Source organism: Deinococcus aquaedulcis (genome assembly GCF_019693445.1).
Taxonomy (GTDB): domain Bacteria; phylum Deinococcota; class Deinococci; order Deinococcales; family Deinococcaceae; genus Deinococcus; species Deinococcus aquaedulcis.
The window spans coordinates 1-57671 of record NZ_JAHRBL010000007.1 but is presented as its reverse complement, the minus strand read 5'-3'; the positions used below and the strand labels follow the sequence as shown (position 1 = coordinate 57671).

Genomic DNA, 57671 nt, shown 5'->3' with positions numbered 1-57671 from the left:
TGGTCTTCCGTTCCTGTGAAGGGAGAGCAGCACCCACTTCACGCCATGCCAGCCGCTGTCAGCGCGGCAGGGTCACGCTGGCGTTCAAGTTGCCAGTGGCCTCGCCCGTCACCAGCAGAGCCTCCGGGGTCACCTGCACCGCACGCACCTTCAGGGGCCCCACCGTACCTTGCAGGGTCACGCCGGGGGCCACGGTGAAGGGCAGCCGGGCCTGCAGCGCGGCGCGGGCCCGGTCCAGCGGCGGGCGCAGGTCAAAGCGGGCGGCGCCCTGCAGGTAGGCCTGGGCGCGGGCGTCGGCCAGATACCCGATCACACGGCCAGTCAGGCCTTCGCGCCGGGTGGTGACCCGCACGCCCTGCAGGGTCAGGGTCTGGCCGGCGGGGTCCAGGGCCGGGGTGCCCTGCACGTCCACGGTGGCCCCCACCCGCAGGCCCAGCGGCCCAGTGATCTGCACGCGCACGGCGGCGTTCAGGCGCGCGCCCGCCGGGCTGAACGTCACGCCCAGCACCCGCAGCGTGGGCGAGGTGGGCACCGGCAGGGGCAGCGTTTTCTGGGCGGCGGCCTGGGTGGCCAACCGCGAGAGTTCCGGGTAGGGCAGGCGCACAGGCACCTGCAGGTCCAGGCCGGGGCTCAGCTGCGGCACGGTGCTCAGCGGCGGCAGGGGGCGCGCTGGGCCCGGGGCCGGGGCGCGGCCCAGGCCGGCCCCCAGGTCCAGGTTGGCCCCCAGCGTCAGTTTCAGGGCGTCCGGGGTAAAGCGTGGCGGCGTCACCTGCAGGCTCAGGAGCTGGGCCCGGGCATAGGCGGGTTCGGGCGTGGGCAGGGTCCAGGGCTGGGCCGCGCGCGCCCACAGGGCCTCGGCGCGGGGGCGCAGGCGAGCGCCGTCCCGCACCGCCGCTTCTATCTGCGCCGCCACCCGGTCCAGCTGCGCGCGCACCTGGGGGTCCACCAGTGACTGCACGCTGATCCGCACGCCCTGGGTGAGGTCCACGCTGAGGGGGTCGGTCCAGGCATAGTCGCCTTTCACGCGCACCCCGGCCTCCCACTCGGGCGTCACGTACGGCGTGACGGTCAGGCGAATGGTCGCCTCGCCGCCAAAGTCCCGCGCCAGGGTGCCGCTGCCGGCCGGAATGGCCCGGAACGCCGCGCGGATGGGCACCTGCACCACCAGCCCCGAGCCGTCTGCCGCCGGGCTGATGCGAACGTGGCCAGTGCGCGTCACGGTGCCCTGCAGCTGCACGCTCAGCAGGCCCCCCAGAAAGCTGCGCGTTTCGTCCACCCGCGCAAATTCCTGCGGCACGCGGGCGTTGGCGGCTTCCTGCACGCTGCTCAGGGGCACCGTCACCGGCAGGGTCAGGGTGGACACGGCGCAGGCGGGGGCGGTCATGAGCGCAGTCAACACGACCGGCATGAGAAGGCGGCGCATGGGGGCCAGGGTAGCGGCGGCGGGTGAGAGAGGGTGGAGTGCTGTTCTGCCCGCCGACCCAGGAGAGTTATGGTGCTGGGCGTCGAGAAGGCTGGCGGAGTGGTCAAGCCGTCGAGCCGTTCAGAAAGGCCCACTCCTGGCGGCGTGCCGGGTGAGAATACCCAGATGAAATTTGCTTGCCCCTGCGGCGAGGTCATCCGCGATCAAACGGACTTTTTGCCACATAAGGCGCACTTACTGCCAGATCAGAGCCTGGAGAAGTTTGAAGATGAGCTGTGGTTGTTGGTGGAGCAGTTGCGTTTGAAGCCAGTTGGAAGTGGGCAGAAAGCCCTCTGGGACGGGATGGTCCGCCTCAGATCGCTTTACCTGCGAGCGCTGTACCAGTGCCCGGTCTGCGGGCGGCTGAATGTGGACAGCCTTGACCACCAGCGCGGTTATTCGTTCGTCCCAGAAGAAGAGGGAACCCCCTGCAACCTCTTGGCCACCTCAACCCGGGCCGCGCGCGATGACGCCCCGATCCCCTGACCCCTACACTCGGCCCCATGTGGACCCAGCACACCCTGACCCTGCCGGCCCGGCGGCGTGGCTTTCACCTGATTACCCGCGAGGTGGTCCAGGCGGTGCCGGAACTGGCCCGCACCCGCGCCGGGCTGCTGCACGTGTTTATTCAGCACACCAGCGCCAGCCTCACCCTGAACGAAAACGCCAGCCCCGACGTGCGGCGCGACTTCGAGCGGTACTTCAACCACACGGTGCCCGAGGGATGGCGCGAGTGGGAACACACCCTTGAAGGCCCAGACGACATGCCCGCGCACATCAAGGCCAGCCTGCTGGGCCCCAGCCTGACGCTGCCGGTGCAAGGCGGGCGGCTGGCGCTGGGCACGTGGCAGGGCATCTATCTGTGCGAACACCGCGATGACGGCGGCGCGCGGCGCCTCCTGCTGACCCTGCAGGGCGAAAGCGCCTGAAGGTGTCCACCCCACGTAAACAACCCGCCCGCTCAGCCCGGCCCCATCCCCTACACTGAGGTACGGTGCTGCGCGCCGTGTTTTTTTTGCCCTGCTCCGGCGGGCAAGCAAAAGCAAGTCTGTGCGCGTGGCCGGAGGGCTGAGATGCCTGGAATTGCAATTGTGGGCGCCCAATGGGGCGACGAGGGCAAGGGGAAGATCACCGACTTCCTGGCGCCAGAAGCCGAGTACGTGGTGCGCTACCAGGGCGGCGCGAACGCCGGGCACACCGTGACCGCAAAGGGGCAGACCTTCAAGCTGAACCTGCTGCCCAGCGGCGTGCTGCACGAAGGCACCGTGAGCGTGCTGGGCGACGGCATGGTCATTGACCCCGACAAGTTCCTGGAAGAGCGGGGCAACCTGCTTTCAGGCGGGCTGCAGCCGGAACTGCGCATCAGTGACCGGGCGCACCTCGTGTTGCCGCACCACAAGTACGTGGACGGCCGCAAGGATTTCGTGGGCACCACCGGGCGCGGCATTGGCCCGGCCTACGCCGACCGCGCCCGCCGCGTGGGCATCCGCTTTGGCGACCTGCTGGACGACAGCGTGCTCGTAGAGCGCATTGAGCGACTGCTGGAAGCCAAGCCCAACTCCACCCGGGACGCGGGCTGGACGGGCGTTCAGGTGGCCCTGGACGCCCTGGCCCCTATCCGTGAGGCGCTGGCCCCGTTTATTCACGACACGGGCGCCCAGCTGCGCGCCGCCATTGCCGAGGGCCGCAACGTGCTGTTTGAAGGCGCCCAGGCCACGCTGCTGGACCTGAACTACGGCACCTACCCCTTTGTCACCAGCAGCCACCCCACGGTGGGCGGCATTCTGGTGGGCGCGGGCGTGAACCACAAGGCCATTCACAAGGTGTACGGCGTGGCCAAGGCCTTTAACACCCGCGTGGGCCACGGGCCCTTTGTCACCGAGGTCCATGACGAAGCCGGCATCCTGCGCCTGCGCGGCGACGGCTCCAAGCCCTGGGACGAGTACGGCACCACCACCGGGCGCGCCCGCCGCGTGGGCTGGCTGGACCTGCCGCTGTTGAAATACGCCGTGGAGGTCAATGGCCTGGACGGGCTGGTCATCAACAAGATGGACATTCTGGCGGGCCTGGACACCATTCCGGTGTGTGTGGCCTACGGCCAGAGCGGCGAGCCTCTCTTCAAGCACCTGCCCGGCTGGGCCACCACCGAGGGCGCCACCAGCCGCGCCACCCTGGCGGGGGAGGCCCAGGCGTACCTGGACCTGATCGAAGAGACCGTGAATTGCCCGGTGGTCATCTTCTCGTGCGGTCCGGCCCGCGAACAGACCTACGGCGAGGTCAGCTGGCGCTAAGCCGGCCGCTGAAAGCTACCCGACAGTTGCCGCGAGGGGCCTTGGCCTACACTCGCGGCATTCGCATTCACCCCGCCCCGCGCGGCCGTGAGAAGGAGAGACCGAATTTTGACCACTGAACCCGTGATCAGCGCCGCCGATGAGAAGCAGGAGGTGCCGGGCCTGCGCGACCTGACCCACGACTGGCTGGCGGCCATCGGCGAGGACCCGGCGCGCGAGGGCCTCACGCGCACGCCGCACCGCGTGGCCAAGGCCTGGAGCTTCATGACCGCCGGGTACCACAAGACCCTGCAAGACGCTGTGGGCGAGGGCGTGTTCGCCGCCGAGGGCAGCGAGATGGTGATCGTCAAGGATATCGAGTTCTATTCCATGTGCGAGCACCACATGCTGCCCTTCTACGGCCGCGCGCACGTGGCCTACATCCCGGACGGCAAGATTCTGGGCCTCAGCAAGTTTGCGCGCATCGTGGACCTGTACTCGCGCCGCCTGCAGGTGCAGGAGCGCATCACCACCCAGATTGCCGACGCTGTGGAGGGCCTGCTGTCGCCCAAGGGCGTGGCGGTCTACATGGAAGGCGTGCACCTGTGCATGGCCATGCGCGGCGTGCAAAAGCAGAACAGCTCCACCACCACCAGCGCCATGCGGGGGCGCTTTCGCAGCGATCCGCGCACCCGCGCCGAATTTATGAGCGCCGTACAGGGCACCCTGCGCAGCCGCTAAAGCCAGCTGCGCTGTGACAGCGCTGTCAGCGCCGGCGGGCAGCGCGCTTTCCCGGGGGCCGCCCCCGGCGTTTTGGTGCGCTGCGGGCCCGCCGCCAGCGCCCCCAGTTGCCCACAGCCAGGGCCAGAATCAAACGACCAGAATTGTCACTTTAAGTACAGTCGCGCCGCCAGAGGGTGAGACTGGTGTAAGGGGACAAGCGGTACGGTGCGCAGGGAGGACGTGCCGTGTTATTGAACCTGTGCCTGCTGCTCACCTGCACGTTCCTGCTGAGCCTGACCTACCGCGACTGGCCGGTCAGGCGGCACTGGCCCGACCACGCGCTGCGCCTGCTGCTCTCGGCGGGCACTGCTGCCGTGCTGCTGCACTACGCCGTGGAGGTGGGACCGTACAAAATTGACCTGCGCTACGTGCCCATTGCGCTCGTCACGCTGCGTTACGGTTTTGGGGCGGGGGCCCTGGTGGCGCTGCCCACGGTGGTGTGGCGGCTGCTGGAATCACAGCTGGGCGGGCTGGTGGCGCTGGTCAATACGCTCACGGTGCTGGGGGCGTCGTCGCTGCTGCGGCCCACGCTGGACCTCGCGCACGCCAACCTGCGCGACCTGTGGAAGCTGCCCCTGCCCTACCTGGGCGTGGGGCTGCCGCTGCTGTTCCTGCCCGAGTCGCGTGCGCTGGGGCTGGTGGTGTACCCCGGCATGCTGGCGCTGCACAGTGTGGCCACGGTTCTGGTGCTGGGCGTGTTGCAGGCGCGGCTGCGGCTGCTGCGGCTGGCGAACGATCTGCGCCAGCAGGTCATGACCGACGACCTGACTGGCCTGGGCAACCGCCGCCGGTTCGATGAAACCCTGGCCCGCCTGGAGGTGGGCGACCATCTGGTGCTGCTGGACGTGGATGACTTCCGCCAGCTGACCGACACGCACGGCCCCGAAGCGGGCGAGCGGGCGCTGCGCTACATCGGGCAGGTGCTGCACGACGCGGCGCCGGGGGCCAGCTTCCGGCTGGGCCACGAGGCCTTTGCCCTGCTGCTGAGCCTGCCCGAACCCGAAGCGCGGGCAGTGGTGGCGCGCGTGCAGGCCCAGCTGGCCGATCCGGGCAGCGCCGCGCCCTGGGCCTGCCTGACCCTCTCGGCGGGGCTGGCTTCGCGGCTGCTGCGCGAGCAACCGGCGCAACTGGTGCACCGGGCCGACGAAGCGCTGTACGTGGCCAAGACCAATGGCGGCAACCGCCTGGTCACCCTGGATGACCTGCCGCGCCGCGCCGTGCCCGCCCCGGTGCCCGACCTGCGCCCGCGCTACTCGCTGTGGCAGGCCCAGCGCACCACCGTGGAACTGCTGGCGCAGCGCCGCCCCCTGCGGGATCAGGACTGGCAGGAACTGCTGCAGCTGGCGGTCACCACCATCGGCGGGGTGGGCTGCGGCAGCCTGAACATCCGCGAAGGGGTGCAGTTCCGTATCTGCGCCGCTGTGGGCTACGCGCACGAACTGGTGGGCACGCCGCTGCCGGAGGCCTCGCAGCTGCGCTGGTACGGGCAGGGCCTGGACGCGTGGCGCCAGGGGGTGCCCCGGGTGCTGCGCCCCGCTGAAATCGAGCGCGTGTGGGCCGAGGCCGACGCCGAACTGGCCTCGGGGCCCCGGCAGGCCTTTGCCGACCTGGGCCAGCGCACGGCGCTGCGGGCCAGCCTGTGCCTGCCGGTGGTGGTGGGGGGCGAGGTGGTGGCCCACCTGAACCTGGAATCCACCGAATCCGAAGGGGTGTTCTCGGCAGGTGCCATTCAGGATGCCCAGGTGTTTGCCCAGCAGATTGCCGCGCTGCTGCAGCTGCAAGAGCGCTGGCGGGAACTGGAACAGCTGGCCCGGCTGCACGGTGACCTGAACCTGAGTGCGGGCGAGCAGGAGATTGCCGACCATCTGGCCCGCGCCGCCCACGACCTGCTGCGCACCAGTTCGGCGCTGCTGATGCGCTACGACCCCGCGCAGGACGCCCTGGTGGCCGCTGCCCAGACCGGCACCCAGCGGGCGGCCCCGCCCCGGCTGGCGCGCGGCGAGGGGCTGTCGTGGCAGGCCCTGGACAGCGGCCGGGTGATCCGCGCCGCGCGGCTGCAAGAAGCCCCCGGCGCCTACCTGCACCCCCAAGGCGACACCGCCGATCAGGCCCTGATGGTGGTGCCCATGCTCTCGCACGACCGCCAGCCGCTGGGCGTGCTGTGCCTCCTGCGTGCGCCCTGGCGGCCCTTTCACGCCACCGAAGAAGCCCTGGCGGCCATGCTGGCCAGTGTGGGCACCCGGGTGATGGAACGCAGCGCGCACCTCAGCGACCTGCGCGCCACCCTGGACGCCGCTCTGAACATGCTGGGCGTGGCCCTGGAAGCCCGCGACCTGGAAACCCAGGGCCACACCCAGCGCGTGCGCGACCTCGCCGCGCGCATGGGCGAGGCCCTGAACCTCCCCGACGACCAGCGCCTCGCCCTGCGCCACGGCGCCACCCTGCACGATATTGGCAAGCTCAGCGTGCCAGACACCATCCTGCTCAAGCCCGGCCGCCTGACCCCGGAAGAGCGCCTGATCATGGAGCAGCACGCGCCGCTGGGCGCCGAACTGGTGGCGCGCATTCCCTTTCTGCACCCGCAGGCCCATGAAGTGGTGCGCCACCACCACGAACGCTGGGACGGCGCCGGCTACCCCGACCGCCTTGGGGGCGAGCAGATTCCGCTGCTGGCGCGCATCTTTGCCCTGTGCGACGTGTACGACGCCCTGACCAGCGTGCGGCCTTACAAGGGCGCCATGAGCCACGAGGAGGCCATGACCATCATCCTGCAGGGCGCGGGCAGCCAGTTTGATCCGCAGCTCACCGCACTGTTCCGCCGCGTGGTCCCGGACTCCGAAACGCCCAGCGAGGGCCGCCACGCTGTTCCGGCGGCCTGAAGAACGGCAGGGGAGAGCAGGCCTGTCCGCTCAGTGAAACGCGGGGATTGGAGAGGGGTGGACAGAGTTCGGTTTGGCCGGGCGGACGAAAGCTGAGAGCCCATCCGGGGAGGAAAGGCCCTCTTCGGCGCGCTGCTGAGGTCGCCTGGATGATGGGCACAGAGGCGAGGTCCGAACGCCCCCTGCCCGGTCAGCCCAAACGCGGACCGGTGGCCGAAGCCCCGGCCCCCGCGTCCGTGGCCTTCCCGTGCTACGCCGGCTCGTTCTGTGGCTGGGCCAGGCGCAGGGCGGCGGCGTGCAGCATCTGCACCCCGGTCTCCAGGCTGGTTTCGTCAATGGTAAAGCGCGGGTGGTGGTGCGGCCAGCGGCTGTCGGCCTCGTCGCTGCCCGCGCCCACGTTGAAGTACGCGCCAGGGGCTTTTTCCAGATAGGCGCTGAAGTCCTCGCCGCCCATGGTGGGTTTGGCCTCGCGGAAGCGGTCCTCGCCCACCACGTCCAAGGCCACCTCGCGCAGCTGCGCGGCCACCCAGTCAGTGTTGATCAGCGGGCGGTAGCCGAAGTCGTAGCGCAGGTCGTACTCGGCGCCGTGGGCCGCGCAGATGCCCCCAACCACGCGCTCGATCAACTGGGGCGCGCGCTCGCGCAGGGCGGGGTCAAAGGTGCGCACGGTGCCCATCAGCTCGGCGCTGTCGGGAATCACGTTGTGGGTGGTGCCGCTGACAAACTTGGTCACGCTGACCACCAGCGCGTCCTGGGCGGCCACCATGCGGCTCACCACATGCTGCAGGTTGGTCACCACCTGCGCGCCCACAGCAATAGGGTCCACGGTTTCTTCGGGGTGCGCGCCGTGGCCGCCCTTGCCGCGAATGGTCAGTTCAATGGTGTCGGGCGCTGCCATAAAGGCCCCGGCCTTGACCGCCACCACCCCGGCGGGCAACTGGCTGTTCAGGTGCAGCCCGGTGACCACGTCCACGCCGTCCATCAGCGGCGTCTCCATGACCAGCTCCTCGGCGCCGCCGGGCCCGATTTCCTCGGCGTGCTGGAAGATCATGCGCACCTCGCCGGGCACCGTGCCGGGGTGTTCACTGAGCAGTTTCGCCACGCCCAGCAGGATGGCCGTGTGGCCGTCGTGTCCGCAGGCGTGCATGACGCCGGGGCGCGTGGAGGCGAACTCGAAGCGGTTTTCCTCATGGATGGGCAGGGCGTCAATATCGGCGCGCAGCAGCACGGTGCGCCCGGGTTGGCCGCCTTTCAGGACCGCCAGCACGCTGGTGGCGGTGGGCCGCGTGACCGTCAGGCCCGGCATCTTCTGCAGTTCGGCTTCTATGTACGCGGCGGTCTCGTGCTCGTGAAAGCCGACCTCGGGGTGCATGTGCAGGTGTCGCCGCCACGCCACAAGCTGCTCGCGCAGGCCTGCAGCCCTGTCCTGGGTTGCCGTCATGCCCCAGCCTACCGCGCCGGGCACGCCATTTTCTGCCCGCCCAGCGACCATTCCGGTATGCCGGACATGGCAGGGTGGGCCCCATGTCATACCGCGACGCTGCCACCCAGACCCTAAACGCCGCGCAGGACCTGCAACGGGCCGCGACGCATCTGCGTGTGGCCGCCGCCCATCTGCAGGCCGCCGAGGTGCCCCGATACGCCGCGCACCTGCTGGCGGGCCGAGGCCACCTGGTGCGTGCCCACGCCGTGCTGGACGAGTTGGCCGTAACCCACGCGGCCTACAGCCACCTGCCCACCGATGAAGAGCGTTGAGCAGCCCTTCAGCAACTTTCTGGCCGCGTCTGTCGTACTGGCAGGTATGAAGACCCGCTCCAAAGGCAAACTTGGTCTGCTGCTGACGGTGGCGCCCATCGCCCTGGAACTGCTGGCCCTGGCCCGCAAATCGCAGCGCAAGACCAAATACACCAAGGCCCGCAAGCGCGACCGCGCTCTGGATTTCCTGCTGGACCGTGCCCAGCGCAAACTGCGCGGCAAACCCCAGCGCCGCTGGTTCTAACCCACAGTCCTAACCCCCAGGTGGCCTCCTGCCCAGCGCAGCGAGGCCACTTCGCTGTGGGGGAGGGGAGTGAGGGGCAGGGGCCAACCTTCAGCCCTGGGCCCTCCGGTTCGTTGGGTGAACCCCATACGTGGCCCGAGATGAGGCAGGGTCCTTAGACGAAGGTTCAAAAAGATCGTTGTCAAACAGATTTATCCCCATTCATCTTGCCTAGACATCTTAAGCGGTTCACTCAGCGGACCAACTACAACTGTTCTGTCTGCTGACTGTCTGTTGACCTGCCCCGCTGTGGGTCGCCCTGCCCGGCCGCGCTTACCGCGCCGGGGAGAAGGAGGATGTTCTATGTACGCACGCTCTGCTCTTGCCGCCCTGACCCTGGCGGGCCTGCTGGCCGCCTGTGGTCAGCACCTGCCCGCCGCCTCTGCCGCGCCGCAACCCACCACCGACGCGGGCGCCCGCGCACCCCGCACGCTGGCCCCACTGCTGGGCGAAAACAACCCCGAAGCCATTGCCGGGCAGTACATCGTGGTGCTGCGCGAGGGCGCGCCGGCCAGCACCCTGGCGGCCCAGAGCGGCGGACTGGCGGGCGCCCTGGGCCTGAACCCGCAGGGCCTGACCGTGCAGCACCTCTACACCCAGGCGCTGAACGGCTTTGCGGCCAAGCTGAGCGCCCAGAATGTCGCCACCCTGCGCGCCGACCCGCGCGTGAAGTACATCCAGCAAGACGCCCTGGCCCATGCCACGGCCACCCAGACGGGCGCGACCTGGGGCCTGGACCGCATTGACCAGCGCGACCGCCCGCTGAACAGCGCCTATACCTACGCCACCACTGCCAGCAACGTCACCGCCTACATTCTGGATACCGGAATTCGCACCAGCCACACGCAGTTCGGCGGGCGCGCGGTGTGGGGCACCAACGCCCTGCAGGACGGCAACAACACCGACTGCAACGGGCACGGCACCCATGTGGCGGGCACCGTGGGCGGCAGCACCTGGGGCGTGGCCAAGGGCGTGAAACTGGTAGCCGTGAAGGTGCTCAACTGCCAGGGCAGCGGCTCGTACAGCGCGATCATCGGCGGGATCAACTGGGCGCTGAACAACAAGCGGGGCCCGGCGGTGGCCAACCTGAGCCTGGGCGGCGGCTTTGATCAGGCCATCAACGACGCGGTGACCAACGCATCGAACCGGGGCCTGTTCATGGCCGTGGCGGCCGGCAACGACAACCGTGACGCCTGCAGCTACAGCCCAGCCAGCGCCGCCGGGGCCTTTACCGTGGGCTCCACCGACAGCGCCGACGTGCGCAGCACCTTTTCCAACTTTGGCCGCTGCGTGGAACTGTTTGCGCCGGGCACCAACATCACCAGCACGTGGTACACGGGGGACACGGCCACCAACACCATCTCTGGCACGTCCATGGCCACGCCCCATGTGGCTGGCGCCGCCGCGCTGATCCTGGCCAGCAACCCCGGCTACACCAGCGCCCAGGTGGCCAGCGCCCTCATGAACGCGTCCACGGCGGGCAAGATCGCCAACGTGGGCAGCGGCAGCCCCAACAAGCTGCTGTTCACGGGCAGCGGCGGCACCACCCCCACGCCGACCCCCGGCACCACCTACACAGGCAGCGTGACGCAGGGCGCCAGCAGCTACCAGCCCGGCAACACGGGGTACTTCCAGTACGCCGGTGGGTCGCTGAAAGGCACCCTGAGCGCCCCCGCTGGCACCGACTTTGACCTGTATCTGCAGCAGTGGAATGGCGCCGCCTGGGTGGATGTGGCTAAGGCCGAGGGCAGCACCAGCAGCGAACTGCTGACCTACACCGCCGCCAGCGGCTACTACCGCTGGGAGGTCTACGCCTACGTGGGCAGCGGCCAGTACACCCTGGTGGAACAGCGCTGACCCCAGAGCCTGGAGCGGGAGAGGATGGGGCTCTACCGCTCTGGGAGGAGTGAAGGCCATCGGCCGCAGAGTCAGGGCAGTGATTTGGTTCCGGGAGAGCACTGGCCGCTGCTAAGCGCGTTGAATTCACAGCGGCTGCCAGTTTCACCCCGGGGCCAAAAAGCGGCTCCTCAATTCCGTAGGCGCCACTGTGTCTTTCAGAGACTCACTTCGTTCGCCCCAGGGTCTGCTGGTGCGCGCAAGGGCAGCTTTCAACCCTCGCGCCTGCGCCGTGTACGAGGCCTGCAACGGTTATTCAGGCGCGCCAGCCTGAGCACAACGACTCAAACTAGGGGGAAGGCCTGCACAGAAGCAGGCCTTCCCCCTGCGTTCTGCACCGCAATTCAGCCGGGTTCGGCCAGGGCGCCCACGCGGCGTAGGACCTGCAGGAAAAACGCGGGATCGGCGGCCCAGGGGCGGGTGTAGCCCAGTTCGCGCGAGATGGTCTGCGCGGCGTCGGCCAGGGCGCGCAGGGCGGTTTCGGTGGTGCCAGTCAGGGGGCCGGCGGCCCAGGTGAGGCCCAGCGCGGCCACCAGGCTCCCCCCGGCGCGGAACACGGGCGCGGCCACCTGCACCGCGCCCCCCAGGCCGTCGTGGGGCAGCGGCGCCGAGAACCACGCGCGGCGGCACACGCTGTCCAGAGTGTTCAGGGCGTCCTGCTCGGGGCCGGGGCGGGCGGCCACCGCCAGAAACACCCGCTCGCGCAGCGCCCGGCCAGCAAAGGCCAGCAGCAGGCGCCCGGACGGGTCGCCCGGCAGGGCGCGGCGTTCACCGGGCGGCAGCGGCGCGCGGGCCCCCAGCACCTCGGCGTACAGGGTCTGCATCTCGTCCAGCACAGCCCAGGACACCACCTGTCCGGTGCGCTCCTGCAGGTGTTCCAGGTGCGGGCGGGCCACGTTCAGCGGCGGCGCGTGCACCTGCACGTGGGCCTTCATGGCAATAAAGCCGCGCCCCAGGCGGTAGCGGTCCCCGTCGCGCTGCAGCAGGTCGTACTTTTCCAGCACCCGCAGGGCCCGCAGGCAGCTGGCCTTGGGCAGCCCGCTGGCCCGCGCGAGGTGCGACAGGGTCCAGTGCGGCTGTTTGGGGGTAAAGAAGGTCAGGAGGTACAGCGGACGTTCCAGGGTCGGCACGTCCACCGCCTGATCGGAAGGGGCCACGGCCTCGGGCGTCACAGCAGGGCCCATCGTACAGCACCCCACACTCTAGACTGGGTCCAGCCATGACCGAACCGTTAGAGCGGCTTGAAGACCAGCTGCGCCGCGCCCGGGGCCGCGAGCGGCTGCGCCCCCTGCTGGAACTGGCCGCCGAACTGTGGGACAAGAACCCCGAGGACGCCGCCCGCCGCGCCCGCGAAGCCGCCGCGCTGGCCCAGAAGCTGGGCGACGTGGCCGCCCGCGCCCAGGCCCTGCTGGAACTGGGCCGCAGCCTCTACCGCCTGGGCCAGTACCACCAGGCCCGCCAGACCCTGGAAGATGCCGCCGCGCTGCACGAGGCCGCCGGGGACGCGCTGGGGCTGGCCCGCTGCTGGATGGGCCTGGGCACTGTGCGCGCCGCGCTGGGCGAACTGCCCCAGGCCCTGGAAGCCCACTTCACCGCCCGCACCACCTTTGAGGCCCAGGGCAACGAGTGGTTTGGCAGTTCGTGCCTGAACAACATCGGGCTGGTGTACCTGCGCCTGGACGACCATACAGCCGCCCTGGACTACACCCTGCGCGCGCTGCGGCTGGCAACCGGGGTGGGCAACGTGGTGGCGCGCATGGCCGCCACGAACAATGTGGGCAACGCCCTGATGATGCTGGGCCGCCTGGACGAAGCCCACGCCTACCAGACCGAGGCCCTGGGGCTGGCCCGGCAGCATGGCAGCCCGTACAACGAGATCGTGGCGCTGACCAACCTGGGCACCCTGCACGCCCGCCTCTCGCAGCGCGAGGCCGCCCTGAGCGCCCTGCAGCAGGCCGGCGACCTCGCCCGGCAGTCGCACGACCCCGAAAACCTGTTTGAGATCTATGCCGAACTGGGCCACGCCCACCGCCTCTTCGGGCACCCGGCCGAGGCCCTGGCTGCCTACGATCAGGCGCTGGCGCTGGTGGGCGAACTGGGCGACTTCTATCTGGAAGCCAGCGTGCAGCTCAGCCGGGGTGAAACCCTGCTGGGCCAGGGCGACCCGGCGGCAGCGGCCGCCGCCCTGCAGCGCGCCCTGGAACTGGGTGAGCGCCTGGGCCTGGGCGCCGTGGTCAGCGAGGCGCACCGCCACCTCAGCAGCGTGTATGAAGCCCGTCAGGAGCTGGCCCTGGCCCTGCACCACCTGCGCCAGCACCTGCAGCTGACGGTGTCGCTGGCGCAGGCGGCTGCCGCGCGCCAAGCGGCTGTGCGGCACCTGGAACAGGAAACCGAACGCCAGCGCCACCTCGCCGCCGCGCAGCGTGAACTGATGGCACAGGTGGAGCGGGCCAGCGGCGCCCTGCGCGGGGCCCAGGTGGCGGGCGCCGAGGTCCCCGTGGCTGAGGGTCTGGGCGAGGGGCGGGCCAGCCCGGCGCACCTGGACCCCCTGACCGGCCTGCTGGGCCGCCGCCTGTTTGAAGCGCGACTGGCCCGCGAGTTTGACCGCGCCCGCGACGAGCACCTGCCGCTGGCTGTGGCGATCCTGAACCTGGATGAATTTGGGAGGGTCAACCACGCGCACGCGCACGCGGCCGGGGACCGGGTGCTGCGGGAGCTGGCGGGGCTGCTGCGCGCCCAGCTGCGCGCTGCCGACCTGCTGGCCCGCGACGGCGCGGCCTTTGTGCTGCTGCTGCCCGGCACGGCGGCCCCCGGTGCACAGCGGCTGTGCGAGCGCCTGCGCGAAACGGTGGCGGCGTGGCGCGCCCCCGACCTGCCCGGCCTGCGGGTCACGGTCAGCATTGGCCTGTGCACCGACACCGCGTGGTCCCAGGCCGACGACATGCTGGTGCAGGCCGAGCAACTGCTGTACGCCTCCAAATCGGCTGGTCGCAACCGCGTAACCAGCGACGCGCCTGGGGCGGCCTAAAGCGGCGGGCTTCGCAGGGTAACCGCGCCTGGGCGCTGCCGGTCTGGCTGCGTCCTGGCCCCAGCCCCGCAAGCTCAACCGCAGGAATGCGTGCAGTTCCGCGTCCGGGCGGCTGCCAAGATGGCCGCGATGGACCTGCGCAGTGGACGGGCCTTCTGGCCCCTGACGAATGGGCTGATGTACACCTACCCGCCCCTGGCGGCCCCCGAACAGGCGGACGTGCTGGTGATTGGCGCGGGCATCACTGGGGCCCTGCTGGCCGACGCCCTGAGCGAGGCGGGCCTGGACACCGTGGTGCTGGACCGCCGCGACGCAGGCTTTGGCAGCACCAGCGCCAGCACCGCCCTGCTGCAGTACGAGATCGACACCAATCTGGTGGACCTGAGCGCTATGATCGGCCGCGCCGACGCCGAACGCGCCTACCACCTGTGCCGGGACGCCATTGACCGGGTGCGCGCCCTGACCGCCGGGCTGCCCGACGCCTGCGGCTTTCGGGCGCGCGGCAGCCTCTACTACGCCAGCACGAGAAAAGACGCCCGGATGCTGCGTGAGGAACATGCCGCGCGCACCCGCGCCGGGCTGGCGGTGGAGCACCTGGACGCCCGGGAGCTGAAAGCCCGCTTTGGCATTCAGGCGCCCGCCGCGCTCTTCAGCCGCGACGGCGCCGAGGTGGACCCCTACCGCCTGACCCAGCACCTGCTGCAGCGGGCGCTGGCCCGGGGCGCGCGGGTGTACGACCGTACTGCCGTGACCCGGCTGGACGGGGGCCGCACCTGGACCGCCCACACCGACCGGGGCGTGCCCGTGCGGGCCAGCTGGGTGGTGGTGGCCACGGGTTACGAGGCCGAGACCTTTCTGGGCCGCCGCCTGGCCCAGCTGAAAAACTCCTATGCCCTGGCCACCGAGCCCATTGCCCAGGCGGGCGGCGAACTGTGGCCGGGGGGCTGCCTGATCTGGGAAACCGCCCGCCCCTACCTGTATGCCCGCACCACCCAGGACGGCCGCGTGGTGGTTGGCGGCGAGGATGACCCCCACCACAGCCCCGCCCGCCGCGAGCGCAGCCTGCCGCGCAAGCAGCGCCGACTGGAGCGCCGCCTGGAACGGCTGCTGCCCCACCTGAAGCCCGAGGTGGCCTTTGCCTGGGCCGGCACCTTTGGCGAAACCCAGGACGGTCTGGCCTACATTGGCCCCAAAACGAACGGGGAGCGGTTGCTGTTCGCCTTGGGCTACGGCGGCAACGGCATCACCTATTCGGTGCAGGCCGCCCGGCTGCTGACAGCCTTGATTCAGGGGCGGCCCGACGACGACCTGCACCTGTTCCGGCTGGACCGGTGAAAGCGAGTACAGGGGGCCCAGGGAACACGCGTCCCTGGGCCCCTTCAGGTCTGCTTGTGTTCAGCTCCGCTGGAAGGCCACCTTGCCGTCCACCACCGTCAGCAGGGGCCAGCCCTTCAGGGTTTCACCGGCCCAGGGGGTGAACTTCGCCTTGCTCTTGAATTCGGCGGGGTTGACGGGGCGTTCGGTCTCCAGGTCCAGTACCACCAGATCTGCGGGGGCGCCTGCGTCCAGGGTGGGTTCGGGCCAGCCCATCACGCGCGCGGGGGCCGCCGTGAACAGGTCCACCAGCTTCTCCAGGCCCAGCGCCTCGCCAAAGCGGGTGTACATCAGCGGAAACGCCAGCTCGATGTACGCGATGCCGCTGGGGGCGTCCAGCAGGTCGCGTTCCTTCTCCGCGCGGGTGTGGGGCGCGTGGTCGGTGGCGAGGCAATCCACGCTGCCGTCTTTCAGGCCCTCCAGCAGATGGTCAGCGTCCGCCTGGGTGCGCAGGGGCGGCGCCACCTTATAAATGGCGTCGAAGCTGCGCAGCGCCTCGTCGGTCAGGGTGAGGTGGTGCGGGCAGACCTCGCAGGTCACCGGCAGGCCACGCGCCTTGGCCCCCCGCACCAGATCCAGCGCGCGGGCGGTAGAGAGGTGCTGGATATGCAGCCGGGCCGGGCGGCCCTGGGCGTGCAGTTCCGCCACGATCTCAATGTCGCGGGCCACGCGGGCCGCTTCGGCCGCCGCCGGGTTGCCGGGCAGCCCCAGCGCCTCTGACACGGGGCCCTCGTTCATCACGCCGTCGGCGCGCAGGGAGGCGTCCTCGGCATGCACCGAAACGATCATGCCCAGGCTGCCGGCCGTTTCCAGCCCCAGGCGCAGGGTCCGGGCGTTCTCGTTCGTGCGCCCATCGTCGGTGAACATCGCCGCGCCTGCGTCTTTCAAGTAGGCCAGCTCGGCCAGGGTCTCGCCCTGCTGCCCCTTGGTCAGGGCCGCCGCCGGCTTCAGGCGCGCCAGGCCCAGGCCCGCCGCCTTCTCGATCAGGGTGCGCACGGTCGCGGGGTCATCCACCACGGGGCTGGTGTTGGGCATAGACACCACCGTGCCGTAACCGCCGGCCGCCGCTGCCGCCAGCCCGGAGGCCAGGTCTTCTTTTTCCGTCTGGCCGGGCTCGCGCAGGTGGGCGTGGGGTTCGATGAGCGCCGGTGCCACGGTGCCGCCCTGGCCGTCAAGCACCTGGCCTTCTTCTGGAAGGTTCCAGCCTTTGATGACGCCGTTCCCGATGGTGACCGATTCCGTCTTGTCCGAACCGACGCGCTTGATATTGGTGATGGTGATGGTCATGGGGTCTCCTGAGAAGCAAGAGGGCTTGAATCGGGGTAGAGATAAACCTGTTGAGTTTCGGCGTCCCAGACACAGAACTGGCCCGTCCTGACGGTGCCCAGATCCAGGTAGACCACGCCATTGGCGAGGTCAACGACCGGGGCTTTCTGGGGGGCATGGCCGTGCACGGAATAGCGGAGGGCTGGAAAAAAGGGCGTGGGCAGCGGGTGGAGGCCAAGCGCCGGGGTGTCCAGTAGATACCCACGGTCAAGCAGCTCGTCGGCGCTGCGGCCCAAGCTGGGGCGGGCGGCGTGGGCGCAGAGCATGTCCTCTTCCACGTAATAGGGCCGGGCCAGCTGGGCGAAGCGCTCAATGTCAGCCACCAGCTCCGGCAGCCCCTCTCCGTGGGCTTCGTACTGCTGCAGAAGCGCGGCCTCTTCGCGCTTGAACCACGCGTCACGGGCGGCCCCTGATAGCGCGGCGCCTTCCTTCCAGACCCAGTCTTCGTGGTTGCCCCAGAGCAGGACCGCCCGGCCAGCCGTGGCCCAGGCCAGCGCCCGTTTGAGACATGCACGGGAATCCGGGCCCCGGTGAATCAGGTCACCCAGCAGAATGAAATGCCGGCCAGGAAAGAGGGCCTCGGCCCAGTCAAGAAACTGGGGACAACCATGCACGTCGGGGAGAACGACAGATCGCTGCGGTGTTCGGGTCATGTCGCCTCCTGGCGCCCGAGGCCAGAGTGAGTCTCAGCGCTCCTCATAGTCCAGTGGGCTCGCGCAGGGGTAGCCGCCCCAGGTCAGCGGGGTATACGTATACGCCACCGCCCGCTCCAGGGTGCTGTCCGACACACGACTCAGCGTGAAGTGGATGGTGGGCGTGAAGGGCTGTCCTGGCAGTGGAGACTGCGCCTTTGCCCAGCTCACGCGGCACTGTTCGAAAGCAAGTACGCGGTCACTCTTCACGCCCAGTTGCGTGCAGGTCACAGGTTTGCCGTCATGACCCGCCGCCTCTGTGGCAGTGGCCATGCGGGAGAGCAGCGTTTCATAGGCGGTCTCCCAGTCGCTCTGAACCACCTGCGTGCCCCCGGCCCCCGCCCGAATCTGAACCCGCTGCCCCCGGTACTCGTCCAGCACAACCGTCCACACCTCGCCGCTGCGGCGGGCCACCGTGTTGGCTTGCTGGGCCAAGAGCCTTGCGACCTCCTGCGGCGCGGCGCGGTAGGTGCGTGTGCATGGGTCTTCCACCACGTTCGGGCATGCCTGGCCTGTGCGGAGCGCGTTCAGTGCGCGCTCGGCGCTCATCATGGCGGGGCTCCGGGAGGGGGGCAAACAGGCCAGCGCCGCACTTTGGGTCAGCAGCAGCAGGGCAAGCAGATGACGCATGGGCTTTCTCCTAGCGGAAATCCGCTTTGCGGAACGGCGCGCCGCCGTGGCAGGTGCCGCCATCTGGGGCATACCACGAATAGCGGCCCGGGGGCAGGCTGGCGTCGGCCTGCACCACCGTGAAGTCGAAGGTGCGTGGCCAGGGGTCTGCGGCCGGGGCCGGGGTCCAGCGGCAGTCACGCACCTCCAGGCCCAGGCCGCCCAGCCCCGCCAGCCCGCAGGTCCACCACAGGGCCGACCAGCGCGAAGCGCGGTTCAGGCGTTCGGTCACCCGCTCGTAAGCGGTTTGCCGGTCGGTGGTGATCGCCACGCTGCCGCCCGGCACCGCACGAATCTGCGCGTCCTGGCCGTAGCGCACCGATTCGGTGAGGTGCCACACCCCGCCCTGTTGGCGCAGACTGTCTGCCGGGAGCGGCGCCCCCGGAAACAACGTGCTGGCTTCGCGGGCCACCGTCAGGCGCAGTTCGGCCACCTGTGCCGGGGCCAGCCGGTAGGCAGTGCAGGCCGCGCTGGGCTGCCCCGCACACGCGGCGCTGTCCAACCGGGCGGCGTCCAGTGCCGCCTGCGCCTGGGTCAGGGCGGCGCTGGGGGGCACCGGACTGCAGGCCCCGGCCCCACTGTGCAGGGCCGCCAGCAGCAGAGCCGCGCGCCGCACCGTTATTCCCGGCCCACCAGCAGGTGGTACAGCACGCTCATGCGGATGGCCTGCCCGTTTTCCACCTGTTTCAGGATGCGGCTTCTGGCGCCGTCGGCGGCCTCCCCGCTGATTTCCAGGTCGCGGTTCATGGGGCCAGGGTGCAGGACAATCGCGCCGCTCTCGGCTTCGGCCATCAGGCGCTCGTTCACCTGATAGGTGTCGGCGTATTCCTGCAGGCTGCCCAGGAAACCGCCCTGCATCCGCTCGCGCTGTAGCCGCAGGGCCATCACCGCGTGGGCGCCGCGCACGGCCTCGCGCGGGTCGGTGGTCAGGGTCACGCCGGGCAGTGCAGCCAGCCCCGCAGGCAACAGGGTGGCCGGGCCGCACAGGACCACCTTGGCGCCCAGCTTGGGCAGCAGTTCGGCGTTGCTGCGGGCCACGCGGCTGTGGCGCACGTCGCCCAGAATCGCCACCGTTTTGCCTTCCAGGCTGCCGTACTCCTGGCGAATGGTGTAGGCGTCCAGCAGAGCCTGGGTGGGGTGCGCCCGGCGGCCGTCGCCCGCGTTGATCACGGGCTTGCCGCTGTATTTGGCCACCAGGTGCGCCGCCCCCGAGGCGTGGTGCCGCACGATGTACGCGTCCACCTTGTACGAGGTCAGCACTTCCAGGGTGTCCCGCAGGCTCTCGCCCTTGTTCACGCTGCTGGCCCCCGCCGCGAAGGTCAACACGTCGGCGCTCATGCGCCGGGCGGCCAGTTCAAAGGAGGTGCGGGTGCGGGTGGAGTTCTCGAAAAACGCGTTGCAGACGGTCAGGCCCTGCAGCGCGGGCACCTTTTTCACCGGGCGGTCCAGCACCTGCAGCATGGTGTCGGCGTTGTCCAGAATGGCGGTCAGGCGCTCGGGGCTCCAGTCCTGAAAGTCCAGCAGGTTGCGGGGGCGCGGGCCCATGCTCACGGGGGCGTTCATCGCAGCGCCTCCATGTCCCACAGCTCCACGCTGTCCACGCCGTCGGTTTCCTGGACCTTCACCTTCACGACCTCGTGCGCAGCGGTGGGCAGGTTCTTGCCCACGTAGTCGGCACGGATGGGCAGTTCGCGGTGGCCACGGTCCACCAGCACCGCCAGCTGAATGCCGGCCGGGCGCCCCAGGTCAATCAAGGCGTCCAGAGCGGCGCGTACGGTGCGGCCGGTGTACAGCACGTCGTCCACCAGCACCACGCGGCGGTCACGCAGGTCAAAGGGCACCTGCGTCTCGCGGATGATCGGCTGCTGCGCCACTTCCGACAGATCGTCGCGGTACAGGGTGATGTCCAGCATCCCGGTGGGCACGTCCACGCCTTCCAGTTCGCTGAGTTTCTGCGCGAGGCGGGCAGCCAGCGGAATGCCGCGCGTGTGCACGCCGATCAACGCCAGCTGCTGCGCGCCCTTGTTGCGCTCAATGATCTCGTGGGCAATGCGCGTCAGGGCGCGCCGGACCTCGTCGGCGGTCAGAATCGTGGCCTTGGGGGTCATGCGCCCTTCCTGGCCGACATGAAAAAAACGCCGCTCAGCGCAGGCTGACGGCTCTGGGTGTGGTGGTGCATGGGGGCTCCTTCTCCTGCCTCACGGGGCGGGTGCAGCCTCACGGGACTGCTGGGAAAGGACGAAAGTGGAGGTTGTAAGGGGCGCGCCGGGGCAAGGCCCGCACAGCCTGGGGAAGTGTACACCGCCCCGGGGGGCCTGTCATGCCGCTGCCTCCAGCCCGTCCTGCATCACTCTCCTTGAAGCGCACTAAACTTGACAACAAAGCACTCAGGTTTTACCATATGGGCAGTTAAGCGCGAGGGCCATCCGGGCTGTCCCGGCCGCGCGCTTCCACCCCAAGGAGGTACGTGCATGATGCGATTTGATCCTTTCCGCGAGATTGAAGAACTGACCCAGCGCATGGACCGCGCCTTCGGCCAAGTGAACTCTGCCCCCACCCGCTTTGCTCCCCCGGTGGACGTGCATGAAGACGAGCAGGGCCTGGAACTGGTGCTGGACCTGCCCGGCATCCGCCCCGACGCCCTGCAGATCGAAGCCGAGAACCAGACCCTGACCGTGCAGGCCACCCGCGCCTATGACCGCAAGGAGGGCCGCACCGCCCACCGCGTGGAGCGCGCCTACGGCACCCTGGCCCGCACCTTCAGCGTGCCTGCCAAGTACGACCTCACCAAGGTCGAGGCCGATTTCGAGCACGGCACCCTGACCATCCGCGTGCCGCGCAGCGAAGCCGCCCAGAAGCGCACTGTGCAGGTCCGCACCGGCAAGGTGCTGGAGCAGGAGAGCAGCGCGAACGCGTAAGGCAACAAAAAAGCGAGCCCAGGGCTCGCTTTTTTGTTGCGGAAGTAGGAAGTGGTGAGTGGGCAGTGGAAAGGGATGCTTTTCCCCACTCACCACTGCCCACTTTCCGTTTACTCGCCTTCCCGCACCGCTTCCAGCAACTCCTGGGTGACCTTCAGTGCTGCTGGGCCTAAGGGGGCGCGCGTGACCCCCAGCAGGGTGCCCAGTTTCTCGCGGCGGGCAGGGGTGAGGTTCAGCCAGCGGCGCAGGTCGTCTCGGTGGGTGCGGGCGGTTTCGTCGCGCAGGTAGCGCACGGCGCCGTCGTAGTAGCCCGCCTGAAAGGCCGCGCGGGCCCGGCGTTCCTGGTCCAGCAGGCCCAGGCCGCGCGTGGCGAGCAGCACCCGGCGCGCTTCGTCCTCGCCGCCAAAGCAGTACAGCGATTCCAGGCGGTACACCGCCTTGGGAAAGCGCAGCCCCGCCGAGGCTCGCCACGCGTGGGGCAGGCGAATCTCGAATTCTGGCCACAGGTGCAGGTGGGTCAGCAGCGCTGGGTACAGCAGATTCAGCGCCAGTTGCCGGGCGTCGGCCAGGGCCAGCAGCTGTTCCTGCACGCCGTGGCCGGGCCCGGTGTGGGCGGCGCGCGCCTCGTCCAGGGCCGCCTGGGCTGCCCCCAGCAGGTCGGCGCGGTGGGCGGCGCGCTGCGCGTCACTGAGGTTCCACAGGGTGCGCTGAATGCGGCTGTAGTGGCCGGTGGGGTCGTACAGCACGCGGCTGGTGGCCAGCAGGGCCAGCGGGGCCTCCTGCCGGGCCAGGTCCCAGTCGCGCCACGCCTCAAGCTTTTCGTAGGGAAAGCGTTCGGTGAGCACCCCGGCGCGGTGGTCAGTCTGCGGGCTGTCCATGCCGCGTTCAAAGGTCACGAAGGTGGGCACGCTGCCGGCCCAGGCAAACTCGGTGCCGTAGCTGCCCGCCTGAGCCACGGCGCGCACCTTGCGGTCGGCCATGAGCCGCTCCCCAATGCGTTCCGGGCTCTGCCGTTCTGAACTGCGCGCTTCTCCGGTCACCTGATCCCCCTTTCTGCTTGGCTTCTGCTTGGCCCTGCTCTGAATAGGGGGGCCGCGCCCTGGCCGCCGCGCCTAGGACGTGCGGCGGGCCACCACGCTCAGGGCGCCCTGCACGCGCTCACCCACGCGCACGGCAGGCTCATGGTTCGCCGGGAGATGCAGCAGCGCCACGCCGCCTTCCTCCAGAAACGCGGCCTTGTGCCCGGCGCGCACCTCGTCGCCCTCGCGCGTGAACGAGGTGCCGCGCAGCCCCGCGCCCGGCGCCACCAGGGTCAGGGTCACTGGGCCCGTCTCCGCGTGCGTGACCGCCACCAGCCGCTCGTTTTCCAGCGGCCCGCGCCGTGTCAGCAGGTCCGCCGGGCGGCCGCTCAGCAGGCCCAGCGCCTCGGCGGCACCGATGAGCGGCACGTTGGTCCGCGCGCCCACGTGCTGCGCGAACGTGACCCGGCCACTGCAGGGCTGGTACACGTAATGCACGTCCAGCGGCCCCACAAACACCGCGATCAGCCAGCCGTCACGCGCCTCTGGGGTGCCCAGCAGGCCGGCAGCGTCCACAGGCGGCTCGCCCGCAATCTGGCCGCCCTCCACACGGCGCACCGCGCAGACCACGCCGTCGGCTGGGCTCAGCACCTCACCGGGGGCGACGGGCGGCAGGCGCACCGGATCACGGAAACGGAACACGCTGCGGAGGTACCACGCCCCCGCAGCGGCGGCCAGCAGGGGCAGGGCAGAACGCGCGCGCATGGCGTTCAGTGTAGCTGTGGCCGTCCCCGGCACGTGTTTATGGAGACTGGAGAATCTGCACGCTCTGCAGCAGGTCCGCCCCGGCCCCAGCAATGGGCCCGGTGCTGCTGTAGTTGCGCGTCAGCCGGTCCAGCACGTCCTGACCCGACAGCACACGCCCAAACACCGTGTAGCCGCCACTCAGGAAGTCGGCGGGGGCCACCGTGATGAAAAACTGGCTGCCCTGCGAATTCAGGCTCTGGGCGCGCGCCATGCCCAGCACCCCGGCGCGGTCAAAGCGCAGGCCATTGTTGACCTCTGCCGGGAACTGATACCCAGGCCCGCCAGTGCCCCACTGCGTCTTCTTGCCCTCATCGGCGCTGAGGGGATCGCCGCCCTGGGCCATAAAGCCATCAATAACACGGTGAAAGCGGGTGCCGTCGTAAAAGCGGTTCAGGGCCAGGAACACGAAGTTGTTCACCGCCACCGGCGACGCTTTGGGGAGCAACTCTACTGTCACGTCGCCCCGGCTGGTTTTCAGAATGGCGCGGTATTGCTTGGCCGGGTCAATCACCTGCGTGGGCGGCGCGCTGAAGGTGCGCACCGGCGTGGCCGACAGGGGCGAGACCACCGTGAAGCTCTGCACTGGGGCCGGTGCCGGCGTGGGCGCCGTGCTGACCGGGGCCGGCCTGACCGGCTGCGACTGGGTGGCGGCCGGCGCACAGGCCGCCAGCAGCCCACTGAGGGCCAGGGTGAGGGACAGAGCAGAAGGGCGCATGGGGCCCAGTGTTCCACGGGGAAGATGAGAGCGGGGAGAGGAGGGTGTAGGGAGTGGGCAGTGGGAAGTGGGAAAAGATTGGGGCGCAGGGGGCGGGGTGCGGGATGCGGGAAAAGAGGGGCGTGGGTTGTGGGGTGTGGGAACAGATGGGGTGGGCGGTGGGCGGGTGGGGTGGTCTGTGGGCCCCCTCACCCCCAGCCCCTCTCTGCGGCGCAGCTCTGCGAGTCCCACGCGGGGAGAGGGGAGCAAAGCTCTTCATCTGTTCAAAAGTAGAACTTTCTAGGTCGCACCAAGGCGGCCTGCCCCAGCACCGCCCAGGTCCAGACGAAGCCGTCGTGCGCGTAGCGCGCGGGCGTACGACGATGGGCGGAGGCGGACCACGGCGTACAACGCGGGGCGAAGCCGGGCCGCCCCACACCGTCAGTCAACGTTTGCCGAGCGCAGCGACTGCTCCCCCTGCCCCTCTGGGGTAGGGGGCTGGGGGGTGGGGCAAATATGAGCAAAGAGCCACCCTGGGCTGCCGCCCACAGCAGGCCACAGGGAACCGGCAAGCCCAGCCCACCTCCGCCCACCCCTCACTCCAACGGCAAACTCGTCGTGTCCTTCTCCTGCTTCACCACAATCGTACTCGCCGTATTCCTCACCCCCGGAATCGCCGCCAACGTGTTCACCAGAAAGTGCTGATAGGCGTCCAGATCCGGCACGCAGACCTTGAGCAGGTAGTCAATGTCCCCCAGGCACAGGAAGCATTCCAGCACCTCGGGCCGCTCCTGCATCTTCTTGGCAAACTGTTCGAAGCCTGCCTTCGTCTGCTTGTCCAGCGTGACGCGCACGATCACCATCAGTTCGCGGCCCACCAGTTTGGGGTCCAGCAGGGCCACGTAACGCTGAATCACGCCCTCTTCCTCCAGCCGCCGCACCCGGCGCAGCGTGGGGGCCGGGGTCAGGCCGATCTCGTCGGCCAGTTCGGTGTTGGGAATGCGGGCGTCCCGCTGCAAGATGCTCAGAATCTGCCGGTCAATGGCGTCCAGCGTGCTTTGCGACATGATAAGGCGTAGTGTGCCACAACGGCGCAACCCTGTTGCGGACATGGGGGTCTTTCTGGCCGGTGCTGGCAATCGCGCGCAGGGCTTTCCCTGTTAATCTTGCGTTGAAGTTCAGCCATATTCAGTGCCGGCGGGCCCAGGTCCGCGCGGGCCAAGCGAGGTTAGGTCATGCAGATCGGACTCCCGAAAGAAATCAAGGTCAAAGAAAACCGTGTGGCGCTGACGCCCGGCGGCGTTGCCACCCTGGTGCGCCGTGGGCACAGCGTCGTGGTGCAGCAGGGCGCGGGCGTGGGCAGCGGCATTGCCGACCAGGAATACGTGGACGCCGGGGCCACCCTGGGCAGCGCCGACGACGCCTGGGCCGCCGAAATGGTGGTGAAGGTCAAGGAGCCCATTGCCAGCGAGTACAAGTACCTGCGCCCGGACCTGCTGCTCTTTACCTACCTGCACCTCGCCGCTGACCGGCCCCTCACCGATGCGCTGCTGCAGAGCGGCACCACCGGCGTGGCCTACGAAACCGTGCAGCTGGACGACGGCAGCCTGCCCCTCCTGACCCCCATGAGCGAAGTGGCCGGCCGCCTGAGCGTGCAGGCCGGCGCCTATCACCTGCAGAAGCCTGTGGGTGGGCGCGGCGTGCTGCTGGGCGGCGTGCCCGGCGTGCAGCCCGGCCAGGTGACCATTATCGGCGGCGGCGTGGTGGGCACCAACGCGGCCAAGATGGCGATGGGCCTGGGCGCCAAGGTGACCATTCTGGATGTGTCGCAGCGCCGGCTTGCCTACCTGGACGACGTGTTCTTCGGCAAGCTGACCACCATGATGAGCAGCGAGGCCAACATCCGCGCCCTGCTGCCCGACACGGACCTGCTCATTGGCGGCGTGCTGATTCCCGGCGCCAAGGCCCCGCACCTCGTCACGCGCGACATGCTGAAACTGATGCCCGAAGGCAGCGTCATTGTGGACGTGGCGGTGGACCAGGGCGGCTGCGTGGAAACCATCCACGCCACCACCCACGACGACCCGGTGTACACGGTGGACGGCGTGATTCACTACGGCGTGGCGAACATGCCCGGCGCCGTGCCGCGCACCAGCACCTTCGCCCTGACGAACCAGACGCTGCCGTATGCGCTGCTGCTGGCGGACCACGGTGTGGCGGCGCTGGGCAAGAACAAGGCGCTGGGGCTGGGGCTGAATACGCACCAGGGCAAGTTGACGTATCAGGGTGTGGCGGAGGCGTTTGAGTTGGCGTATGTGGCGCCGGAAGCGGCGTTGGCGTAATTGGAAGGCGTTGGGCGTTCCCCGCTGGCTGGTGGGGGCGCTTTTTTGTTGATGCTGTGGACGTTGCCCCACCCCCCCAGCCCCCCTACCCCGGAGGGGCAGGGGGGAGCAACGTTCGCACTGGGCAACGTTGACTGACGGTGTGCGGCGGCTTGGCTTCGCTCTGCGTCGTACGCCGTGGCATTCCTTCGCCCATCGTCGTACGCCCGCGCGCTTCGCGCACGACGGCTTCGTCTGGACCTGGGCGGGAGAGGGGCAAGAAGGCTTGGTGCGGCCCAGAAGGTTCTACTTTTGAACAGATTGAAGGGCTTTGCTCCCCTCTCCCCTCGTGGGAGAGGGCCTTGCGCAGCAAGGGGTGAGGGGGCGTCCAGACCCCCGCACCCGCCCACCGCCCACCCCCATCTGTTCCCACACCCCACTCCCCTCTTTTCCTGCATCCCGCACCCTGCCCCCTGCGCCCCAATCTTTTCCCACTCACCACCCCCCACTCCCCACATCCCCACAAAGTCACCCGTCCCTCCCCCTCCGGGCGTACCCTGCACCTATGCTTTCCCGCCCGAGTTCCATGACCGTGACGGCCAGTGCCGGTGGCCGCCGCCCCAAGGGGGACCCCCGGCAGTTGCGGCGGCTGCTGGCGTATGCCCGGCCCTACCGCGCGCTGTTCGTGCTGGGGGTGCTGGCGACCCTGGTGGCCAGTGGCCTGAATCTGGCGTTTCCGGCGCTGTTCGGGCAGCTGATTGACGCCTCGTTCTTGAAGGTGGGCAGCACCGACACCGGGCCGCTGGACCGCACCGTGCTGGCGTTGCTGGGCATCTTTGCCCTGTCCGCGCTGTTCGGCGCAGCGCAGTCGTACCTGCTGGCACGCGTGGGGGCGGGCGTGGTGGCGGACCTGCGCCGGGCGCTGTTCTCGCACCTGCTGACCCTCTCGCCGCGCTTTTTTGGGGACCACAAAACCGGCGACCTCACCAGCCGCCTCACCGCCGATGTGGGCACCGTGCAGGGGGTGACCAGTTCCGCGCTGGCGCAGCTGGCGGCGCAGACGGTCAGCCTGATCGGGGCCGTGATCCTGCTCGTGACCACCAGCCCGCGCCTGAGCCTGCTCACCCTGGCGGTGATTCCGCTGGTGATCGGCACCGCATTCATGATCGGGCGCCGCATCCGCCGGGTCAGCCGCGAGGTGCAGGACGCGGTGGCGGGCGCCAACGCCAGCGCCGAGGAAGCGATCAGTGGCGTGCGGGTGGTGCAGAGCTTCACCGCCGAGGGCCTGGAGCGCGGGCGCTACGGCCAGGGGGTGCACCTGAGCTTTCTGGCCGCCCTGAAACGCGCGCAGCTGCAGGCCCTGATGGCCGGCACCATGAGCTTCCTGACCTTCGGGTCGCTGGCCCTGGTGCTGTGGTACGGCGGGCGGCAGGTGATGGCGGGGGCCATGACGCCCGGCAACCTCGTCACCTTCCTGATCTACGCGCTGCAGGTGGGCGGCACCGTGGCGGCGCTGACCGGCATTTTCAACCAGTTTCAGGAGGCGCTGGGCGCTTCGGGGCGCATCTTCGAGCTGCTGGACGAACGCAGCGACCTGCCCCAGCCGGCCACCCCCGCCCCCCTGAAGCGCGCCGAGGGCCGCGTGAGCTTTGAAGCCGTGCAGTTTGCCTACGAGGGCGCCCCGGTGCTGCGCGACCTGAACCTGGAGGTGCCCGCCGGGCAGGTGGTGGCGCTGGTGGGGCCCAGCGGGGCCGGCAAAACCACGCTGGTGAACCTGATTCCCCGCTTCTGGGACGTCACGGACGGCACCCTGAAGGTGGACGGGCAGGACGTGCGCACCTACGCCCTGGCCGACCTGCGCGCCCAGGTGGGGCTGGTGCCGCAGGAGACGCTGCTGTTTTCGGGCACCATCCGCGAGAACATCCTCTATGGCCGCCCCGGCGCCCGCCCCGACGAGGTGGAGGCCGCCGCCCGCGCCGCCAACGCGCACGAGTTCATCATGGGCTTTGAACATGGCTACGAGACGGTGGTGGGCGAGCGCGGGGTCAAGCTGTCCGGCGGGCAGCGCCAGCGGGTCGCCATTGCCCGCGCGCTGCTGAAAGACCCCCGAATCCTCATTCTGGACGAGGCCACCAGCGCGCTGGACAACGAATCCGAGGCGCTGGTGCAGGCCGCCCTGGAACGCCTGATGCAGGGCCGCACCACCTTCGTGATCGCCCACCGCCTCAGCACCATTCGCAACGCGGACCGCATCATCGTGATGGACGGCGGGCGCATCGTGGAGGACGGCCCTCACGCCGAGTTGCTGTCGCGCGGCGGCCTGTACCGCGACCTGTATGAGCTGCAGTTCCGCGCCGAGGAGGCAGGCCGGGCTGAGTTGCTGGAAACGGCGCCGCTGTCGTCCTGAACTGGGATGGGGAGTGGGGGAGAAGGCTGCGGCCTCCTCCCTCTTTCTGTGGAGGGCTGGCGAACCCCGGGCCGGTAGGCTGGAGCATGTTGGCCTTCCTGCCCGCCGCTCCAGTGGCATTGACCCAGCTGAACGTGCCTTTTCCCGGTGGGTCGGTGGTGACGGTGCGCGCCTCACCCAACACGGACATTTACGCCTGGGAGCATAAACAGACGCTGTATGCCCCAGGCCGCAGGGCGGCGGCTGTGCTGTTCTGCTGGGAGTCCCTGCGCTTTACCGGCTGCGAGGTGATGCTGGCGCGGCCTGGGCAGCCCACGCGTGCCCTGCCAGACAGCAACGTGCGCACCCTGCTGTGGACTCCGGACGGGCGTTTTCTGCTGGGGGGCGGCTTTAATACGCTGCGGCTGTGGAATCCCCTGGGAGGCATGCGGTCTGTGACGGTCATTCCGGGCAGTCGCAGCAACGATCCGCCTCTGGCACTGGCGCTCAAAGGGGGCGTGCTCTGCGTTCGTTCCGCCCGCTCTGCCGCGCGCTACACCCTTCCGGCCCTGCAGCGGCTGCCGGGTTCCTGCCCCTAAGCCCTGATCTCGGCAGGTGACTTCATCCTCACCCGGCCACGCGGCACAATGCGCGCTATGGAACAACGGGCGTTTGGCGACACGGGCCTGAAAGTCAGCGTGCTGGGCCTGGGCGCGGGACAGGTGGGATCAGAGCACCTCAGCGAGGACGAGGCAGGTACGCTGCTGAACCGCGCCGTGGACCGGGGCATCACCTTGATTGACACGGCGCGCGGCTACGGGCTCAGTGAGGAGCGCATTGGCCGCCACCTCGCCTACCGCCGCCATGACTTCATCCTCAGCACCAAGGGCGGCTACGGGGCCGAGGGCGCCGAGGACTGGACTCCGCAGGCCATCCGCCTGGGCATCGAGCAGGCCCTGACCCGGCTGCGCAGCGACTGGATTGATATTTTTCACCTGCACTCCTGCCCCGCCGACGTGCTGCGCCACGAGGATCTGCTGCAGGCGCTGGACGACGCGCGCTCGGCGGGCCTGATTCGCGTGGTAGCCTACAGCGGCGAGAACGAGGCGCTGGCCGGGGCCATCAGCTCCGGGCGCTTTGACAGCGTGGAAACCAGCGTGAATCTGGCCGACCAGTTCAGCCGCCGCCAGCTGCTGCCCGCCGCCATCGAACGTGGCCTGGGCGTGATCGCCAAGCGGCCCATTGCCAATGCGGCGTGGCGCTTCACAGCGCGCCCGGTGGGCGACTACGCCGAGACCTACTGGGAACGGCTGCAGGTGCTGAACCTGAACGCAGTCCGCGAAGCCACCGGGCTGGACTGGGACGCCTTTGCGCTGCGCTTCGCGGCTTACTCACCGGGGGTCCACAGTGCCATCGTGGGCACGGCGAACATCGAGAACCTGGAGCGGAACGTGCGCCTGGTCGAAGAAGGCCCGCTGCCCCTGGACGCCCTGACGCATATTGAGGCCGCCTGGACGGAACACGGCCTGGAATGGGGCGGGGAAGTCTAGGGCCGACGCTGCTCCCCCGCCTGTTCTGACAGGGCTGTCACAGCAAATGTCAGGGAAGTCGCCAGGGTTGATCGGTCGGGGCGCCGTGGTGGGTCGGCGCGGTGACCGGGGCCCAGAGCCCAGCCATGCGCAGCGGGCGACCGTCGTAGCGGTGGCGTTGCCAGGACTGCATGCACAGGACGGCGGCATGCAGCAGGCCCAGCAGCGCCGTGCCCGTGATCAGCGCCAGCAGCGGGGTTTGAAAGGCCGCCAGCACGCCGGCGCCACACAGCATGCTGCCCAGGATGAAGCTCCAGCGTTTGCGCAGACTGATCCGGAAACAGGCGCAGTAGTAGGGGAGTCTTGCCATACCCGCAGGCTAGGGACCGGAGTCTGAACACCCTGTCACGCCGCACATGCGGTGTTCCTCACCTTCGTCACCTGTTAGCCTCTCGGGCGTGAAACGTTCTTTTCTTGTGGCCGCCCTGCTGCTCCTGCCCTCCGCTGCCCTGGCAGGTGGCGCGCAAAATGCCCAGCCCCGCACCGTGGCGCCCTTCGGCGCCCCCCGCGCGCTGGCAGCCAACTCGCCGGTCAAACCCGGGCAGACCTGGATTCTCAGCGGCACCACGGCCAGCGGCCAGAAGGTTAACCGCCAGATTGTGCTCAGCAAGAAGGCCCCCACCTGGGACGACGGCTGGGACTTTGACGGCGACGTGGGCCCCTTTTCCTACAACCCCGAGGACGGCACCATCTTCGCCGGTGACGTGATGACCGGCATGATGAATGACGGTGACATGCTGGCCTGCTTCGGCTTTCTGAAGGGCATGGTGGGCGGCGGCGCCCTGCTGGCCGGCTCCCTGGACGAGATCAGCACCGAGCTGGAGAAACTGGACGAGGACCTGCCCGACCCCAAAAGCGCCGAGGAAGCCGTGGCGATCATGCGCGGCGCTGGCGTGAAAGTGGGCACCTGCACCCTGACGCTGAAGAAGTAAGTCGAGAGGGAAAGGGGCGTGGCGAAGTGTTCTCGCCACGCCCGCTCTTCTTGGCTAACGAGCGGCGGGCCCAAGCCGTTCCAGCAAGGCGTTCAACTCCGGCCAGATGAACACCACCTCGCGCACCACATGGTCACCGTAAGTCTGGATCAGGGTCTTGCCGCGTTGCCCACCCAGCCGCTCGTACCACCCCCGAGAGGTATGGGCTTCCAGCGTGGAGAGGCCCACGCTCTGAGCCCCCCGGGCTTGCAACGCCAGCAGCGCCGCGCGCAGCAGGGCCGCGCCACAGCCCCGGCCCCGCGAGACGGGACGAACGTGTAGGGCCATAACTTCGGCGTCGGTACCGTGGAAAGGGGAGAGGCGCGCCAGCACATACCCGGCGATGGCCTCGCCTTCAGGCTGCACGAGCAGGACATCGCCCGGGTGCCCGTCCAGCCACGCCTGCCAGTCGCCCGTCTGTTCCTCAACCGTCACGCCGTCCCAGAATCCAGGCGGGAAGAAAGGTGCGTAATCGTGCTGGTAGTTGCCCACCTGCACGGCGGCCACCCCAGGGGCATCGGTGGACTGGAAAGGACGGGGCAGAGGCCACATGGCCCAAGAGAACCACCCGGCCACCGGGCGTGCATCCGCCAGATGGCCGGGTGAGGGGCAAGGCCCTTACCGCCGCCCTTTGCGTCTCACCTTCTGCCCAGGCACCGTGGCCTGCTGGAACTCTTTGCCCTGCAGCTTGGCCTCAATGGCACGGATCTGGTCGCGCAGACTGGCGGCGCGCTCGAAGTCCAGGTCCTCGCTGGCCTGCCACATGTCCAGTTCCAGATCGGTCAGTTGCGCGGCCAGACTGTCGCGGTCATCGCCCACGGTGGCCGAGCTGACTTCGGCGGGCTGCTCCTCGCCGCGAATCACGTCGCGCACGCCCTTGATCACCGTGGTGGGCGTGATGCCGTGCTCGGCGTTAAAGGCCATCTGCTTCTCGCGGCGGCGGGCCGTTTCGTCCATCGCGTACGCCATCGCGGGCGTCACCGTATCGCCGTACAGAATCACCTCGCCGTTCACGTTGCGCGCGGCGCGGCCAATCGTTTGAATCAGGGCGCGTTCGCTGCGCAGGAAGCCGGGCTTGTCGGCGTCCAGAATGGCCACCAGTGAGACTTCCGGCAGGTCCAGGCCCTCGCGCAGCAGGTTGATGCCCACCAGCACGTCGTAGTGGCCCAGCCGCAGGTCGCGGATGATCACCTGACGTTCCACGGAATCAATGTCGGAGTGCATGTAGCGGGCCTTGACGCCCTTTTCCAGCAGGTACTCGGTGAGGTCTTCCGACATGCGCTTGGTGAGGGTGGTGACCAGCGTGCGCTCGCCGCGCGCCGTGCGTTCGCGTACCCGGCCCAGCAGGTCTTCAATCTGGCCCTGAATGGGGCGCACGGTTACGGGCGGGTCAATCAGGCCGGTGGGGCGGATGATCTGGTCGGCCACGGAGTCGCTGTGCTCGCGCTCAAAGGGGCCCGGCGTGGCCGAGACGAACACCGTCTGACCGGTCTTGTCCAGAAACTCCTGAAAGTTCAGCGGGCGGTTGTCCATTGCTGAAGGCAGGCGGAAGCCGTAGTCCACCAGGGTCTGCTTGCGGGCGCGGTCGCCGTTCGCCATGCCACCAATCTGCGGCACCGTCACATGCGACTCGTCGATAAAGGTCACGAAGTCGTCCGGGAAGTAGTCCAGCATGGTGTACGGCGTGGCGCCCGCCGCGCGCCCGTCAATGTGGCGTGAGTAGTTCTCGATGCCCGAGCAGTAGCCCAGGACTTTGAGCATTTCCAGGTCGTAGAGGGTGCGCTCTTTCAAGCGCTGGGCTTCAAGCAGCTTGCCCACCGACTTGAAATATTCCAGCCGCTCGTCCAGTTCCTGCTGAATGGTCACGATGGCCCGCTCAATGTTGCCTGCGCTGCTCACGTAGTGCTTGGCCGGGTAGACCACGGTGGCGTCCAGATCGGCCAGGCGGTCCCCGGTCAGCGGGTGCACCACGCTGATGCGCTCGATGTCGTCGCCCCACAGCTCAATGCGCAGGGGCTGCTCGTCGTAGGCGGGCCAGACCTCGATCATCTCGCCCTTGGCCCGGAAGCGGCCCGGCGCCATCTCGATGTCGTTGCGCTCGTATTGCATGTTTACCAGGCGGCCCAGCAGTTCGTCGCGCGGCATCTGTCCGCCTTTTTTCAGCACGGCGTTCAGCGCGGTGTATTCCTTGGGGTCGCCCAGGCCGTAGATACACGACACGCTGGCCACCACGATGGTGTCCCGCCGCGTCAGCAGGCTGCGCGTGGTGGAGTGGCGCAGGCGCTCGATCTCCTGGTTCACGCTGGCGTCTTTCTCGATGAACAGGTCCTTGCCGGGCACGTAGGCTTCGGGCTGGTAGTAGTCGTAGTACGAGATGAAAAATTCGACCGCCGCGTCCGGGAAGAACTCGCGGAACTCGGAGGCCAGCTGCGCGGTCAGAATCTTGTTCGGGGCCATGACGAGGGCGGGGCGCTGGGTTTCCTCGATGACCTTGGCGACGGAGTAGGTGTTGTGAACGAACAGCCCGCCGCGTCCGGTCAGGAAGGTTTCAAAGCCGTCCACGCTGAAGTCGTACACGTAGGGGGTCTGGGGGGTCACCTGTTCCACCTGCTCCACCGGCGACCAGTGCACGTCGGCCAGCCCCGCGAATGCGGTGTCCTGAACCTGAAGGGCCCGGCACAGACGGCGAAACAGGCCCGCGCTGGGGGCGCGAATGCCGCGCTCGATGGCCGACACCATCGTCCGGGTGCAGCCTGCGGCTTGTGCCACCTCTCGCTGTGAGAGGCCCGCCCGTTCCCGCTCGGCCAGCAGGCGCGGCCCGACGCCAGGGACCAGATCCACATTCGTGTTGCCCTCGCCGGCCTGGGCCACGATGCGGGCCAGGGCCTCCTGCTTGCGCGCGCTCAGAAAGCCCACCTGGGTGGCGTAAGCGTGCAGGTTCTCGGCCCCTGAAATCGTGACCTTGTGATAGGTGCCCACGGTGCCGTCCGGGCGGCGCTTCTTGACCTCGCGCAGCCGGGCCCACACCCCAAAGCGCAGCAGGGCCTCGGCCAGTTCCCCAGCCAGCCGCGCGCTGTTGGTCACGGCGGTGACTGCCCCGCCGTCCACGCCACCGTCGCCCTCGAAGTAGGCCCGCAACAGGGCCGCCAGGAAGGCATTTGGAAAGGCCGCAAAGTTCGTGGGCAGATGCTTTTCGCCCGAGCGTTCGCCCATCAGCCGGGCCAGCAGCTCGCGCCAGACCCGGCCCGAGAGCACGAAGTCACCGTCTGCACGGCGGAAATGCCCCGCCTCCAGTTCGGCCAGGGCCGCTGTCAACTGGCCCTGCACATCCGGGTCACGCACAGAGAAAAGGGCGTAGCCGGGTGCGGCATGCCCTTCGGCCACGTACTGCCCAAACAGCAAGGCCAGCGCAGGTGTCAGGGGTAGCTCACCTGCCAGATGTGCGGACCGGGCGGACACCCGCGTGTGCTCCGCCACGGCCAGCCCCTGACGAACAGCCGCTCTGGCTGCAGCCACGTTCAGGCCACCGCCCCGCTTGCCGTACCGAAGGGCGTGCAGCTTGCCGCTGGGTTGCTCGTGGTGGGCCCTCACCAGGGTGCGCCAGGCGTCATCCTGCTGGGGGGTGTAGGGCACCGCCACATGAAACGGAGTGCCGTCCAGCACGGCCAGGGTGTCCAGATGGTTTACTGTCCCCTGCGGTTCAGGCACCTGCCGGGGAATGGGCAGCGCGTCGCCAGGCCGCACGTCGTCGCCGTGAATCAGGTGAACCTGGCCGCCGCGCAGCACCCAGACGCTGTGGTCGGCCGTCACCGTCACGTCGCGGCCACAGGCGGTCGTCAGGCGGTGCAGCGTTTCTGGCGAGCCGTGGCGGGACAGGGCCGTCACCGTGCGCCAGGCCACCTCGCCGCTGCCCGCGTCCCAGGCCAGCACCTGCATGGGGTCGGGCGGCGGCAATTCCAGCGAATCCTCGGTCTGCAGCGGAGAGCCGAACAGGCCGTCAATGAGTTCACCGATGGGCAGACGCTGCACCTGACCGGCCACCTGCACGGTCACGGGCTCGTGCCAGGCGACGCTTTTTCCCGTGCCAGTCGCACCCAACAGCGTCTGGAAGCGCAGGCCCGAGTCCAGGCCATCCACCAGCGAGCGAATGGCGGTGGGCTGATCACCCGAGGGCGTGAAGCTGGATTTGACCTTGAGCATGAAACCTCCAGGGAAGAAAGCAGGGCTGCGGCGTGGGCCGAACGAAACTCCCTATTTTACGCCCCGGACGTAAGGGGACGGTAGGCCAGATGACTGAGGCAGCATTCAGGCGGGTCTCAGACGACCCCGGGCAGAGCGAGCATGAACGGAAAAGGCAGGACATGGCGGTGTTGTCCGGCCATCGCCTGGAGTTCGAAGAGGTCCTTCTGGCCTTGAGACACCCGGTCCGGGTTCCACGTCATTTGACGCAGGCAGGGGCAGGAGAGGGCCGCTACAGTGGAGCCTTGGCCCCAGCCGCCCCGGCTGGGCGCCCGGAACGCAAGGACCCCCATGACCCAGATTCCCCTGCCTGAACTTGCCCTGGTCGCGCTGGTTGGCGCGTCGTCATCGGGCAAAAGCACCTTTGCCGCGCAGCATTTCGGCCCCTACGAGGTCCTGAGCAGCGATCACTTCCGCGCGCTGGTCAGTGGCAGCGAACACACGCTGGATGCCAACGCGGCGGCCTTTGACAGCCTCTTTTACGTGGCCGCGCGGCGCCTGGAACGCGGCCTGCTGACCGTCATTGACGCGACCTCGGTGCGCCCCGATGACCGCCGCCGCCTCGTGGATCTGGCCCGCGCCCACGACGTGCTGCCGGTGGCGATTGTGCTGGACCTGCCCCGGGGCGTGCTGGAAGCCCGGCACGAAGCGCGCGGTGACCGGCCCTTTAACGCGGCCGTGATTGGCCGCCAGCAGACCGAACTGCGCCGCACGCTGCGCGGCATGGGCAAAGAAGGCTTCCGGCACGTGTGGGTGCTGCGCAGCCCCGAAGAGGTGGCGGGTGCCCAGGTAAGGCGCGTGCCGCTGTACAGCAACAAAAAGCACCTGCACGGCCCCTTCGATTTTATTGGCGACGTGCACGGCTGCCTGGCCGAACTGCGCGAACTGCTGCTGAAGCTGGGGTATACGCTGGACGGTGACCACGCAACCCCACCGCCGGGCCGCACCGCCGTCTTTGTGGGCGATCTGGTGGACCGGGGCCCGGACAGCGCGGGCGTGCTGCGGCTGGTGATGAACATGGTCGCCAGCGGCGCCGCCCTGTGCGTCCCCGGCAACCACGACGAGAAACTGAAGCGCGCCCTGGACGGCAAGGCGGTCAAGGCCCTGCACGGCCTGGACGCCACCCTGGCGCAGCTGGACGCGGCCGGCCCCGAATTTCGCGCGCAGGTGCGGAGCTTTATTGACGGGCTGGTCAGTCACCTCGTGCTGGACGACGGCAAGGTGGTGGTGGCCCACGCGGGCCTGCCCGAGAAGTACCAGGGCCGCAGCAGTGGACGGGTGCGCTCGTTTGCCCTGTACGGCGATGTGGACGGCAGCATCGACGACCTGGGCCTGCCGGTGCGGCGCGACTGGGCCGCCGAGTACCGGGGCGCGGCACACGTGGTCTATGGCCATACGCCCGTGGCGCAGCCCCGCTGGGTGAACCGCACCATTGACATTGACACCGGCTGCGCTTTTGGCGGCGCGCTGAGTGCCCTGCGTTACCCGGAACAGGAACTGGTGAGCGTGCCGGCCCACGCGCAGTACGCGGTCCCCGCCCGCCCACTGGCCGACACGGGCCCTGCGGACACCTTTGACCTGGCCGAGTTCCTGCAGCCGGGTCGCGTGGACACCCGCACCTTCGGCGGCGTGATGCTGCGCGCAGGCGAACGGGCGGCGGCGGTGGAGACCTTCAGCCGCTACGGCGTGGCCCCGGAGTGGTGCGTGTACCTGCCCCCCACCATGAGCCCGGTGGAAACCAGCGCCCGGCCCGACCACCTGGAACATCCCGACGAGGCGTTCGCCTATTTCCGGGGCCAGGGGGCGACGCAGGTGATCTGCGAGGAGAAGCACATGGGCAGCCGCGCCCTGCTGGTGCTCACCCGGGACGAGGCGGTGGCGGGCCAGCGTTTTGGCACAGACGGCCTGGGGTGCATCTACACCCGCACCGGGCGGCCCTTTTTCAAGCCAGACTGGGAAGCCGACGTGCTCACCCGTGCCCGTCAGGCCGCCACCCAGGCGGGGTTGTGGGAGAGCTTGAACACCGACTGGCTGCTGCTGGACGCCGAGATTCTGCCCTGGAGCCTGAAAGCCGAGGAACTGATCAAGGGGCAGTACGCGGCGGTGGGGGCCGCTGGGAACGCTGCGCTGGCAGCGGCGGTGCAGGCACTGGACCGTGCCGGGGCCCGGGGTCTGGACCTGGGCGACTGGCCGGCGCGCACCGGGCAGCGCGCGGACGCCCTGACCCACTACCGCGACGCCTACCGCGCCTACGTGCGTCGCGTGGCGGGCCCACAGGACGTCCAGATTCGGCCCTTTCACCTGCTGGCCTCGGAAGGGCAGGTGCATGACGGCAAAGACCACCTATGGCATCTGACCACCCTGGGCGCCCTGGCCGACGCCGCGCCGGACCTGTTTGGCCGCACCGCCCACCGCCTGGTCACACTGGGCACCCCCGATGAAGCCGCCGCCACCGCGTGGTGGGAAGCCCTGACCGCAGCGGGCGGGGAAGGTATGGTGGTCAAGCCTCTGCCGTTCTGGGCCGCCGAGCCGCGCTCGTTGCAGCCGGCCGTGAAGGTGCGCGGGCGCGAATACCTGCGCATCATTTACGGCCCGGAATACACGCAGCCCGAACACCTGGGCCGCCTCAAGGCCCGGGCGCTGGGCGCCAAGCGGGGCCGGGCCCTGCGCGAATTCCACCTGGGCCTTGAAGGCCTGACCCGTTTTGTCGAGGGCGCCGCCCCGGGCCGGGTGCACGAATGCGTGCTGGGCGTGCTGGCGCTGGAAAGTGACCCCATTGACGTGAGGCTTTAAGGCCGCCTCGCCTCACGTTGCGCCTGTTCAAAGAGAGCACCGAACAGTCTCCACTTCCGGCGCAACGTCCTGTTTTCGCCCCTCGCTTCGCTCGGTTGATCTGGAGATCAACTTCGAGGTACTGAGATGCTGCTGACCATCACCACCACCCACCAGCCTGCCACCGACCTGGGCTTTCTGCTGATGAAGCACCCGGAGCGCGTGCTGGAGCGCACCCTGCCCTTTGGCCGTTCGCTGGTCTTTTATCCCGAAGCCGCCCCGGAACGCACCACCGCCGCCCTGCTGGTCGAGGTGGACCCGGTGGCCCTGTCACGCGCCCCAGCGGGCGGCGAGGCGGGCACCCTGGAACCCTATGTGAATGACCGCCCCTATGCCTCGGGCAGCTTTCTGGCGGTGGCTCTGCGCGACGCGTTCGGCACCGCCATGACTGGCCAGAGCCGCGACCGGCCCGAACTGGCAGGGCAGGCCATCCCGCTGACCCTGTCGCTGCCGTGCGTGGCGGCGCGCGGCGGCCCGGACCTGCCCGCGCGCCTGTTTGGCCCGCTGGGCTACGAGGTCGAGGCGACGCCCCTTGCGCTAGACCCTGACTTTCCCGAATGGGGCGAGCGGCCCTATGTGGCGTTGACCCTGCGCGGCACGGCGCGCCTGAACGACGCCCTGCGCCACCTGTACGTGCTGCTGCCCGTGCTGGACGGCAAGAAGCACTATTACATCGGCGCCGAGGAGGTGGACAAGCTGCTGCGCCACGGCCAGGGCTGGCTGGAGGCCCATCCGGAGCGCGACCTGATCACCGCGCGTTACCTGCGCTTTCGCGGTCTGGTCACCCAGGCCCGTGCCCACTTCGTCATCGCGGACGAGGCAGAAGGTGGGGTGGCCGAACAGCAGGAGATGGCTGCACCACCGCGCCCGCGCCTGCACGACGAGCGGCTGGACGCGGTGGCCGAGGTGCTGCAGGCCAGCGGCGCCGCGCAGGTGCTGGACCTGGGCTGCGGCGAGGGCAAGTTGCTGCGCCGCCTGCTGCAGGTGGGGCAGTTCCGCGAACTGGTGGGCGTGGACATCAGCGCGCGCAGCCTGGAGATCGCCGCCGACAAGCTGAAGCTGACAGAGCGCCCCGAACTGCGTGAGCGGGTGCGCCTGCTGCACGGTAGCCTCGCCTACCCCGATTCGCGCCTGAAGGGCTTTGACGCCGCCGCGCTGGTGGAGGTCATGGAGCATCTGGAGCCGCACCGCCTGGACACCCTGACCCGCAACGTCCTGGGCTTTGCGCGCCCGCGCACGCTGGTGGTGACCACGCCCAACCGCGAGTACAACGCCACCTTCGAGACCCCCCAGGCCCTGCGCCACCCGGACCACCGCTTCGAGTGGACCCGCGCCGAGTTTCAGGCGTGGGCACAGGCGGCGGCCGAGGCATACGGCTACGCGGTGGCGTTCCATCCGCTGGGCGACGTGCACCCCGACTACGGCCCGATCACCCAGATGGCGCTGTTCAACCGGGACTAGAGTCCATCCGGAAATTGGGCAACAGTGTCCCGCTGTGAGAGCGCACACTGCGGTGGATGCGGCTGACTGACGAGCAATGGGCTGTCTTGGCGCCCCTCATTCCAAGACCTGTGAACCGCACAAATCGTGGACGTCCACGACATCCAGACCGAGCCGTTCTGGACGGCATTCTCTGGATTCTCCGCACCGGTGCGCAGTGGGCTGCCTTGCCTAGGGGCGAGTACCCACCGAAGACCACCTGTCATGACCGCTTTCAAGAATGGACCACGCAGGGCGCGTTCCCACGCATTCTCACGGTCCTCTACGAGATGAGCGAAGATCAGGGCCTACTCGATCTGCGGGAAGCGTTTATTGACGGTACCTTCAGTGCCGCCAAAAAAGGGGGGCCGATATCGGTCCGACCAAAAAAGGCAAGGGGACCAAGATCATGATCATCGTGGACGCTGGTGGTGTGCCGGTCGCGGTGCACACCAGCAGTGCCAGTCCAGCCGAAGTTCGGCTGGTGTAGGACACGCTGGCTGCCTCGTTCGGCCTAAACTTTCCCTACCGTCTCATCGGCGACAGAGCCTACGACAGTGATGGTCTGGACGGAGAGCTGGCTGCGCTGGGCATCGAGATGATCGCCCCCAACCGCAAGAATCGTCAAAAGACACAAGACGGTCGGCCCTTGCGCCGCTTCGAGCGACGCTGGAAGGTAGAATGCACCATCGCCTGGCTCCAGAGCTTCCGCCGGGTAAGAACCCGGGACGAAGTGAAGGCCGAAAATTTCCTCGGCATGGTGCACCTCGCCTGCATCCTTATTCTGCTCCGGCTTCTGGCCAGATGACCTCTATTCTGAGCGCGTGATGATGAAAACGGTCTATGCAGTGCTGTTTGGTCTGTTGTCAGGGGCTCAGGCAGGATATTGCTTCGAGTCGCCGAACGGAGAAAATGAACTGGCGCCACGTCTCCTGGGTCAACCCCGGCATATTCAGGAACAAGTGCGGATCGAGCCAGGCTTTGAAGAACTGATGTCAGGAGCGAATGAGCGAACGACTGTGTACGAGTTCCAGCAAGGTAAGCTGAAACGGGTTGCCCACACCAGCATCACGCGGGATGTCAACGTCATGTCAATGCTCTTTGAGGCCACGTTTAAGGTAGGACCTTCCAACCAGAGATACGGCGAGTGGCGTATGGCTGGACGCGCCAGCCTTGATCCCACTCAGTTTGTACCTCTAAGCCTGAATGACCTAAAAAACAAGCCAACAGAGCCGCTGACTGTCACTTTCGATGCTCAGGGCCGCCTTTCTACGTTCAAAGGTGTGCCGCTTAGCTTTGGGCCACTCTTCCTGAATCCTCTTCAAATCAGTTGCACCTACTCCAAGGCGCAGGGGACGGTCCGTGAACTCAGGACATTCAACAATCTGACTCGTGTTGAGAAGGTGGCGCAGTTTGGCCCAGCAGGACGCCTCACCCAGATATCGACGCAGGTTGGGAGTGTTCCAGGTCGTGAAAAAGTCTTTCAGGACCAGATCGGAGAAGGGTACAGGGCAGTCGAGACATTTCAGTACAGTCCACAGGGGAAGCTCACAACCTCTTCCTACGCTGTTAATGGTGTACCTACAACGCGGGCGACTTACGCCGTCGATGCTCGCGGCTTTGTTACCAGTGTGATCGTGATACCTCAGGATGCAGGCAAAGACTCGACAGAAACCTACCGCTACGGCCGGGACGCCAAAGGGAATTGGACGCGTTTGACTCTTCATGTCGGCACTCAATTGGTCTCAACCACTACGCGCACCATCACTTACTGAGCACATGTTGCAAAAAGACCCGACTTCGCGCAGTTCGGGCAGCACGCTGTCAGTGAATTTCCGGATCATCACTAGGCTGGGCTCTCCTGGGCCTCTTGGCCGATGTGGCCGGGCAGGGCCGCCGCGCACAATGCCCCGATGAGCCCTGCTCTGAAAAAGAACCTGCTGGATCTGGCCATGACCTTCTGCGTTCCGCTGCTGATCCTCAGCCCCAACCTGTTCGGCACGGGATGGGGCGTTGCCGCCCTGCTGGGCGGGGACCAGGGCGGCCACATCCGCGCCTATCTGCTCTCGGCGCTGCTGCCGGTGGTGTATACCCTCTGGACTTTCTGGCTTCGCCGCGAGACGTCCCCCATCGCCCGGTTCGGCGTGGTGACCTCGCTGCTGGGCGCCGGGCTGGCCTTCTGGTTTGTGGACGGCTTCTGGTACGCCTTCAAAACGTCGGTTCATCTGTACCTTCACGGCCTGCTGTTCCTGGGCAGCGCGCTGGTGGGTAGTGGGCTGCTGCGGTCCCTGCTGCAGGGGGCATTCGCAGGTGGGTCAGTGGCCCATCGCCGCGCCCAGGAAGAAGCCCTGAACCACCCGCGCATGGCGCGTGCGCTGGTGCTGGGCAGCGTGCTGTTCGGCGGCGCCAAGCTGCTGTTTGGCAGTGTGAACATGGCGGTGCAGTTGCACCTGGTCACGGCTTCGTTCGGCACGGCGGCTTTTAACGGGCAGGTGGTGCTGGCCTCCGCTGTGATGTACCTGCCGGGGCTGCTCATCGGGGGGCTGGTCGCCGCCCCCGCCATGCTGCTGGCAGAGCGGACGGTCAAGGCCATTTACGGTCAGGATGTCAGTCTCCTGCGCCCCGAAGGCCTCGCGCGGCAGCTGGCCCCCGCCGCCTGAAGCCGGGGCCTGAGCCGCTGGGTGGCCGGGGCGGGCCTGCTCCCGCTGCACGACCGCCTACACTGCCCCCTATGCGCGCCCGGCCTGCCGCCCTGATTTTTATTCTGCTCACCGCCCTGATTGACATCATCGGGATTGGGCTGATCATTCCGGTGTTGCCGGGGCTGGTCAAGGAACTGGCCGGCTCGGAGGCGGCGGGCGCCCAGAGCATCGGCTGGCTGACGGCCGCCTACGCGGTCATGCAGTTCGTGTTCGCGCCCATTCTGGGCCGCCTGAGTGACCGCTTTGGCCGCCGCCCGGTGCTGCTCGTCTCGCTGGCGGGCATGGCGCTGGATTACGTGCTGCTCTACTTTGCCCCCAGCCTGTGGTGGCTGTTTGTGGGCCGCGTGCTGGCGGGCATTACCGGCGCCAGCCTGACAGTAGCGAACGCCTACATTGCCGACGTGACTCCGCCCGAGGGGCGCGCCAGGAACTTTGGCCTGCTGGGCGCCACCTTTGGCGTGGGGTTCATCCTGGGGCCGGCGCTGGGCGGCTTTCTGGGCGAATACGGCCTGCGGGTGCCGTTTCTGGTGGCCGCTGGCCTGACCGCACTGAACTTTCTGTACGGCCTGCTGGTGCTGCCCGAATCCCTGCCCCCCAGTGCCCGCGCCAAGGGCTTCCAGGGCCGGGACCTGAACCCCCTATTGCCCCTGAAAGCCCTGACCGAGTACCCCATTCTGCGCAGCCTCGCCCTGACCTTCGTGCTGCTGGGGCTGGCCGGACAGGTCATCTTCAGCACCTGGGTGCTGTACACCGAGCGCGTGCTGCGCTGGACCCCAGGGCAAAACGGGGTGGCGCTGGCGTTCTTTGGGCTGCTGGTGGCCGGGGTGCAGGGTGGCCTCATCGGTCCCTTCATCGCCCGCTTTGGCGAGCGGCGCACCATCATGACCGGGCTGGTGGCCTCCATTCTGGAATTTCTGCTGCTGGCCTTTGCGCGCAGTGGGGTCACGCTGTACGCCTCGCTGGTGGTGGGGGCATTGGGCGGGCTGGCGAACCCGGCCATCCAGGGCCTGATCTCGCGGCAGGTCAGCGAAACCGAGCAGGGGCGGGTGCAGGGGGCCATCACCAGCCTGAACAGTCTGGTGGGCGTGGTGGGGCCCATCGTGGCCACATCGGTCTATGCGTACGGCGCGGGCCACGGCTTTCCCGGCGCGGCGTTCCTGATGGGCGCGGTGCTCTCGGTGGCGGGCACCCTCCTGATTCTGGGCGTGCTGCGCGGCTTGCCGGAAACGGGAAAACCGGGCCCTGGGCACCGGGACCCGGTCTGAGCCAGGAGCGCCGCCACCGAGAGCGCCCCGCGTTTTAAGGCTTGAAGCCCTGCACGCTGACCATCAGCGCGTAGCCTCCCTTCTCCCAGGAGCGAAGCCCCAGGGTGCCCAGGGCCTCGCGCCCGTTCAGGTCCTTCAGGGCGTAGGTGATCACCCGCAGCGGGCCGGTGGTGGTGTCGGTGACCGCTTTCCAGCCAGCGGCCTTCAGCTGGGCGGAATAGAAGCCCAGCACCTCGCCCGCGCTGAGCGGCGTGCCCGTGACATAGACGCTGCTGACTGTGACGTTCGCACTGCCGCTGTTCATGGCGGCGCGCAACTGGGCCCCGGGCAGGGCGCGCAGGGATGGCAGGCTGGTCTGCGGGGCGGACTGCGGCTGTTTTTTCAGGCCCGCCAGTTGCTGGGCTGTGATGGTGCCAATGTTCAGATCCACGGCGGTTCGGCCGCCCAACTCGCGCACATTCAGGTCGGCCAGATATGCGCCGCCTCCGCTGCCGGCCGGCGGTTCGTAGTAGAAGCTGCGGTAGACCTCGGACTGAGGCACCTGAAAGCCGAAGGGCACGCCGTAAGGCTTGCGTGCGGTCCAGCCGCTGGCGCCCAGTTGCGCGCCCAAGGTCGCAAGGGTGGCGTCCCGGCCCTGAGCACTGCTCAGGAGCACGCGGGTGTTCGAGCCGCTGCTGTATGGGGTACGGATGCTGGCCAGCAGCGTGAGCGGCTCGCTCAGGGTCAGGGGCAGGCCAGCCGGCAGGGCGCCGTAGATCAGTTGCTGCCGGGCGCCGGGATTGCTCACAAGGCGCTCGATCAGCTGCGTGGCCTGCTCTGGGGTGGGCTGGCCCACCACCGTGGGGGCGGCGGGCGTGTTCTGGGCCAGGGCGGTGGTCAGCAGACTGGCGGCCAGAGCAGCGGGCAGGACGAAGCGCAGGTACATGTGACCAGCCTAGAGACTGAACCTGACGTCCTCATCCCTCTTTGGTTGAGGGTCCAGACCCCTCCCTGCCCCCCAGCACTTCCTCCGCCACCGCCAGGAACGCGCGCACCACCGGGCTTTTGCCCTCGCCCCGGCGCCACACGGCCACGATCTCCACGATGGGGGCGTCCTCCACCGGGCGGTAGACCACGCCGGGCAGGCTCAGGCGGCTGAAAAATTCGATGGGCAAAAACACGCCGACGCCCGCCGCCACCAGCGACAGCAGCGTGGGCACCTCAATGGCCTCCTGCACCACATGGGGCGTAAAGCCCGCCGAGGCGCACCAGCGCATCACCTGATCAAAGTAGGTGGCGCGAATCTGACGCGGAAAAAAGACAAACGGTTCTGGCGCCAAGTCGCTGATCTTCAGGCGGCGCTTGCGGGCCAGCGGGTGCGCGGCGGGCAGCGCGGCCACCAGCGGCTGGCGCCACAGGGCGCGCGACTCCAGGGCCGGGTCGCGCACTGGCAGCAGCATCAGCCCCACGTCAATCTGGCCGCCGCGCAGGGCCGCTTCCTGTTCCTGGGCGGTCAGTTCGCGCAGGTCCACGCTGACATTCGGGTACAGTTCGCGGAACCGCCGCACGATTTCCGGCAGGCCCCCAAAGGCCAGCCCGCCCACAAAGCCCACGCTCAGGCGCCCCACCTCGCCCCGGGCGGCGCGGCGGGCACGTTCCACCGTCTGGGCGGCCAGCGCGAGCGTGGCCCGCGCGCCAATCAGGAACTCCTGGCCGGCGGGGGTCAGCTGCACGCGGCGGGTGGTGCGCAGCACCAGGGGCACGCCCACCTCGTCTTCCAGGTTGCGAATGGAGTTGCTCAGGGCCTGCTGCACCACAAACACGCGCTCGGCGGCCCGGCCAAAGTGTTCTTCTTCGGCCAGGGCCACAAAATGCCGCAGGTGGCGCAGTTCAATGGTCATGCTGCGCCGTACGCTAACACCTGCGTAGACTGCTCGTGATGACGGGCGGGGTGTGGCGACAGCGGCTGAGGTGGGCCCCGGGGCACCCATGAGGGTGCTGGTGACCGGCGCGCGGGCCCCGGTGGCCCTGGACCTCGCCCGCGCGCTGCAGGCGGCGGGGGCCCCGGTGGCGCTGGCCGATTCGGTCACGCCCTTTGCCGCCCACCTGCTCCGGCCCCGGGTGCCGGTCCACCGCCTGCCCCCACCCCGGCAGGCCTTCGGGGCGTTCCAGACCGCGCTCCTGCGCCTGCTGGACAGGGTGGATCTGGTGGTGCCCATCTGCGAGGAGGTGTTCTGGCTGGCCGAAGCGGCCCGGCGGGGCGGCTGGGCCGGGCGGCTGCTGGCCCCGCCCCCCGCCACGCTGCGCGCGCTGCACTCCAAGGCCCTGTTCCCCGAACTGGCCCGCACCGCCGGGGTCGACGCCCCGCAGACCTGGGTGCTGTCTGACCCCGCGCACCTGCCCACGCTGCCCGGCCGCGCCGGGCTGATCTTCAAGCCCGAGTTCTCGCGCTTTGGCACCGCGCGGCTGGGCCACCCGGGGGCCGTTCCCACCCCGGCGCGCCGCTGGGTGGCCCAGGAACGGCTGGTGGGCGAGGAACTGTGCGTCTGGTCGCTGGCCCACGCGGGGCAGCTGCGCGCCTGCGCCGTGTACCGGCCGGTGCTGCGCCAGCAGGGCGGGGCCTCGTACGCGTTTGAGGCAGTGGAGAGGCCGGCAGTGGTGGACATGGCACGGGTCCTGGCGCGCGCCACCGGGGCCACCGGGCAGCTGTCCTACGACGTGATCGTGACGCCGGACGGCCGGGTGGCGCCCATTGAATGCAATCCGCGCGCCACCAGTGGCCTGCACCTGCTGCCAGGGGCGGCCCTGGGGGGGGCGGTGCTGGGCGGCGGGCCGCTGCTGACCCCCGCGCCCGGCACCCTGCGTTACCTCGCCCCGGCCCTGGCGGTGCTGGGGCCGCTGGGGGCCCTGCAGGTGGGGTCGGCGCGGCCCCTTTTGCACACTTGGCACGCCGGGCAGGACGTGGTGGGCCGCCCAGGCAACCGCGCCCCGGTGGCGGGGTCCCTGCTGGACGCCGCGCGCTTTGCCCTGGCCGGGGTCCTGGCTGGCCGAAGCGCCGCCGGGCAGTCCACCGCCGACATCGAATGGAACGGCGAGGCCATGCCATGAGCGGGCACGGGCCCGAGGCCGCCATGCTGGCCGAACTGTGCGCGGCCGGGGCCCCGGCGCTGGTGGCCAATGTGGCGTCCTCGGTGTTCGCGCTGGAGGTGGCCGGCGAGCCCATGCCGGTGACGGTGGACAGCGGGGCCCTGGGCGGCAGCTACGTGAGCAGTCCGCACAGCGCCTACGCCCTGTACGCCCGCGCCGAGCTGGAGCTGGTGGATGTGGGCGCGCTGGCCGCGCCTGCCCGGGTGGCCCTGGCCGGCGTGGACCGGCTGCTGCGCGCGGCGGCCGTGAACCGGGCGGTGCACCTGAACAACTGGCTGCTGTCCACCAACCTGCACGGGGCGTGGCGCGGCCAGGGCCTGTCAGCGGCGCGCCACACCCTGACCACCCGGTTCCCGGGGCACCTGCTGGGCGTGCGCTCGGTGGATGACTGGTCGGCGCCGGGCCTGAGGGCGGCGCTGGAAGCCGACGGCTGGATCCTGGTGCCCAGCCGCCGCATCTGGGTGGTGGAGGATCTGGCGCGGCAGTGGCGGCCACGCGGTAACTTCGGCCACGACCGCCGCGCCGTGGCCCGCTCGGGGCTGACCCTGGAAGACCTGACCACCCTGACCCCCGGGGACGCCCAGCGGATCGCGCACCTGTACGCCCTGCTGTATATGGGCCGTTACTCTCCGCTGAACCCGGTGCTGACCCCGGCGTTTATAGAGGCGTCGTGGCGAACCGGGTTTCTGTCCTACCGGGTCGCGCGGGCCCCAGACGGGCAGATCATGGCGGTGGCGGGCATGTGGGTGCGCGGCGGCGTGATGACGCCCCCTGTGGTGGGCTACGACACGGCGCGGCCCCAGCGCGAGGCCCTGTACCGCGTGGCCTGCTGGCTGTTCATGGAGCGCGCCCTGGCCCTGGGGGTGCGGCTGCACGGGTCCTCGGGGGCGGCGCATTTCAAGCGTCAGCGGGGCGCGCAGGGCTTTACCGAATACAACGCCTACTTCGCCGCCCACCTGCCCCCGGCGCGCGGGCTGGCGCTGCGGGCCCTGGCGAAGCTGCTGAAGGGTGCGGCCCTCCCCGTCATGATCCGGCGGGGGCTGTAGGGCCGGGCCCAGCAAGCCCAGCATTGACCAGGAACAGTGGTCAATCTCATGAGGGGACGCTGTTGGAAGTGGGCAATGGGGCGGCCTATGCTGACACCATGACCCAGTCTCCCAAGAACGTGGCGCCTCCCAACCGGCCGCCGCGCGCGGGCCTTAACGCCCAGGACCGGCAGCAGCTCAACACCATTGAAACGCAGGAGTGGCTGGACTCGCTGGCCTACGTGTTCGCCGACGCGGGCGACAACCGCGCCGCCGAACTGCTCGAAGAGCTGGACCACTACGCCTACTTCCACGGCGCGCCGATCACCTTCAAGCAGAACACGCCCTACATCAACACCATTGATGTCGAGGCGCAGCCCGAGTACCCCGGCGACGTGGAGCTGGAACGCAGGATCCGTAACATCATCCGCTGGAACGCGGTGGTCATGGTCATCAAGGCCAACAAGAAGAGTGACGGCATCGGCGGTCACCTTTCTACCTACGCCTCGGCGGCCGAGCTGCTGGAGGTGGGCTTTAACCACTTCTTCCGGGGCCACGGCGCCGGGCAGGACCGCGACCTCGTGTTCTACCAGGGCCACGCTTCGCCCGGGGTATACGCCCGTTCGTTCCTGGAAGGCCGCTGGGACGAAGCCCGCATGAACCGCTTCCGGCGCGAGCTGCAGCCCGAGGGCGAGGGCCTGTCCAGCTACCCCCACCCCTGGCTGATGCCGGACTACTGGGAATTCCCCACCGTCAGCATGGGCTTGGGCCCCATTCAGGCCATCTACCAGGCGCGCTTCATCAAATACCTGGAAAACCGGGGCCTGAAGCCGAAGGGCGACGCCAAGGTCTGGGCCTTCCTGGGCGACGGTGAAATGGACGAGCCGCAGAGCATCGGCGCGATCCGCTTTGCCTCCTACGAGAACCTGGACAACCTGATTTTCGTGCTGAACGCCAACCTGCAGCGCCTGGACGGCCCGGTGCGCGCCAACTCCAAGGTGATTCAGGAGTTCGAGGCGCTGTTCCGGGGCGCGGGCTGGAACGTCATCAAGGTGATCTGGGACGGCAAGTGGGACGAGCTGCTGGCCCGGGACTACAACGGCCACATCGTCAAGCGCTTCGAGCTGCTGGTGGACGGCGAGTCGCAGCGCTACGCCGCGTTCGGGGGCAAGGAGCTGCGCGAGAAGTTCTTCAACACCCCCGAGCTCAAGGCCCTGATTGAAGACTGGAGCGACGCCGACCTGGAACTGCTGAACCGGGGCGGCCATGATGTTCACAAGATCTACGCCGCCTACAAGGCCGCCACCGAGCACAAGGGCAGCCCCACCATCATCATTCCGCGCACCATCAAGGGCTACGGCCTGGGGGAAAGTGCGCAGGCCCGCAACGTCGCCCACCAAGTCAAGAAGCTGGACTTCTCGACCCTGAAGAACCTGCGTGACCTGCTCGAACTGCCCCTGACCGACGATCAGGTGGAGCACATGGAGTACTACCACCCCGGCCCTGATAGCCCGGAAGTGAAGTACGCCCTGGAGCGCCGCGCCGCGCTGGGCGGCCCCGTGCCCGCCCGCAAGGTGGAATACCCACACCCCACCATCCCAAACGGCGAGTTCTACGAGGAATTTGCCAAGGGCAGCGGGGACCGGCAGGTGAGCACCACCATGGCGGCCGTGCAGATCATCTCCAAGCTGCTGCGCGACAAGGAGATCGGCAAGCTGATCGTGCCCATCGTGCCCGACGAGGCCCGCACCTTCGGTATGGACGCCCTGGTGCCCCGCATCGGGATCTACAGTCCGCGTGGTCAGACCTACACGCCTGTGGACAGCGGCAGCCTCATGGCCTACAAGGAAAGCGTGGACGGCCAGATGCTGGAAGAAGGCATCACCGAGGACGGCGCCATGGCGTCCTGGATTGCCGCAGGCACGGCCTATGCCAACCACGGCGTGCCCACCATTCCCTTCTTCGTGCTGTACTCCATGTTCGGCATGCAGCGCGTGGGTGACCTCGTGTGGGCCGCCGCCGACCAGCGCGCGCGCGGCTTCATTCTGGGCGCCACCGCCGGCCGCACCACCCTGGCCGGGGAAGGCCTGCAGCACCAGGACGGCAACAGCCACCTGCAGGCGTACGTGGTGCCCAACCTCAAAACCTATGACCCTGCGTTCGCCTACGAACTGGCGGTCATCATCGAGCACGGCATCCAGCGCATGTACGTGGACGGCCTGGACGAGTTTTACTACGTCACCATTGACAACGAGAACGAGATTCAGCCCGCCATGCCGAACGACGGCCGCAGCCACGAGGAAATCCGCGAGGGCATCGTGCGCGGCCTGTACCGCCTGCAGCGCAGCGAGATGAAGAAGCCCAAACTGCAGGCGCAGATTCTGGCGGGCGGCCCCGCCATGGGCGCCGCGCAGGCCGCCGTGAAGATGCTAGAAACCTACGGCGTGGCGGCCGACCTGTGGTCTGTGACCAGCTACAAGGAACTGCACCAGGACGCCCTGCTGGCGCAGCGCCACAACATGCTGCACCCCACCCAGGAACCCCGCGTGCCCTATGTGGCCCAGCAGCTGAACAAGGACAGCGCTCCCGGTGTCCTGATTTCCGTGAGCGACTACATGAAGCTGGGGGCCGACGGCCTGAACGGGCACCTGGACCGCAAGCTGTGGACGCTGGGCACCGACGGCTTTGGCCGCAGCGAGGCCCGTGAAGAACTGCGCGACTTCTTCGAGGTGGACGCCCGGCACGTGGTGCTGGCCACCCTGTACGCCCTGCAACGCGACGGCAAGATCAAGGGCGAGGTCGTGGCGAAAGCCATTGGGGACCTCGGCATTGACCCCGAACGCGAAGCTCCGGTGCTGCGCTAGGCGCAGAGTCAAAAGGTCTGAGGGTCACAGAAACTCTGTCCCTTAGACCCTTAGACCCTTCGACTCTTTGACATCTATAAGGAGCCCCAACATGGCGACTGAACTGAAACTCCCCGACGTGGGGGACAACATCGAGCAGGGCACCGTGGTCACGGTGCTGGTGGGTCCCGGCGACATCATTCAGGCCGGCCAGCCCATCATTGAAATCGAGACCGACAAGGCCGTTGTGGAAGTGCCCGCCGAGAGTGGCGGCACCGTCGAAGCGGTGAATGTGAAGGTGGGTGACACCGTCAAGGTGGGCGGCGTGATTGTCACCCTGGGTGGCGCAGCGGCGGGCGACGCGAACGCCGGGCAAACCCCCCCACCCGGCACGCCCTCCGCCGAGCCGGATGCCCCCGCCACTGCCAGCGATCCCCAGACGGCCAACCGTGTGGCGGCGGCCCAGATGGCGAGCCAGAAGGAACAGGCAGGCTCGGCCGGCAGCAGCCCGGCGCCCAGCGCACCCGCCAGTGCGCCGGCGGCCAGCAGTGGGGGTCAGATCACCCTGCCGGACGTGGGCGACAACATCGAGCAGGGCACGGTGGTGACGGTGCTGGTCAATCCCGGCGACAGCGTCAAGGAAGGCCAGCCCGTCATTGAGATCGAGACCGACAAGGCGGTGGTGGAGGTGCCCGCCAACGCCAGCGGCATCGTGCAGGCCGTAAACGTGAAGGTGGGCGACACCGTGAAGGTCGGCGGCGTGATTGCCACCCTGGGCGGCGGCAGCGCGGCGCCAGTGGCCCCTGCCGCCCCAGCCGGCACCCCAGCCCCGGCGCCGGCCCCCAGCGCCCAGGCCTCTGCCGCTGCGCCGGCCGTATCCAGCCTGAGCACCCAGACCCCCACCCCGCCCGGCGCGGCCAGCCTGCCCCCGGAGCGGGCCCACCCGCCCACCCAGGCCCCCGGCGCCGAGCGGCCCTACAACACCCAGAGCTACGATGGCCGCCCCATCATTCCGGCGGCCCCCAGCGTGCGCCGACTGGCCCGTGAAATCGGCGTGGACCTGCGCGGCGTTCACGGCACCGGCATCGCTGGCCGCATCAGCGAAGAGGACGTACGCCGCTCGGCTGGCACGCCCACGGTGGCGGCAGCGGTGGCAGCAGCTCCCCAACCCCAGCAACCAGCAACGATCACCCCTCAACCCGCCGCGCCTCTGCCCGACTTCAGCAAGTGGGGCGGCGTGACCCGTGAGGACATGAGCGGCATCCGCAAAGCCACCGTGCGTTCCATGACGGTGAGCACGCAGATTCCGATGGTCACACACTTCGACAAGGCCGACGTGACGGTCATGGAAGAGGTGCGCAAGCGTTTCGGCGCCCGCGTAGAAAAGGCCGGCGGCAAGCTCACCATGACCCACATCCTGATGAAGGTCGTGGCCAACGCCCTGCGCAAGTTCCCCAAGTTCGGCGCCAGCCTGGACCTGGAGAACAACCAGATCATCTTCAAGGACTACGTGAACATCGGCGTGGCCGTGGATACCCCGGTGGGCCTGCTGGTGCCGGTGGTCAAGGACGCCGACCGCAAGAGCATCACCGAACTGGTGCTGGAGCTGAGCGAACTGGCCGCCCGCGCCCGTGACCGCAAGCTGAAGCCCGACGAGATGCAGGGGGCCACCTTCACCATCTCCAACTTGGGCGGCATCGGCGGGCACGCCTTCACGCCCATTGTGAACAGCCCGGAAGTGGCCATCCTGGGCGTCTCGCGCGGCGGCATGGAGCCGGTGTGGAACAAGGAAACGGGCACCTTTGAGCCGCGCAACATGCTGCCCCTGAGCCTGACCTACGACCACCGCCTGATTGACGGCGCCGACGCCGCCCGCTTCGTGCGCTTTATCGCCGAGAGCCTGGAAGACCCCTTCCTGATCTCGCTGTAACCGGCCCCGCTTCGCCCTGTGCCCCCACCCCCGGTGGGGGTTTCTCATATTGGGCCCCAGGGTTTCCCGGCCCCTGCTAGGCTGCGCCGCGTGAAGAAGATGCTCCTGGCGGTTCCTGTTCTGCTCGCGGCGTGTGCTCCGGCCTACACGGGCCCGGCGCCAGCCGCCAATGAAGTCGTGGCAGAGGTGGTGTCCACGACCAATCTCAATCTGGGACTGAGCCCCGAGCAGGAGGCCAGTGCCAGCAGCTTTGCCCACATTTCGGCCATGATTCTGCTGCAGGAGCGGTATGTCACGGGGCTGCCCGCTGGCTATGACCGCTTCACCTTCCCCAACGGCAGCGACAGCATGACCATCCTCAGCGGAAAAAGTGCGCCCATCCACGTGCAGGTTCAGTGGCGCGCCACCCACCCCAGTACCAAGAACACTATCGATGTCCTTTGGGAATCCAGGCCGCTGGGCGGCAAGCTGGTGAGTGTGAAGGTGAAAGCCACTGCGTCCGATGCCAGCGTGAACACAGCGCAGATCGAGACGCGGCTGCTGGACCGCTACCTCACCTCGAGCGGCGTTCGGCTGGTGGCTCGCGGCCGCTGAGGTGCGGCGTGCGGCTCGTCCCCCGTCCAGGTGGCGGGGGACCATGCTGACCTGTTTGGCCGATGCGCCTTGCCGCTGCACCCTCTAGGGTGGTGGCGGAGGGTGTATGCAGAAGATTCTCAGCCTGTACGCGCGCAATTACGACACCGACCGCCGGGTGCGGGACGAGGTGGTGCCCGGGGCTGAATGGGTCCTGGCCGGCGAGGGCGTGGCCACCCGCAAATGGGACGGCACGAGCTGTCTGGTGCGGGCCGGCCGCCTGTACCGCCGCTACGACGCCAAGAAAGGCCGCACGCCCCCGCCCGACTTCGAGCCGGCGCAGCCCCCTGACCCGGTCACTGGTCACCACCCCGGCTGGGTGCCGGTGGGGGAGGGGCCAGACGACGCCCACCACCGCGAGGCGTGGGCGGCGGGCGGCCCCCTGCCCGACGGCACCTACGAACTGCTGGGCCCCAAGGTGCAGGGCAACCCAGAAGGCCTGTCCAGCCACACGCTGGTGCGGCATGGTGAAGCGGTCCTGCCCGATGTGCCGCGCGATTTTGCCGGGCTGCGGGCCTACCTGGAGGTCCGGCCGGACATGGAAGGCGTGGTGTGGCACCACCCGGATGGCCGCATGGTGAAACTCAAGCGCAAGGACTTTTTCGGAGGTCGGCGCTAGAGTCTGTCGGCCAAGGTTGAACCGCATGTTCGCTCAGCGAGAACACAGCACTGAGGCATCATGTCGCCCATGAACCACACAGCGAAGGTCCGCTCGGCACTGGCTTGGCACCAACCATGACCTTGATGATCGAGGACCCGCGCACGCTGGCTGAGATCCACCAGGCCATTCGCATCGTCCTGCAGGAAGCCGGCCTCCCCCCAGGGACCGACACGGAAGCCTGCATTCTGCAGAGCATCCAGCCGTGCTACCACGTGACCCTGGACCCCTGTGCGGAGCACACCCTGCCGGTCGGCGGCACGAAGTTTGGGGGCCATCCTGATGTGCAGCCCGACTGGGTCTGGCCCATGGACGCCGAGGGCAAACCGCTGCGCTTCGTGTGTCAGATCAACTGTGCTGACCTGGACACGCTGCGGACCAGTGACGCCCTGCCGCAAGGCGGGCTGCTGTCCATCTTCTGGGACTTCCTTTCCGAAGCGGTTGCGTTCACCTTTGTGCAGGACGTTCATGGCCTTGAACGCCGGTCACCGCCGAGCTGGGAAGGCGAGCCGCTGCACACCTATCGGTCGCGGTGCATGCTGCTCAGCCAAAGCTATGAACTGGTTGATCGTTTTGTGGAGCTTCCGCTGGATGATGGCACTGACTTCTCCGAGGTGTACCACGCCTGCCGCGCCGTGGTGCAGGACGAAGCGTTTACTTTTCACGGGTTCACGCTGTTTGGCATGTCCGCCAGCATTCCATTTGGTTTCCAGTACGCGAACCCCACGCGACCCATCGATGACCCCTGGCTCCCGATCCTCACCTTCCGGATTCCGTCGTGGATGGACGAAGACATTGCGAGCGACACCGACGATAACCACCTCTACATCTGTGAATTCTTGATCAGCCGACAAGACCTCCTCGCCCGGCGATTTGCCGCCGCTTGGTTCTGGCTCTACACCTATTAATCCGTGTACCTGACCATTGGCCGACACGCCCTAGCACGACTTAAACACAGGTTTTGGCTTCCTGGACGGCATTCATGCGTGTCTGTCAGGCTGACGCATGACCTCTGCTCAGGACCATGCCTTGTCCCTGCGGCGCTTCCTGCGTCCCTTTCAGCGCGTGCTGGGACACGCTCGCCGCCGAAAGTGGTGTCCCATTTACCTGCGCGGCTTGATGGCCCCGCTGGAACGCAAAAGTCTGCAACCACTCGCCGAACACGTTGCCCCTGGCCAGTACGCGCAGCTGCACCATTTTGTGACGGTGAGTCCCTGGAACGATGACCAGCTGGGCGCCGTCCTCGCGCGTCAGGCGCAGCGATTGGTCGGTGGCCGGGGTGCCGTGTTGATCGTGGATGACACCGCGTTCCCGAAGCAAGGCACCGGCAGTGTCGGGGTCGCGAGGCAGTATTGCGGTGTGCTGGGCAAGGTCGCCAACTGTCAGGTCCTGGTCTCGCTGACGCTCGCGAAGAACGATATTCCCGTTCCTTTGGCGCTGCGGTTGTTCCTCCCCCAGGCATGGACGGATGACCCAGAACGATGTGTTGCTGCTGGTGTCCCACCGGGACGCCGGCAGTTTCTGACCAAAAAGCAGTTGGCCTTGCGGGAGATTGACCGCGTCCGGCAGCACGGCGTGACCTTCAAAGTCGTCGTGGCAGATGCTGGCTATGGAAACAGCGCCGAGTTTCGTGGAGCACTCACGGCGCGGGGGCTGACCTGGGCGGTCGGTGTCCCAGGCACGCAAAGGTGTACTCCACGAAGGTCGGGATGCTGACGGAGCGGAGATCCAAGACTGGTCGACTCCTGGTCCCCGTTCCCGACGAGCCACGCAAAAGCGTGGCTCAGGTGTTGCATGACCTGCCGCCGCACAAATGGGTTTCACGCACCTGGCGCAAGGGCACCAAAGGACCGCTGCACGCACGCTTTGCGGTCATGCGAGTCCGGGTTGCCGACGGTGGGGAACTTCATGACGGGTCCCACTTGCCCGGTGACGAAGTCTGGGTCGTTGGCGAACGTCGGCCCAGTGGGGAGCGGAAGTACTACCTCACCAATCATCCAGCCAACACGTCAAAAATCGAGTTGATCCGCGACATCAAGGCTCGGTGGTCCTGCGAGCAGGTCCATCAGCAACTCAAAGAAGAGCTGGGGCTTGATCACTTTGAAGGCCGTTCATGGCGAGGGTTGCACCATCACACACTGCTCTGCTTGACCGCGATGCTCTATCTGTAAGCCCTTCGATTGGTCACGGTAACCATTGACCCTGAGGGCTGGCGACCAACCTTGCCACAAGCACGCCAACTGACGTGCCCTGTCCTGTGGTGCCCGTACTGCTCAAGGGGAATCGGGTACGGTTGATCACGATGCTGGAGGTCTACACCGTTCGACTTCACCACGATGGACAGCCGGAACAGATCGCTGAGATGTCCGTGCTTGAGGATGAGGCGCAGGGTCTGATTCGTGTTCGGGTGGCCACGTCGTTGCGCGTCTACGAGGGGCAGGACAGTGGTTTCTTTGAAACACTCTGCGTGGTGCGCCGCAAGTTGGAGCACGACGGTGTGCTGTTGTGCGTTCAAGGCGCCATGCTTGGGGTCTATCCGTCCCCGATGGCGCTCTCCATGGGCGCACGTGTCGCTTATCGGCTCGCCTTGGGCCAACCTGCGAAAACAGCGGACCTCGTCGACCTCTTTGAGCCTGTAGACAAAATGGGGAGTACGGTCGAAGAACAAGCCCAGTGGTACAACCTGTGGTTACACAGCCTCAGCGCGTCATCCGAGCTTCAATAACGTCTTGAAGGCGTGCTCATCCTTGTTTGCACGCCCCCAAGACGCAGCGCCGCATAACCCTCGCCGATTGCGACAGGCAGATTGGCACACTTCGGCCCATTTCCCACGTACAGTCAATGCTCGATGACCTTGAGATTCATCACGCGCATCAGCCTGACTGGCCTGATCCTCTTGGGTCTGGCGGGCGCCTGGCAGCTGGATCTTGGGGCCATGTGGGTAGATGCAGCCCGAAATCTGACGGTGCCTTGTGCGCAGCCCCAGGTGGCCTTGGTCCCATTCACTTGCACCGTCCATCCCCCCACGGTCTCAGATTGGACGGTCACCATGACGGCGTCCTGGCACTGTGTGACCGATGAGCGCCACTTGGGTCTGCGGGCCGATGACGGCACGCCTCTTACCCGAACCTACAGTGTGCGTCCGGGCGAGACCATCACTACGCCCGAAGGGGTGAAGGTCACCACTCCCACGAAATGGCGAGACGCCAGTGCGACCACCGCGCAAATTACAGTCAGCCGGGTCAGTGCCGCTGATCTGCCTGTGCCCCTGGACGCGGAGTATTCGCCCAACGTGATCCCGCTGTACCGCGTTCAGGCGTCTGAAGCGTTGGTGTCTGGCAAAGGCGCGTTTTCCATCAGTGTGCCGACGGGTTCGTACGCCAGAGAGTACCTAATGCCAGTCAAGCTTCAGGAGATATTCGATCTCCATGGCGCAGAGGATGCAGCAGCCGATGAAGACAGTCCATCCTTGCTGATCAGAATTTGGCGAAAGGATCAAGTGGCGGTGGTGACAGAGAACGCCATCACGTTCTCGACCAGTGTGTTGGATGACATCTTTTTTACGGCTTATCGGCGCTCCACACCCATACCCTATGGAGATTCTGGCACTCAGGCCGGTTCCGAAACGCCGCTGCGTTCTCAGGCGCTGGGTGGTCTTTCAGCGGTGTGTGGGGCAGACGTTCGTGTTTAAGTAGTGCTAGTGGTCTGATCGAGAAAAACGTTGACAGTTCTTGTGCCAAGGGGAACTCTGGCAACTCTGTTACTGAGCTGCAGGACCTGCTTACCGCGTAGCTTTGTGATAGACCGATTCTATTCT

At 68.1% G+C, this 57671-nt stretch carries 48 protein-coding genes and 2 pseudogenes; 32 read left to right on the top strand and 18 right to left on the bottom strand.

All coding sequences use genetic code 11. The features are described from left to right. Window positions 1-58: 58 nt before the first annotated feature. Window positions 59-1423 (bottom strand): DUF4403 family protein, encoded by a 1365-nt coding sequence (locus KMW22_RS10305; RefSeq protein ID WP_221089966.1) that lies wholly within the window; start codon window positions 1421-1423, stop codon window positions 59-61. A 69-nt stretch (window positions 1424-1492) separates the two neighbouring features. On the opposite strand from KMW22_RS10305, the gene KMW22_RS10300 reads away from it, so the two are divergent. The 5 genes from KMW22_RS10300 to KMW22_RS10280 all read left to right on the top strand — a co-directional run bounded on the left by KMW22_RS10300 (window position 1493) and on the right by KMW22_RS10280 (window position 7394). Beyond that, entirely contained in the window at window positions 1493-1948 is a 456-nt protein-coding gene (locus tag KMW22_RS10300) for a hypothetical protein (protein WP_221089965.1), read from the top strand. Window positions 1949-1965: 17 nt separating this feature from the next. After that, entirely contained in the window at window positions 1966-2391 is a 426-nt protein-coding gene (locus tag KMW22_RS10295; protein ID WP_221089964.1) for a secondary thiamine-phosphate synthase enzyme YjbQ, read from the top strand. 144 nt (window positions 2392-2535) lie between these two features. Beyond that, complete coding sequence (locus KMW22_RS10290; RefSeq protein ID WP_221089963.1) at window positions 2536-3753, top strand: adenylosuccinate synthase; 1218 nt, start codon at window positions 2536-2538, stop codon at window positions 3751-3753. 108 nt (window positions 3754-3861) lie between these two features. Then, window positions 3862-4473 carry a GTP cyclohydrolase I FolE gene (folE, locus tag KMW22_RS10285; protein WP_221089962.1) on the top strand — a complete coding sequence of 204 codons (612 nt, stop codon included), beginning with the start codon at window positions 3862-3864 and terminating at the stop codon, window positions 4471-4473. A 227-nt stretch (window positions 4474-4700) separates the two neighbouring features. Further along, window positions 4701-7394, top strand: coding sequence for an HD domain-containing phosphohydrolase (locus KMW22_RS10280; RefSeq protein WP_221089961.1), 2694 nt, complete (start codon window positions 4701-4703; stop codon window positions 7392-7394). 250 nt (window positions 7395-7644) lie between these two features. On the opposite strand, the gene KMW22_RS10275 is transcribed toward KMW22_RS10280, so the two are convergent. Then, the gene (locus KMW22_RS10275) at window positions 7645-8835 is read right to left on the bottom strand and encodes a M20 family metallopeptidase (protein ID WP_221089960.1); all 1191 of its coding nucleotides are present in this window, start codon (window positions 8833-8835) and stop codon (window positions 7645-7647) included. Window positions 8836-8918: 83 nt separating this feature from the next. Between KMW22_RS10275 and KMW22_RS10270 the strand changes: the two genes are divergently transcribed. The 3 genes from KMW22_RS10270 to KMW22_RS10260 all read left to right on the top strand — a co-directional run bounded on the left by KMW22_RS10270 (window position 8919) and on the right by KMW22_RS10260 (window position 11289). Next, a complete protein-coding gene (locus KMW22_RS10270; RefSeq protein ID WP_221089959.1) occupies window positions 8919-9149 on the top strand; it encodes a hypothetical protein in 231 nt (76 codons plus the stop codon). Window positions 9150-9195: 46 nt separating this feature from the next. Continuing rightward, window positions 9196-9393 (top strand): hypothetical protein, encoded by a 198-nt coding sequence (locus tag KMW22_RS10265; RefSeq protein ID WP_221089958.1) that lies wholly within the window; start codon window positions 9196-9198, stop codon window positions 9391-9393. A 342-nt stretch (window positions 9394-9735) separates the two neighbouring features. Then, complete coding sequence (locus KMW22_RS10260) at window positions 9736-11289, top strand: S8 family peptidase (protein WP_221089957.1); 1554 nt, start codon at window positions 9736-9738, stop codon at window positions 11287-11289. A 383-nt stretch (window positions 11290-11672) separates the two neighbouring features. On the opposite strand, the gene KMW22_RS10255 is transcribed toward KMW22_RS10260, so the two are convergent. After that, window positions 11673-12500 (bottom strand): IclR family transcriptional regulator, encoded by an 828-nt coding sequence (locus KMW22_RS10255; protein WP_221089956.1) that lies wholly within the window; start codon window positions 12498-12500, stop codon window positions 11673-11675. Between the two features lie 47 nt (window positions 12501-12547). On the opposite strand from KMW22_RS10255, the gene KMW22_RS10250 reads away from it, so the two are divergent. Further along, entirely contained in the window at window positions 12548-14356 is a 1809-nt protein-coding gene (locus KMW22_RS10250) for a tetratricopeptide repeat protein (RefSeq protein WP_221089955.1), read from the top strand. 90 nt (window positions 14357-14446) lie between these two features. Beyond that, complete coding sequence (locus KMW22_RS10245) at window positions 14447-15691, top strand: NAD(P)/FAD-dependent oxidoreductase (RefSeq protein WP_328774659.1); 1245 nt, start codon at window positions 14447-14449, stop codon at window positions 15689-15691. A gap of 60 nt (window positions 15692-15751) precedes the next feature. Here the strand turns inward: KMW22_RS10245 and KMW22_RS10240 are convergent, their stop codons facing one another. From KMW22_RS10240 to pyrR, 6 genes are read right to left on the bottom strand one after another with little or no spacing between them, the layout of a single operon-like run. Next, window positions 15752-17017 carry a dihydroorotase gene (locus KMW22_RS10240; protein ID WP_221089954.1) on the bottom strand — a complete coding sequence of 422 codons (1266 nt, stop codon included), beginning with the start codon at window positions 17015-17017 and terminating at the stop codon, window positions 15752-15754. Further along, window positions 17014-17709: a metallophosphoesterase gene (locus KMW22_RS10235; RefSeq protein WP_221089953.1), complete on the bottom strand. Its 696-nt coding sequence runs from the start codon at window positions 17707-17709 to the stop codon at window positions 17014-17016. The genes KMW22_RS10240 and KMW22_RS10235 overlap by 4 nt, the downstream gene beginning before the upstream one ends. Before the next feature lie 33 nt (window positions 17710-17742). Further along, window positions 17743-18378 carry a hypothetical protein gene (locus KMW22_RS10230; protein ID WP_221089952.1) on the bottom strand — a complete coding sequence of 212 codons (636 nt, stop codon included), beginning with the start codon at window positions 18376-18378 and terminating at the stop codon, window positions 17743-17745. 10 nt (window positions 18379-18388) lie between these two features. Further along, entirely contained in the window at window positions 18389-19033 is a 645-nt protein-coding gene (locus tag KMW22_RS10225; RefSeq protein ID WP_221089951.1) for a hypothetical protein, read from the bottom strand. 2 nt (window positions 19034-19035) lie between these two features. Continuing rightward, window positions 19036-19980 (bottom strand): aspartate carbamoyltransferase catalytic subunit, encoded by a 945-nt coding sequence (locus KMW22_RS10220; protein WP_235692850.1) that lies wholly within the window; start codon window positions 19978-19980, stop codon window positions 19036-19038. After that, the gene (gene pyrR / locus KMW22_RS10215; protein ID WP_221089950.1) at window positions 19977-20525 is read right to left on the bottom strand and encodes a bifunctional pyr operon transcriptional regulator/uracil phosphoribosyltransferase PyrR; all 549 of its coding nucleotides are present in this window, start codon (window positions 20523-20525) and stop codon (window positions 19977-19979) included. The genes KMW22_RS10220 and pyrR overlap by 4 nt, the downstream gene beginning before the upstream one ends. A 363-nt stretch (window positions 20526-20888) precedes the next feature. Here pyrR and KMW22_RS10210 point away from each other — a divergent pair, with 363 nt between their 5' ends. After that, window positions 20889-21335 (top strand): Hsp20/alpha crystallin family protein, encoded by a 447-nt coding sequence (locus tag KMW22_RS10210; RefSeq protein ID WP_221089949.1) that lies wholly within the window; start codon window positions 20889-20891, stop codon window positions 21333-21335. A gap of 110 nt (window positions 21336-21445) precedes the next feature. Here KMW22_RS10210 and KMW22_RS10205 read toward each other — a convergent pair whose 3' ends face one another. From KMW22_RS10205 to KMW22_RS10190, 4 genes are all read right to left on the bottom strand, one after another. Continuing rightward, entirely contained in the window at window positions 21446-22315 is an 870-nt protein-coding gene (locus tag KMW22_RS10205; protein WP_221089948.1) for a hypothetical protein, read from the bottom strand. Between the two features lie 132 nt (window positions 22316-22447). Continuing rightward, entirely contained in the window at window positions 22448-23119 is a 672-nt protein-coding gene (locus KMW22_RS10200; RefSeq protein WP_221089947.1) for a phosphatidylserine decarboxylase, read from the bottom strand. A gap of 37 nt (window positions 23120-23156) precedes the next feature. Next, complete coding sequence (locus KMW22_RS10195) at window positions 23157-23876, bottom strand: peptidylprolyl isomerase (protein WP_221089946.1); 720 nt, start codon at window positions 23874-23876, stop codon at window positions 23157-23159. Window positions 23877-24451: 575 nt separating this feature from the next. Further along, complete coding sequence (locus KMW22_RS10190; RefSeq protein WP_199188427.1) at window positions 24452-24922, bottom strand: Lrp/AsnC family transcriptional regulator; 471 nt, start codon at window positions 24920-24922, stop codon at window positions 24452-24454. Between the two features lie 168 nt (window positions 24923-25090). Here KMW22_RS10190 and ald point away from each other — a divergent pair, with 168 nt between their 5' ends. The 4 genes from ald (at window position 25091) to KMW22_RS10170 (ending at window position 30112) form a co-directional block, all read left to right on the top strand. Beyond that, a complete protein-coding gene (gene ald, locus KMW22_RS10185) occupies window positions 25091-26197 on the top strand; it encodes an alanine dehydrogenase (RefSeq protein ID WP_221089945.1) in 1107 nt (368 codons plus the stop codon). A gap of 544 nt (window positions 26198-26741) precedes the next feature. Further along, a complete protein-coding gene (locus KMW22_RS10180) occupies window positions 26742-28583 on the top strand; it encodes an ABC transporter ATP-binding protein (RefSeq protein ID WP_221089944.1) in 1842 nt (613 codons plus the stop codon). An 86-nt stretch (window positions 28584-28669) separates the two neighbouring features. After that, window positions 28670-29161 carry a hypothetical protein gene (locus tag KMW22_RS10175; RefSeq protein WP_221089943.1) on the top strand — a complete coding sequence of 164 codons (492 nt, stop codon included), beginning with the start codon at window positions 28670-28672 and terminating at the stop codon, window positions 29159-29161. A 57-nt stretch (window positions 29162-29218) separates the two neighbouring features. Further along, on the top strand, window positions 29219-30112 hold the full coding sequence (locus KMW22_RS10170; RefSeq protein WP_221089942.1) for an aldo/keto reductase: 894 nt from the start codon (window positions 29219-29221) through the stop codon (window positions 30110-30112). 49 nt (window positions 30113-30161) lie between these two features. On the opposite strand, the gene KMW22_RS10165 is transcribed toward KMW22_RS10170, so the two are convergent. Then, entirely contained in the window at window positions 30162-30461 is a 300-nt protein-coding gene (locus KMW22_RS10165) for a hypothetical protein (protein WP_221089941.1), read from the bottom strand. 88 nt (window positions 30462-30549) lie between these two features. Here KMW22_RS10165 and KMW22_RS10160 point away from each other — a divergent pair, with 88 nt between their 5' ends. Beyond that, entirely contained in the window at window positions 30550-31083 is a 534-nt protein-coding gene (locus KMW22_RS10160; RefSeq protein ID WP_221089940.1) for a hypothetical protein, read from the top strand. Between the two features lie 54 nt (window positions 31084-31137). On the opposite strand, the gene KMW22_RS10155 is transcribed toward KMW22_RS10160, so the two are convergent. Beyond that, window positions 31138-31674: a GNAT family N-acetyltransferase gene (locus tag KMW22_RS10155; RefSeq protein WP_221089939.1), complete on the bottom strand. Its 537-nt coding sequence runs from the start codon at window positions 31672-31674 to the stop codon at window positions 31138-31140. Between the two features lie 66 nt (window positions 31675-31740). After that, complete coding sequence (uvrB, locus tag KMW22_RS19720; RefSeq protein ID WP_407928436.1) at window positions 31741-35322, bottom strand: excinuclease ABC subunit UvrB; 3582 nt, start codon at window positions 35320-35322, stop codon at window positions 31741-31743. A 330-nt stretch (window positions 35323-35652) separates the two neighbouring features. Here uvrB and KMW22_RS10145 point away from each other — a divergent pair, with 330 nt between their 5' ends. From KMW22_RS10145 to KMW22_RS10120, 6 genes and pseudogenes are all read left to right on the top strand, one after another. Beyond that, a complete protein-coding gene (locus KMW22_RS10145) occupies window positions 35653-38154 on the top strand; it encodes a polynucleotide kinase-phosphatase (RefSeq protein WP_221089938.1) in 2502 nt (833 codons plus the stop codon). A 126-nt stretch (window positions 38155-38280) separates the two neighbouring features. After that, window positions 38281-39654, top strand: a complete 1374-nt coding sequence (locus KMW22_RS10140) for a 3' terminal RNA ribose 2'-O-methyltransferase Hen1 (RefSeq protein ID WP_221089937.1) — start codon at window positions 38281-38283, stop codon at window positions 39652-39654. Window positions 39655-39710: 56 nt separating this feature from the next. Beyond that, a pseudogene (locus KMW22_RS10135) lies at window positions 39711-40480 on the top strand (IS5 family transposase). A gap of 16 nt (window positions 40481-40496) precedes the next feature. Further along, window positions 40497-41447, top strand: a complete 951-nt coding sequence (locus tag KMW22_RS10130; protein ID WP_221089936.1) for a hypothetical protein — start codon at window positions 40497-40499, stop codon at window positions 41445-41447. Window positions 41448-41585: 138 nt separating this feature from the next. Next, window positions 41586-42332, top strand: a complete 747-nt coding sequence (locus tag KMW22_RS10125; RefSeq protein ID WP_221089935.1) for a VC0807 family protein — start codon at window positions 41586-41588, stop codon at window positions 42330-42332. Between the two features lie 71 nt (window positions 42333-42403). Next, window positions 42404-43639 (top strand): TCR/Tet family MFS transporter, encoded by a 1236-nt coding sequence (locus KMW22_RS10120; RefSeq protein WP_221089934.1) that lies wholly within the window; start codon window positions 42404-42406, stop codon window positions 43637-43639. 34 nt (window positions 43640-43673) lie between these two features. On the opposite strand, the gene KMW22_RS10115 is transcribed toward KMW22_RS10120, so the two are convergent. Together KMW22_RS10115 and KMW22_RS10110 are read right to left on the bottom strand one after the other, a co-directional pair. Further along, window positions 43674-44564: a hypothetical protein gene (locus KMW22_RS10115; protein ID WP_221089933.1), complete on the bottom strand. Its 891-nt coding sequence runs from the start codon at window positions 44562-44564 to the stop codon at window positions 43674-43676. Between the two features lie 31 nt (window positions 44565-44595). Further along, complete coding sequence (locus KMW22_RS10110; protein WP_221090052.1) at window positions 44596-45513, bottom strand: LysR family transcriptional regulator; 918 nt, start codon at window positions 45511-45513, stop codon at window positions 44596-44598. Window positions 45514-45607: 94 nt separating this feature from the next. Between KMW22_RS10110 and KMW22_RS10105 the strand changes: the two genes are divergently transcribed. The 10 genes and pseudogenes from KMW22_RS10105 to KMW22_RS10055 all read left to right on the top strand — a co-directional run bounded on the left by KMW22_RS10105 (window position 45608) and on the right by KMW22_RS10055 (window position 57545). Further along, a complete protein-coding gene (locus KMW22_RS10105) occupies window positions 45608-46726 on the top strand; it encodes an ATP-grasp domain-containing protein (protein WP_221089932.1) in 1119 nt (372 codons plus the stop codon). Beyond that, window positions 46723-47811, top strand: coding sequence for a GNAT family N-acetyltransferase (locus KMW22_RS10100; RefSeq protein ID WP_221089931.1), 1089 nt, complete (start codon window positions 46723-46725; stop codon window positions 47809-47811). Before KMW22_RS10105 ends, KMW22_RS10100 begins: the two co-directional genes overlap by 4 nt. Window positions 47812-47909: 98 nt before the next feature. Continuing rightward, the gene (aceE, locus tag KMW22_RS10095) at window positions 47910-50654 is read left to right on the top strand and encodes a pyruvate dehydrogenase (acetyl-transferring), homodimeric type (RefSeq protein WP_221089930.1); all 2745 of its coding nucleotides are present in this window, start codon (window positions 47910-47912) and stop codon (window positions 50652-50654) included. 91 nt (window positions 50655-50745) lie between these two features. Further along, complete coding sequence (aceF, locus tag KMW22_RS10090) at window positions 50746-52563, top strand: dihydrolipoyllysine-residue acetyltransferase (RefSeq protein WP_221089929.1); 1818 nt, start codon at window positions 50746-50748, stop codon at window positions 52561-52563. 90 nt (window positions 52564-52653) lie between these two features. Then, complete coding sequence (locus tag KMW22_RS10085) at window positions 52654-53157, top strand: hypothetical protein (protein WP_221089928.1); 504 nt, start codon at window positions 52654-52656, stop codon at window positions 53155-53157. A 106-nt stretch (window positions 53158-53263) separates the two neighbouring features. Further along, on the top strand, window positions 53264-53815 hold the full coding sequence (locus KMW22_RS10080) for an RNA ligase 1 family protein (RefSeq protein WP_221089927.1): 552 nt from the start codon (window positions 53264-53266) through the stop codon (window positions 53813-53815). Window positions 53816-53931: 116 nt separating this feature from the next. Further along, window positions 53932-54762 (top strand): DUF1963 domain-containing protein, encoded by an 831-nt coding sequence (locus tag KMW22_RS10075; protein WP_221089926.1) that lies wholly within the window; start codon window positions 53932-53934, stop codon window positions 54760-54762. A gap of 97 nt (window positions 54763-54859) precedes the next feature. Beyond that, window positions 54860-56151: pseudogene (locus KMW22_RS19770) on the top strand (IS701 family transposase). After that, on the top strand, window positions 56115-56579 hold the full coding sequence (locus tag KMW22_RS10060) for a hypothetical protein (protein ID WP_221089923.1): 465 nt from the start codon (window positions 56115-56117) through the stop codon (window positions 56577-56579). Before KMW22_RS19770 ends, KMW22_RS10060 begins: the two are co-directional and overlap by 37 nt. Before the next feature lie 123 nt (window positions 56580-56702). After that, the gene (locus KMW22_RS10055; protein ID WP_221089922.1) at window positions 56703-57545 is read left to right on the top strand and encodes a hypothetical protein; all 843 of its coding nucleotides are present in this window, start codon (window positions 56703-56705) and stop codon (window positions 57543-57545) included. Window positions 57546-57671 lie beyond the last annotated feature (126 nt).

Coding starts and splice junctions, on each gene's coding strand:
- KMW22_RS10305 (WP_221089966.1), bottom strand. CDS start 1,423: ATGCGCCGCCTTCTCATGCCGGTCGTGTTGACTGCGCTCATGACCGCC.
- KMW22_RS10300 (WP_221089965.1), top strand. CDS start 1,493: ATGGTGCTGGGCGTCGAGAAGGCTGGCGGAGTGGTCAAGCCGTCGAGC.
- KMW22_RS10295 (WP_221089964.1), top strand. CDS start 1,966: ATGTGGACCCAGCACACCCTGACCCTGCCGGCCCGGCGGCGTGGCTTT.
- KMW22_RS10290 (WP_221089963.1), top strand. CDS start 2,536: ATGCCTGGAATTGCAATTGTGGGCGCCCAATGGGGCGACGAGGGCAAG.
- KMW22_RS10275 (WP_221089960.1), bottom strand. CDS start 8,835: ATGACGGCAACCCAGGACAGGGCTGCAGGCCTGCGCGAGCAGCTTGTG.
- KMW22_RS10270 (WP_221089959.1), top strand. CDS start 8,919: ATGTCATACCGCGACGCTGCCACCCAGACCCTAAACGCCGCGCAGGAC.
- KMW22_RS10265 (WP_221089958.1), top strand. CDS start 9,196: ATGAAGACCCGCTCCAAAGGCAAACTTGGTCTGCTGCTGACGGTGGCG.
- KMW22_RS10260 (WP_221089957.1), top strand. CDS start 9,736: ATGTACGCACGCTCTGCTCTTGCCGCCCTGACCCTGGCGGGCCTGCTG.
- KMW22_RS10250 (WP_221089955.1), top strand. CDS start 12,548: ATGACCGAACCGTTAGAGCGGCTTGAAGACCAGCTGCGCCGCGCCCGG.
- KMW22_RS10240 (WP_221089954.1), bottom strand. CDS start 17,017: ATGACCATCACCATCACCAATATCAAGCGCGTCGGTTCGGACAAGACG.
- KMW22_RS10235 (WP_221089953.1), bottom strand. CDS start 17,709: ATGACCCGAACACCGCAGCGATCTGTCGTTCTCCCCGACGTGCATGGT.
- KMW22_RS10230 (WP_221089952.1), bottom strand. CDS start 18,378: ATGCGTCATCTGCTTGCCCTGCTGCTGCTGACCCAAAGTGCGGCGCTG.
- KMW22_RS10220 (WP_235692850.1), bottom strand. CDS start 19,980: ATGAACGCCCCCGTGAGCATGGGCCCGCGCCCCCGCAACCTGCTGGAC.
- pyrR (WP_221089950.1), bottom strand. CDS start 20,525: ATGACCCCCAAGGCCACGATTCTGACCGCCGACGAGGTCCGGCGCGCC.
- KMW22_RS10210 (WP_221089949.1), top strand. CDS start 20,889: ATGATGCGATTTGATCCTTTCCGCGAGATTGAAGAACTGACCCAGCGC.
- KMW22_RS10205 (WP_221089948.1), bottom strand. CDS start 22,315: ATGGCCGACCGCAAGGTGCGCGCCGTGGCTCAGGCGGGCAGCTACGGC.
- KMW22_RS10200 (WP_221089947.1), bottom strand. CDS start 23,119: ATGCGCGCGCGTTCTGCCCTGCCCCTGCTGGCCGCCGCTGCGGGGGCG.
- KMW22_RS10195 (WP_221089946.1), bottom strand. CDS start 23,876: ATGCGCCCTTCTGCTCTGTCCCTCACCCTGGCCCTCAGTGGGCTGCTG.
- KMW22_RS10190 (WP_199188427.1), bottom strand. CDS start 24,922: ATGTCGCAAAGCACGCTGGACGCCATTGACCGGCAGATTCTGAGCATC.
- ald (WP_221089945.1), top strand. CDS start 25,091: ATGCAGATCGGACTCCCGAAAGAAATCAAGGTCAAAGAAAACCGTGTG.
- KMW22_RS10180 (WP_221089944.1), top strand. CDS start 26,742: ATGCTTTCCCGCCCGAGTTCCATGACCGTGACGGCCAGTGCCGGTGGC.
- KMW22_RS10175 (WP_221089943.1), top strand. CDS start 28,670: ATGTTGGCCTTCCTGCCCGCCGCTCCAGTGGCATTGACCCAGCTGAAC.
- KMW22_RS10170 (WP_221089942.1), top strand. CDS start 29,219: ATGGAACAACGGGCGTTTGGCGACACGGGCCTGAAAGTCAGCGTGCTG.
- KMW22_RS10165 (WP_221089941.1), bottom strand. CDS start 30,461: ATGGCAAGACTCCCCTACTACTGCGCCTGTTTCCGGATCAGTCTGCGC.
- KMW22_RS10155 (WP_221089939.1), bottom strand. CDS start 31,674: ATGTGGCCTCTGCCCCGTCCTTTCCAGTCCACCGATGCCCCTGGGGTG.
- uvrB (WP_407928436.1), bottom strand. CDS start 35,322: ATGCTCAAGGTCAAATCCAGCTTCACGCCCTCGGGTGATCAGCCCACC.
- KMW22_RS10145 (WP_221089938.1), top strand. CDS start 35,653: ATGACCCAGATTCCCCTGCCTGAACTTGCCCTGGTCGCGCTGGTTGGC.
- KMW22_RS10140 (WP_221089937.1), top strand. CDS start 38,281: ATGCTGCTGACCATCACCACCACCCACCAGCCTGCCACCGACCTGGGC.
- KMW22_RS10125 (WP_221089935.1), top strand. CDS start 41,586: ATGAGCCCTGCTCTGAAAAAGAACCTGCTGGATCTGGCCATGACCTTC.
- KMW22_RS10120 (WP_221089934.1), top strand. CDS start 42,404: ATGCGCGCCCGGCCTGCCGCCCTGATTTTTATTCTGCTCACCGCCCTG.
- KMW22_RS10115 (WP_221089933.1), bottom strand. CDS start 44,564: ATGTACCTGCGCTTCGTCCTGCCCGCTGCTCTGGCCGCCAGTCTGCTG.
- KMW22_RS10105 (WP_221089932.1), top strand. CDS start 45,608: ATGAGGGTGCTGGTGACCGGCGCGCGGGCCCCGGTGGCCCTGGACCTC.
- KMW22_RS10100 (WP_221089931.1), top strand. CDS start 46,723: ATGAGCGGGCACGGGCCCGAGGCCGCCATGCTGGCCGAACTGTGCGCG.
- aceE (WP_221089930.1), top strand. CDS start 47,910: ATGACCCAGTCTCCCAAGAACGTGGCGCCTCCCAACCGGCCGCCGCGC.
- aceF (WP_221089929.1), top strand. CDS start 50,746: ATGGCGACTGAACTGAAACTCCCCGACGTGGGGGACAACATCGAGCAG.
- KMW22_RS10080 (WP_221089927.1), top strand. CDS start 53,264: ATGCAGAAGATTCTCAGCCTGTACGCGCGCAATTACGACACCGACCGC.
- KMW22_RS10075 (WP_221089926.1), top strand. CDS start 53,932: ATGACCTTGATGATCGAGGACCCGCGCACGCTGGCTGAGATCCACCAG.
- KMW22_RS10055 (WP_221089922.1), top strand. CDS start 56,703: ATGACCTTGAGATTCATCACGCGCATCAGCCTGACTGGCCTGATCCTC.